The 57,671-nt window shown below is 71.0% G+C and carries 36 protein-coding genes and 1 pseudogene (2 of these 37 only partly in view); 17 read left to right on the top strand and 20 right to left on the bottom strand.

Annotated features, from left to right (window positions below):
• On the bottom strand, positions 1–2,725 hold the 5' portion of the coding sequence (locus MRBLMI12_RS10910) for a LamG-like jellyroll fold domain-containing protein (protein ID WP_363356506.1). Its footprint begins 1,031 nt before the window's first position; the window shows 2,725 of its 3,756 coding nt (coding positions 1–2,725); its start codon is at positions 2,723–2,725; its stop codon lies off the left edge, out of view.
• A 226-nt stretch (positions 2,726–2,951) separates the two neighbouring features.
• On the opposite strand from MRBLMI12_RS10910, the gene MRBLMI12_RS10905 reads away from it, so the two are divergent.
• The gene (locus tag MRBLMI12_RS10905) at positions 2,952–3,668 is read left to right on the top strand and encodes a CDP-alcohol phosphatidyltransferase family protein (RefSeq protein ID WP_363356505.1); all 717 of its coding nucleotides are present in this window, start codon (positions 2,952–2,954) and stop codon (positions 3,666–3,668) included.
• A gap of 9 nt (positions 3,669–3,677) precedes the next feature.
• On the opposite strand, the gene MRBLMI12_RS10900 is transcribed toward MRBLMI12_RS10905, so the two are convergent.
• Together MRBLMI12_RS10900 and MRBLMI12_RS10895 are read right to left on the bottom strand one after the other, a co-directional pair.
• Positions 3,678–4,877 (bottom strand): hypothetical protein, encoded by a 1,200-nt coding sequence (locus tag MRBLMI12_RS10900; RefSeq protein ID WP_363356504.1) that lies wholly within the window; start codon positions 4,875–4,877, stop codon positions 3,678–3,680.
• Positions 4,874–6,013 carry a glycosyltransferase family 4 protein gene (locus MRBLMI12_RS10895; protein ID WP_363356503.1) on the bottom strand — a complete coding sequence of 380 codons (1,140 nt, stop codon included), beginning with the start codon at positions 6,011–6,013 and terminating at the stop codon, positions 4,874–4,876. The genes MRBLMI12_RS10900 and MRBLMI12_RS10895 overlap by 4 nt, the downstream gene beginning before the upstream one ends.
• Before the next feature lie 115 nt (positions 6,014–6,128).
• Here MRBLMI12_RS10895 and MRBLMI12_RS10890 point away from each other — a divergent pair, with 115 nt between their 5' ends.
• Complete coding sequence (locus tag MRBLMI12_RS10890) at positions 6,129–6,683, top strand: DapH/DapD/GlmU-related protein (RefSeq protein WP_363356502.1); 555 nt, start codon at positions 6,129–6,131, stop codon at positions 6,681–6,683.
• Positions 6,680–7,789, top strand: a complete 1,110-nt coding sequence (locus MRBLMI12_RS10885; RefSeq protein ID WP_363356501.1) for a glycosyltransferase — start codon at positions 6,680–6,682, stop codon at positions 7,787–7,789. The genes MRBLMI12_RS10890 and MRBLMI12_RS10885 overlap by 4 nt, the downstream gene beginning before the upstream one ends.
• Positions 7,790–7,802: 13 nt before the next feature.
• Here MRBLMI12_RS10885 and MRBLMI12_RS10880 read toward each other — a convergent pair whose 3' ends face one another.
• Positions 7,803–9,266 carry a hypothetical protein gene (locus MRBLMI12_RS10880; protein ID WP_363356500.1) on the bottom strand — a complete coding sequence of 488 codons (1,464 nt, stop codon included), beginning with the start codon at positions 9,264–9,266 and terminating at the stop codon, positions 7,803–7,805.
• A gap of 238 nt (positions 9,267–9,504) precedes the next feature.
• On the opposite strand from MRBLMI12_RS10880, the gene MRBLMI12_RS10875 reads away from it, so the two are divergent.
• Both MRBLMI12_RS10875 and MRBLMI12_RS10870 read left to right on the top strand, forming a co-directional pair.
• Complete coding sequence (locus MRBLMI12_RS10875; RefSeq protein WP_363356499.1) at positions 9,505–11,106, top strand: polysaccharide biosynthesis tyrosine autokinase; 1,602 nt, start codon at positions 9,505–9,507, stop codon at positions 11,104–11,106.
• A gap of 4 nt (positions 11,107–11,110) precedes the next feature.
• Entirely contained in the window at positions 11,111–11,674 is a 564-nt protein-coding gene (locus tag MRBLMI12_RS10870) for a low molecular weight phosphatase family protein (RefSeq protein WP_363356498.1), read from the top strand.
• A gap of 10 nt (positions 11,675–11,684) precedes the next feature.
• Here the strand turns inward: MRBLMI12_RS10870 and MRBLMI12_RS10865 are convergent, their stop codons facing one another.
• Entirely contained in the window at positions 11,685–13,568 is a 1,884-nt protein-coding gene (locus tag MRBLMI12_RS10865; RefSeq protein WP_363356497.1) for an endo-1,3-alpha-glucanase family glycosylhydrolase, read from the bottom strand.
• A 385-nt stretch (positions 13,569–13,953) separates the two neighbouring features.
• Here MRBLMI12_RS10865 and MRBLMI12_RS10860 point away from each other — a divergent pair, with 385 nt between their 5' ends.
• Complete coding sequence (locus MRBLMI12_RS10860) at positions 13,954–14,691, top strand: SGNH/GDSL hydrolase family protein (RefSeq protein WP_363356495.1); 738 nt, start codon at positions 13,954–13,956, stop codon at positions 14,689–14,691.
• 143 nt (positions 14,692–14,834) lie between these two features.
• Positions 14,835–15,308, top strand: a complete 474-nt coding sequence (locus MRBLMI12_RS10855) for an adenylyltransferase/cytidyltransferase family protein (protein ID WP_349425908.1) — start codon at positions 14,835–14,837, stop codon at positions 15,306–15,308.
• 44 nt (positions 15,309–15,352) lie between these two features.
• Here MRBLMI12_RS10855 and MRBLMI12_RS10850 read toward each other — a convergent pair whose 3' ends face one another.
• Positions 15,353–16,510, bottom strand: coding sequence for a glycosyltransferase family 2 protein (locus tag MRBLMI12_RS10850; RefSeq protein ID WP_363356493.1), 1,158 nt, complete (start codon positions 16,508–16,510; stop codon positions 15,353–15,355).
• 150 nt (positions 16,511–16,660) lie between these two features.
• On the opposite strand from MRBLMI12_RS10850, the gene MRBLMI12_RS10845 reads away from it, so the two are divergent.
• The 7 genes from MRBLMI12_RS10845 (at position 16,661) to MRBLMI12_RS10815 (ending at position 25,647) form a co-directional block, all read left to right on the top strand.
• Positions 16,661–16,918 (top strand): glutaredoxin family protein, encoded by a 258-nt coding sequence (locus MRBLMI12_RS10845; RefSeq protein ID WP_349425906.1) that lies wholly within the window; start codon positions 16,661–16,663, stop codon positions 16,916–16,918.
• A gap of 303 nt (positions 16,919–17,221) precedes the next feature.
• The gene (gene kynA / locus MRBLMI12_RS10840) at positions 17,222–18,070 is read left to right on the top strand and encodes a tryptophan 2,3-dioxygenase (protein ID WP_349425905.1); all 849 of its coding nucleotides are present in this window, start codon (positions 17,222–17,224) and stop codon (positions 18,068–18,070) included.
• On the top strand, positions 18,070–19,050 hold the full coding sequence (locus tag MRBLMI12_RS10835; RefSeq protein WP_349425904.1) for a hypothetical protein: 981 nt from the start codon (positions 18,070–18,072) through the stop codon (positions 19,048–19,050). Before kynA ends, MRBLMI12_RS10835 begins: the two co-directional genes overlap by 1 nt.
• Positions 19,037–20,410 (top strand): kynureninase, encoded by a 1,374-nt coding sequence (locus MRBLMI12_RS10830; RefSeq protein ID WP_363356492.1) that lies wholly within the window; start codon positions 19,037–19,039, stop codon positions 20,408–20,410. Before MRBLMI12_RS10835 ends, MRBLMI12_RS10830 begins: the two co-directional genes overlap by 14 nt.
• Positions 20,411–20,485: 75 nt before the next feature.
• On the top strand, positions 20,486–22,027 hold the full coding sequence (locus tag MRBLMI12_RS10825) for an MFS transporter (protein ID WP_363356491.1): 1,542 nt from the start codon (positions 20,486–20,488) through the stop codon (positions 22,025–22,027).
• A 93-nt stretch (positions 22,028–22,120) separates the two neighbouring features.
• The gene (locus MRBLMI12_RS10820) at positions 22,121–23,947 is read left to right on the top strand and encodes an aldehyde dehydrogenase family protein (protein WP_363356490.1); all 1,827 of its coding nucleotides are present in this window, start codon (positions 22,121–22,123) and stop codon (positions 23,945–23,947) included.
• Positions 23,944–25,647 carry a GMC family oxidoreductase gene (locus MRBLMI12_RS10815; RefSeq protein WP_363356488.1) on the top strand — a complete coding sequence of 568 codons (1,704 nt, stop codon included), beginning with the start codon at positions 23,944–23,946 and terminating at the stop codon, positions 25,645–25,647. The genes MRBLMI12_RS10820 and MRBLMI12_RS10815 overlap by 4 nt, the downstream gene beginning before the upstream one ends.
• Positions 25,648–25,874: 227 nt before the next feature.
• Here the strand turns inward: MRBLMI12_RS10815 and MRBLMI12_RS10810 are convergent, their stop codons facing one another.
• The 3 genes and pseudogenes from MRBLMI12_RS10810 to ypfJ all read right to left on the bottom strand — a co-directional run bounded on the left by MRBLMI12_RS10810 (position 25,875) and on the right by ypfJ (position 30,484).
• Positions 25,875–27,461, bottom strand: coding sequence for a DEAD/DEAH box helicase (locus MRBLMI12_RS10810; protein WP_363356487.1), 1,587 nt, complete (start codon positions 27,459–27,461; stop codon positions 25,875–25,877).
• A 1,191-nt stretch (positions 27,462–28,652) separates the two neighbouring features.
• A pseudogene (gene pip, locus MRBLMI12_RS10805) lies at positions 28,653–29,618 on the bottom strand (prolyl aminopeptidase); the annotation flags it as partial.
• Complete coding sequence (ypfJ, locus tag MRBLMI12_RS10800; protein ID WP_363356486.1) at positions 29,615–30,484, bottom strand: KPN_02809 family neutral zinc metallopeptidase; 870 nt, start codon at positions 30,482–30,484, stop codon at positions 29,615–29,617. The gene ypfJ and the pseudogene pip, both read right to left, overlap by 4 nt.
• Before the next feature lie 92 nt (positions 30,485–30,576).
• Between ypfJ and MRBLMI12_RS10795 the strand changes: the two genes are divergently transcribed.
• From MRBLMI12_RS10795 to MRBLMI12_RS10785, 3 genes are all read left to right on the top strand, one after another.
• Positions 30,577–31,599 (top strand): malate dehydrogenase, encoded by a 1,023-nt coding sequence (locus MRBLMI12_RS10795; RefSeq protein ID WP_363356484.1) that lies wholly within the window; start codon positions 30,577–30,579, stop codon positions 31,597–31,599.
• A gap of 82 nt (positions 31,600–31,681) precedes the next feature.
• Complete coding sequence (locus MRBLMI12_RS10790; protein WP_363356482.1) at positions 31,682–33,523, top strand: cation:proton antiporter; 1,842 nt, start codon at positions 31,682–31,684, stop codon at positions 33,521–33,523.
• A 78-nt stretch (positions 33,524–33,601) separates the two neighbouring features.
• Entirely contained in the window at positions 33,602–34,093 is a 492-nt protein-coding gene (locus MRBLMI12_RS10785; RefSeq protein WP_349425895.1) for a recombinase family protein, read from the top strand.
• Between the two features lie 44 nt (positions 34,094–34,137).
• Here MRBLMI12_RS10785 and MRBLMI12_RS10780 read toward each other — a convergent pair whose 3' ends face one another.
• From MRBLMI12_RS10780 to MRBLMI12_RS10730, 11 genes are all read right to left on the bottom strand, one after another.
• Entirely contained in the window at positions 34,138–34,899 is a 762-nt protein-coding gene (locus tag MRBLMI12_RS10780; protein ID WP_404910996.1) for a hypothetical protein, read from the bottom strand.
• Positions 34,887–36,590 (bottom strand): serine/threonine-protein kinase, encoded by a 1,704-nt coding sequence (locus MRBLMI12_RS10775; protein WP_363356478.1) that lies wholly within the window; start codon positions 36,588–36,590, stop codon positions 34,887–34,889. The genes MRBLMI12_RS10780 and MRBLMI12_RS10775 overlap by 13 nt, the downstream gene beginning before the upstream one ends.
• Positions 36,587–37,981 (bottom strand): FHA domain-containing protein, encoded by a 1,395-nt coding sequence (locus MRBLMI12_RS10770; RefSeq protein WP_363356476.1) that lies wholly within the window; start codon positions 37,979–37,981, stop codon positions 36,587–36,589. The genes MRBLMI12_RS10775 and MRBLMI12_RS10770 overlap by 4 nt, the downstream gene beginning before the upstream one ends.
• Positions 37,981–38,835 (bottom strand): PP2C family protein-serine/threonine phosphatase, encoded by an 855-nt coding sequence (locus MRBLMI12_RS10765; protein ID WP_363356475.1) that lies wholly within the window; start codon positions 38,833–38,835, stop codon positions 37,981–37,983. The genes MRBLMI12_RS10770 and MRBLMI12_RS10765 overlap by 1 nt, the downstream gene beginning before the upstream one ends.
• Complete coding sequence (locus MRBLMI12_RS10760) at positions 38,835–40,199, bottom strand: RDD family protein (protein WP_363356473.1); 1,365 nt, start codon at positions 40,197–40,199, stop codon at positions 38,835–38,837. Before MRBLMI12_RS10760 ends, MRBLMI12_RS10765 begins: the two co-directional genes overlap by 1 nt.
• Positions 40,196–42,712 (bottom strand): transglutaminase-like domain-containing protein, encoded by a 2,517-nt coding sequence (locus MRBLMI12_RS10755; RefSeq protein ID WP_363356471.1) that lies wholly within the window; start codon positions 42,710–42,712, stop codon positions 40,196–40,198. The genes MRBLMI12_RS10760 and MRBLMI12_RS10755 overlap by 4 nt, the downstream gene beginning before the upstream one ends.
• A complete protein-coding gene (locus MRBLMI12_RS10750) occupies positions 42,709–43,971 on the bottom strand; it encodes a DUF58 domain-containing protein (protein ID WP_363356470.1) in 1,263 nt (420 codons plus the stop codon). Before MRBLMI12_RS10750 ends, MRBLMI12_RS10755 begins: the two co-directional genes overlap by 4 nt.
• Positions 43,971–44,942 (bottom strand): AAA family ATPase, encoded by a 972-nt coding sequence (locus tag MRBLMI12_RS10745; protein WP_349425887.1) that lies wholly within the window; start codon positions 44,940–44,942, stop codon positions 43,971–43,973. Before MRBLMI12_RS10745 ends, MRBLMI12_RS10750 begins: the two co-directional genes overlap by 1 nt.
• Positions 44,943–44,983: 41 nt before the next feature.
• Positions 44,984–51,052 carry an Ig-like domain-containing protein gene (locus MRBLMI12_RS10740; protein ID WP_363356468.1) on the bottom strand — a complete coding sequence of 2,023 codons (6,069 nt, stop codon included), beginning with the start codon at positions 51,050–51,052 and terminating at the stop codon, positions 44,984–44,986.
• Positions 51,053–51,296: 244 nt separating this feature from the next.
• Entirely contained in the window at positions 51,297–57,365 is a 6,069-nt protein-coding gene (locus tag MRBLMI12_RS10735; protein ID WP_363356466.1) for an Ig-like domain-containing protein, read from the bottom strand.
• Positions 57,366–57,592: 227 nt separating this feature from the next.
• Positions 57,593–57,671: the final stretch of an excinuclease ABC subunit UvrA gene (locus MRBLMI12_RS10730; protein ID WP_363356464.1), read on the bottom strand. 2,297 nt of this gene lie beyond the right edge of the window; the window shows 79 of its 2,376 coding nt (coding positions 2,298–2,376); its start codon lies off the right edge, out of view; its stop codon occupies positions 57,593–57,595.

The following is a 57,671-nucleotide window of genomic DNA, read 5'->3' as shown; positions in this document are numbered from 1 at the left end:
TGTCTGTCGAGGCCGTCCAGGAGACGTCGGCCGCCTGGCCCGCCGCGACGGCGTTCACTCCCGTCGGTACGCTCGGCGCCACACCGTCGACGACAGTGACGGGAGCGGAGGCCGCGGAGGCCGCGCTCGCGTTGCCGGCGCCGTCGAAGGCGACGACCTTGTAGTAGAAGGTGCCAGGAGGCGGTGCGACGTCTTCGAACGTCGTGCCCGCGACCGTCCCGCGGAGCGTGTCGGCCGCGGGGGTGAACCCGGCGGTCGTGCCGCGATAGACCCGGTAACCCGCGACGCCGACGTTGTCGGTCGAGGCGGTCCAGGTCACGTCGACGTTCGCTCCGTCGAACGAGGCACCCACCCCTTGGGGCGTGCTCGGAATCACCGCGTCGACGAAGCCCGTCCCGACGCTGAAGTGGTTCTGCACCTGCTGTGGCGACAGCGCCTGGTAGTACACCGCCGTCTCGTCCAGCTGGCCGTCGAAGTAGCGGTTCACCAGGGCGTTGCCGGCGCTCGGGTAGCCGTTGAGGGTGTCACCGCCGACGTGCCACGTGCCGTTGTAGGTGCCGCTGCCCGTCGTGGCGTTCTGCGCCTGAAGGACTCCGTCGACATACAGCCGCATGCCGCCCGGCCCCTGGGTGCCGACCACGTGGTGCCACTGCCCGTCGTTGACCGCCGCGAGGCTCCGCAGCGTCGTCGTTCCGAACCCGGCGCGCACGCCGAACCGCAGGAACCCGGTCCCGTTCTCCATGTACACCACGCGGTCGACCGTCCCGCTGACGCGATCGGTCCCGTTGTCCGAACGAGGGCGCCCCGTCGACGATCCGTAGTTGGCGAGCGCCCCACCCGTGGTCGACGTCGTACGGAGCCACGTCTCCACCGAGTACACGGTGGGTCCGGGCGCGATGACGTCGTTCCAGATGTACTGCGGCAACCCGTTCGGCTGCGTGTCGGTGAACGTCGCACTGCGGCTCGCGTCGTTGGGGATCGCCCCCGCTGCGGTGCGGTTCACGCCGTTCTGCGCGAGGCCGTTGAGCCCGACGACCGTCGGGCCGGCGCTGTCCACGACCCACTGCGCGTTCGCCGTGTCGTCGTAGCGATAGAAGAGCCGTGGCTGATCGGCGATGACCGTGGATGCGTAGACGGACCCTGTCGCCGATGCCGTGACCGTCGCCGTCCCCGACAGGGCGCTCTGATTGTTCGCCCGGTCGATCGCGCGCACGCGATACGTGTAGCTCGTTCCGGGTGTGACATCCGTATCCACGAAGGTGGCCTGGAAGCGATACCAGTGCTTCGACTGGGCCACGCCGGTCCAGACGGGAGTCGTCGTGTTGTTCCCGCGATAGACGGCGTACGTGATGTCGGAATCGTCCGGATCGTAGATACCTCGGATGTTGACCTGGACCGCGTTCGGGGTGATGGCGCGTGCCGCGAGAGCCGGGACCGCCGGGGCGCCCGTATCCGTCGGGCTGAATCGCGTCACGCCCTGCTGGTTGGCGCCGTTGACGCGGGTGAACTCCCCACCGACCCACAGGTACGGCGTGCCGTTCGTGCCCGGTCCGATCGCGATCGAGCGCGGGCCGATGCCTTCGCCGGTGCCGTCGTTCAGTTCCGGAAGCCAGCCGATCTGCAGCTGCGTCGGGTCAGTGGCGTGACTCACCGAGAGGAAGGTGCGCCGCCCGTCCGGGAACATCCCCATCGCCGAGCAGTCATGGCGATGGTGCGCCTCGAACAGCAGTCCCTGATACGGGACGATCGCCTGTGTGGCGCCGGCGCAGTTGTCGCGCCACGCCTGGCTGTAATCGGACCAGTTGTAGGCGAGGGCGCCGTCGAACCCGGCGAATCCCTCCTGCGCCACGAAGAAGCGCGTCCCGTCGGAGCTGATCATCTTCGTCCGCGAAGTGTTGCCGACCGTGTTGGCCGGCCACGTGCGCAACACCGCTCCCGTCGTCGAATCGACGACGGCGAAGCTGTGGGATGCCGATCCGTTGATGTCGAACCAGTCGCCCCCGATCGCAAGCCTGGTGCCGTCCGGCGAGAGCTGGAGCGCATCCCCGCGGGCATTCTTGTTGGGCACGACCGTGGTGCTGTAGAGCTCCTCCGTCACGCCGGAGGCGTTGGCGACGAAAGCCGTCTGCAGGGCTCCTGCGCGGTTGACCTTCGCGAAGCTGCGCCTGCTCTGCCCGCCGACCGTCTGGAAGACGCCACCGAAGTAGACCGCGTCGGCGGCCGGCTCGATCTCGAGCACATAGCTGGAGATGCCGCTCACCCGGAACGGCGTGACCGTGCAGGTGGCGACGTTGATCTCCGCGAGCCGGCTCACCGCGACGCCGCCCACGCTCGTGAACTGGCCGCCGATGAAGACCGTGTTGCCGTCAGGCGCCGCCTTCACCGCGTAGACCGCTGCCGTACCGCCGCTGAAGGCGACCGGCAGCTGACACGCGTCCGGCTCCCCTGTCGCGGCGTTCAGGATGGCCAGGCTCTGCAGACTTCTCGCAGCGCCTGACTGTCCTGCGCCCGGGCGGATCTGGCTGAAGGTCCCCCCGACGACTGCCCTGCCGCGGGATATACCGACCTGCCAGACCACGCCGTTGGTCTGCCAGGTCGGCAGCGCATCGGCGCTGAACGGCAGATCAGGCGAGAGGGCTTTCGCCTCTTCGGCAGGTGGTAGAGCGATCAATCCGATCGCGAGCGCCGCAACAGCGGCGAGGCTCGCGAAGATGCGAGTACGCACGTCAACCCCGATTCCCAGAATTCGAGACCGGTGTCGCACATCCCCAGTGGATCACCGGTCGCCCACAGGCTCCCGTCCGCGGGCACACGTGCTGTCGCTGCGATTTCGGCATCATCGTCGGGTGCAACTTGCCAGTACGCTTGACCGAGGAGTTTACACGACCATGCGTCAGACGTCAGGGTAGAGTCCGATACTCGTACCGGAGAGTGCGGGGACAGTGGGGGACATGTCCGGCCTGACCTTTCGCGAAGCCATGGATTCCTTGTCGAGCTCGCAGAAGAGCCGCGTGGGCGTCTCGCTGTATTCGCGCTACATCAACCGTCCCGTAGGGCGGGTTCTTGCGGCGGCTGCCGCCTCCACCGGGGTCTCCCCCAACGGCGTGACCGCCGTCTCGGCGTTCTGCACCGCCGCGGGCCTGATCGTGCTGGTGATCAGCCCCGCCGGCTGGGTCACGGGTCTGGCTGTCGCGATCCTCCTGGTGCTCGGCTTCGCCCTGGACTCCGCGGACGGCCAGGTCGCCCGACTGACCGGGCGCGGCAGCCTCGCGGGCGAATGGCTCGACCACGTCGTCGATTCGGGCAAGATGGTCGCCGTCCATGCCGCGGTGCTCGTCGCGGCGGCGACGCAGGGGCTCCTGACGGGGGCGTGGCTCTTGATCCCGCTGGCCTACATGCTCGTCGCGGTCGTGCTCTTCTCGGGAATGACGATCTTCGAGCTGCTCCGCCGGACGCGGCCGCACGCCGCCGATCCGCCGAGATCCCCCTCGGCGATCCGCGCGTTCGGCCTGCTCCCGGCCGACTATGGGGTCCTCGCCCTCGCCTTCCTCCTGTGGGGGGCATCGCAGATCTTCTTCGTCGTCTATGCCGCCCTCGGAGGCCTGACCGCTCTCATCACGGCCGCTCTGCTGCTCAAGTGGTTCAGGGTTCTCAAGCGCACCAGCTGACCGACGAGACTACGGCGCCTCGCGTGTGTCCCGTCGGTAGTAGAACAGCGCCACGGGGACGAACAGGAGCGGAGCCGAGACCGCGTTCGCACCGAATCCGAGCACGAGGCTCCACTCGTCGCCTCCCAGCACGTAGCCGATGAGGAACCCGGCCGTGGTGGCCACGGCGATGCCGATGCGCACCAGCGTCACCGCCGATTGGTGATCGAGCACCCGCAGCACGATGCCGTGGATGCCCGCCCACCCCGTCAGGATCGTCGACGCGCCGACCAGAACGAGGCCGAGCAGGAGGTCCGCGCGTTCCACACCCGCAGGGGCCCAGCCGCTGAACCAGACGACGCCGACGAGGAACGCGACGCCGGCGGTGGCGAGGAGCCCGAGCCGGATGCTGGCGCGCCAGCCGCGTGCGATGATCGCCGACGCCCGCCGGTAGTCGACATGCGTGGCGCCGTCGGCGACGATGTTCGTCGTCGTCGCCGCGAAGGCCAGATTCAGCGGTCCGAGCAGGGTCTGCGCGAGCCGGACTCCGCCGATGAGGTCGTTCGCGCCGGAGCCGGCGAGCACGAACAGGGGCACCGAGACGATGAACTGCCCGACGGCGAAGTCGAGCGTCTGCCAGGCAGCGGACGACCGGTAGCTGCGGTAGGGGTAGACCCCCACGCGCAGCGGGACCTGAGGGAGCACCACGGCAGCCGCGATCGCGCACGATACGCCGATCGCGAGCATGAACGACAGCGGCGTGGCGGCGAGAACAGGCAGCGCCGTCGCCGAGACGAGCGTCACGCGCACGGCGTCGCCTGCTGCGACGGCCCAGCGCCGGCTCGAGCCGATGGCGCGATATCGGACCCAGTCGTAGAACACCGGGACGGCGCCGGCGACACCGATGATCGCCGCCTCGCCGGCAGCGACCCCGCCCGAGCTGATCGCGATCGCGCCCACCGCGAGAGCCGACAGCGACGAGACGACGAGCATGTACCGCGCGGGCACGAGCGCATGCGAGTCGGTTCGCTGGAAGATCAGTGCGGGTTGGAAGAGGGCGGCTCGGGATCCTCCGACCGCGAGCGCGCTGGCCAGCGTGATGATCGAGAACGAGGTGAACGCCGCGGGATCCATGCGGACCGCGGCGATCAGGATGGGGAGTGCTCCCGCGGCGCTCGAGAGGATCTGCGCGACCGTCAGCGGACGGGGGAGCCGAGAGCGGCGGCTCATCTCGCCGCCGCTCGAACCGCGGCTTCGAGGTTGGCGCCGACGGCCTCGACGCTGAATCGATCCGGGGGTGCGGCGGCGATCGCCAGTTGCTCCGCCAGGTGCGCGTCGTCCCGCAGGAAGGTAGCGAGAGCGTCGGCGAGCGCTCGCGGCTCGACGGGATCGACGGCGACAGCGGCAGCCCCGGACGCGATGATCTCCTCGGCCGCCCCGTCCCGCGTCGACAGCACGACGGGACGCCGCGCGTTGACGGCCTCGAAGCCCGCGAGCGAGCGGTAGTCGCCCTGCGTCGGACAGATGACGACGTGCGCGCGAGCGTAGTCCGCAGTCACCTCTTCGTGCGGTCTTCGTCCGTGGAAGCGGACCCTCTCGACCAGCCCCAGGTCGCCGACCTGCCGTTCCAGCGCCGCGCGCTCTGGTCCGTCCCCGACGACATCCAGCGTCCACTCGCGTACGTGCTCGGGGAGGACGGCGAGCGCGGCGAGGAGGAGGTGAAGCCCCTTCCTGCGCTGAAGGCTGTTCAGGAACAGGAAGCGCACGGGACCGCCGTCGTCGAAGGCCGGCAGAGGATCCCCCGGCTGCGACGTGAGGTACGGCCCGACGCGCAGCCGCCCGGCTCGGATTCCGAGGCGCTCCCGCGCGTAGCGCGCGGTCCGCTCGTTGCTCACGAGCACGATGTGCGACCGACGGGCGAAGATCCGCTTCACCGTCGTCGCGAGCCGGCCCTCCGCCCCGCCGCGGAACGACGGCTCCGACTCGATCAGCTGCACCACGCGACGTCGCCGGAGGTGTGCCGTGGCGGCCGAGACGAGTGCCGTGGGAGTGAACTCGACGACGATGACGACATCGGCCGGACGCCGCAGCATCCTCCAGATCGCTCGGGGCGTCGGCACGCGGAGGTTGCCCGTGTACGTGTACTCCCCCACCCGGCGGTCGCGTCGACGCACCCAGAAGCGCAGGTCCGCAGCGAGCGGAAGCTCCGGGTATCGCTCGAGCGGATAGCCCTCTCGAACGAGGACGGTGGCGTCGGGGAACCTGCTGGCGAACTGCCCGAGCACGTCACGGAAGTAGGCCAGATCGTCGCCGAACCCGAAGGCGCCGCTCACCCACACCGCTCGCAGTCGATCGGACCCTGTCACCCCGGCCCTCCCTCGACGGTGTGATGACCGCGACAGCAGTGAGCGGTCCGCGAGGTGCGTGCGTGTGATCATATCCGCTGACCCACCGAAATCACGCGTGGCTAGGATGTCGCCCATGGGGGGACGACGCAGTCTTGCCGGTTTCACGGGCGCCGGCTACGACAAAGGGCGCGGCATCGCCTGGCAGGCGGCCTGGCAGCTCGCCTCCAGCCTTCTCGTCATGCCCTGGTTCGTGCCGGCCAAGGTTCGCGTCAGGGTGCTGAGAGCATTCGGCGCCAGGATCGGCGAGGGCGTGAACCTCCGTTCCGGCGTTCGCGTCCACTGGCCGTGGAAGCTCGTGATCGGCGACGACTCATGGATCGGCGAGCGCGTGTGGATCCTCAATCTCGAGCCGGTGACGATCGGCAGCGACGTCTGCCTCTCGCAGGGCGTCTTCCTCTGCACCGGGAGCCACGACCGACGCTCCCCGACGTTCGAGTTCGACAACGCGCCGATCACGGTCGAGGACGGGGCGTGGATCGCGGCGCGGGCGACGGTCCTGCGCGGCGTGAGGGTGGGCCGGGATGCGGTCGTCGGCGCCACGGCGCTGGTCACATCGGACGTGCAGCCGGAATCCATCGTCCTCGCGCCCCGCGCATCCGTCCGCGACCCGGTGGAGCCGACCACGTGAAGATCCTCGGAGTGGTCACGCTGCTCAGCCCGTCGGGCGAGTACGGCGGACCGACTCGGGTTGCGGTCAATCAGCTCCGCGCACTCCAGGACCGTGGGCATCAGGTCGTGCTCACCGGGACGCACCGTGGGTTCGACGGGGAGGTCCCGACCGAGATCGACGGCGTGCCGGCCAAGCTCTTCCCGGCCCGGACCCTCCTGCCGCGGACCGGGTTCGCCGGACTCGGCTCCCCCGAGCTGTGGCGGGCCGTCCACCGCCACGCCCGGGAGTTCGACGTCGTCCACGTGCACGCGGCGCGCGACCTCGTGACGCTTCCTGCGGCGCTCATCGCGCTCCGACGCGCGGTGCCGATCGTCGTGCAGACGCACGGCATGATCGACGAGACGAGCAATCCGCTCGCCGTTCCCCTCGATCTGGCGTTGACCCGGCCCGTGCTGCGACGAGCGCGGATCGTCGCCTACCTGACCTCGCGCGAGCGCGCGTCGCTGGAGGTCGTCTCCCGCGGCGAGGCTCGACTGGAAGAGCTGCCCAACGGGGTTCCGCGGGAAGCGGCGGCGGCAGCAGCATCAGTCGGTCCGGCCAGGGTGCTCTATCTTGCTCGACTCGCGCCCCGCAAGCACCCGGTCGCGTTCGTCGAGGCCGCGGCGCGCGTCGCAGCCGAGTTCCCCGACGCCGCCTTCGCGCTCGTCGGACCGGATGAGGGCGAGCGTGCATCGGTGCTGAACGCGATCGCCTCCTCGGGAGCCCCCGATCGCATCGCGTGGGAGGGTCCCGTCGGCATGAGCGGGGCAACGGCTCGGATGCGGCAGGCCACGCTGTATGTCCTGCCGAGTGTCGACGAGCCCTACCCGATGTCGGTGCTGGAGGCGATGTCGGTCGGGCTGCCCGTCATCGTCACCGACACCTGCGGACTGGCTCCGTTCATCGGTGCGCACGATGCGGGCCTCGTCACTGAGGACACTGTCGAGAGCCTCGCCGACGCGCTGCGCACCCTGGTCGCGGATCCGGAGCGCGCCGCGGCCATGGGCGCACGCGGTCGGGGTGCGGTGCGCGCGGAGCGCAGCATGGATGTGATCGCCGAACGTCTCGAGCGTTTCTACGGGTAGGAGCGCCTGCCCCTCACTCAGCGCCTGGCGCACGCTGATTCGGTGCGTGGGCCGATCCCGTGGCGGCGGCGTCGGGCGTGAGCTGCGGCGGCGGACCCGGGTCAGGGCCTGCCTCCGCCGGTTGCCGGCCGCCGATGACGAAGACGATGCACAGGACGGTGAGGAAAAGTGCCCCGGTCGCCTGCAGCAGCGATCCGCGCAGGAGGATCGTCATGAACACGGGCAGGATGCCGCCGACGATCGCCCAGACGCCGCCGACTCGCAGGGCAGGCACGATCCGGCTGTCCATCGCACGAAGCACCAGTCCGAGGAGCAGGAAGCCGACCACGACGGCGATGATGCCGCCGTTCACCAGCGCCTCGGCCCAGGTCGGCGCCGACAGGTTGTCGAAGGTGTACCCCCGGTACTCGGCCAGGAGGATGCCCGTGTCGGTGGGCTTGTTCGGCCAGAGGGCTCGAGGGACCCAGAAGAGGACGCTGCCGGCGAACTGGCTCATCGGTGCGACGAGACCGTCCACCCAGTAGGACAGCGCATTGGCGACCTGCCAGAACGCGTCGTAATCCGGATTGGACAGGTACTCGTCGAAGAAGCCCGACCGGGTGCCCGTCGCCGCACCCGCGCGGCGGAATGCGTCCGCGATCGGGAAGACGAACAGGAATCCGGCGATCGCTGCGAGCATCGTGATCCGCGCCCGCCTGCGCGTCCGCACGGCGCCGGCGTAGACGGCCAGAGCGAACACGACGGTCCCGAAGGAGTACCTCGCACTCGTGATCGGATTGACGATGAGGAGGAGGATCACCGCTCCTGCGATGGCTCCGGTGAGCGCCAGCCGACGACTCTGGGCGCTGCTCGCGGTGCGACGCAGCTGGGCCAGGGCGCCGACCGCGACCAGCAGCGGATAGATCCCGCTGGCGAAGACGATGCTTCGGACCGCGGGGTCCGGCCACGCGGCGGCACGCGCCGCGGCCGCCGCATCCCGGCTTCCGAGCAGAGCGATCGCGCCGAGCCGCCACAGGACGTAGCCGCTCAGTGCGACGGAGATGACGAACAGCGCGACGGTGCGCCAGCTGCTGACCGGACGCACGACCAGTGGCCTTCCCGCCGTCCGCCGGCGCCCCTCGCGCAGCATGAGCAGCAGGCGTCCCACCTCGTAGCAGAACACGCCGAGCAGGACCACCCCCGCCGTCGGCATGTCGAGCCCGGTGTCGACCCCGGGCGTCGTCGTCGACGTGAGCCCGGACAGGATCTGGGCGGTCGGAGCGATGCCCATGAAGATGTAGACGAACAGCCAGAAGAAGAAGTCGAACAGCCTCGGCGTTCCGCGCACCCAGAGCAGCGAGAGACGGATGCCGGCCCAGACGAGGAGTACGAGTGTGACGATCCAGGCGTCACTGCGTGGCAGATCCGCGACATCGGCGATCAGGAACGCCGGGACTCCGATCGACAGGACCGCCAGGGATGCGACGAGGAGAAGCATGCGCAAGCCTCGTCGCAGCTCGTCGTCCCCCGCTGCATCGGGTGCGCGGTAGGCGACTCGCCTGCCGTCGGATCCCTCGCGGCGCGGCCCGGAATGCGACAGCTGATCGGTTCGCGTCATCGGCGCCGTCCACGAGGATTTCGGAAGGAGCTGAGCGCCCAACCGAGAGATATAGCATTATAAGGGGATTGGGGAGAATTTCGGTTCGTTCTACCCCTCGGCGTGATCGGACGAGGGTATGGAAACCAGGAGTCTGCTGCGACTCATCCGCCACCACTGGGCGGTTGTCGTGTCGTGCATCCTGCTCGGCGTGCTCGCAGGCTGGACGCTGGTCGTCTCCACCCCCCGCGAGTACACCGCGAGCGCCGACGTCTTCGTCACCGTGACCGGCGGAGCGAGCACCGGCGAGCTCGCGCAGTCGTCGAACTTCTCGCAGCTGCAGGCGCGGAATTTCAGCGCGATCGCCACCCGCGAGGTGGTGCTCGCCCCCGTCATCGAGTCCCTCGACCTCGATGTCACGATCTCGCAGCTGCGCCGGCAGGTGTCGACGTCGGTGCCCCTCAATACGAGCGTCATCACCATCTCGGCGACGGACGAATCGCCGGCTCGAGCCGCCGCCATCGCCAACTCGGTGTCGAAGTTCCTCGCAGAGGTCGTCCCGTCGCTCACGCCGCGTGTAGACGGCCAGTCGCCCGTCCGGCTGCAGGTGATCGAGTCGGCGAAACCTCCGACAGCGCCGTCGTCGCCGAATGTCCCCCTCCTGCTGCTTACGGGCCTCCTCGCCGGCCTCGTCGCCGCGACGGTCTTCGTCGTGCTCCGGGGCGTCGTCGATGCCCGCGTCCGCGACAAGGAGCAGGTCACCGAGATCACCGGGCTGCCGGTGCTCGGGGTCATCTCCTTCGACCGCCGCGCGCAGCGGGATCCCATCGCCGTGATCAAGGCCGGCTCCCGGCGCGGCGAGGAGTATCGACAGCTGCGCGCCAACCTTCGCTTCCTGCAGCCCGGGGAAGTCCACAAGGTCTTCTCGGTCACGTCGTCCCGCCCCGGCGAGGGCAAGAGCGCGACAGCGGCCAACATCGCCGCCGCGCTGGCCGCATCTGGTCTCGCGGTCTGCCTCGTGGAGGCCGACCTGCGCCGACCGACTCTGGGCGACCTGCTCGATCTTCCGGAGTACTCCGGGTTCACCGACGTGCTCACCGGAGACATCGCGTTGGAGGACGCCATCGTGAGCTGGGGCCCCGACGACCTCAAGGTCCTCCTCGCCGGTTCTCGGCCGCCCAACCCGAGCGAACTGCTCGAGTCGACTGCGGCGAGCGCGGCACTGCAGCGGCTGCGCGAACGCTTCGACGTGACCATCATCGACTGCCCGCCCATCAATCCTGTGCCGGACGGTGCAGTGGTGGCGCGCCTGCTCGGTGGCGTCATCCTGGTCATCGGGGCACGGGTGCTCCGCGTGCGGGAGCTGCGTCGGGCGCTGGACCGCTTGACCTCCCTGGGGACGTCGGTCGAGGGGGCTGTGTTCAACATGTCCCGATCGCGAGAAGACCACCGCTACGAGTACGCGCCGGCCAAGGCGCCGGTGCGCCCGACCGAGGACGACGTCGCGAACGCTCCGTCGAAGGCGGCGCCGGATGCCGGGGCCGCGGACGACCGTTTCATCAGCACGACAACGGCCCCACCGCGGAAGTCGGAGGATCTGGACGCCGGCGACCACGAGCCGGCCGTCGAGGGCGACTGGCCCGCGGACGAAGGGTCCGCCCAGCGAGCGGGACGGCGCCGCTCGGCGTCGCCTGCCCACTTCCCCCCGCTCAGCGCGGTCGAGTCGCAGCGCGAGACCTGACGCCATGAGCGACGGACGGGGGTCGATCCTCTTCGTCTGCACGGGGAACGTGTGCCGGTCGCCGTACCTCGAGTGGGGACTGCGGGCATCGCTCGCGTCCGCTCGTGGTCCCGTCATCCGGCTGACGTCGGCGGGTGTCGCACCGCTCCTCGGCCACCCGATGAGCAGCTACCTGCTCGAGCGCCTCCAGACCAGGGGAATCGACGCGTCGGAATTCAGAGCGCGAGCGCTGACGGAGGGGATGGTGGCACGGGCAGACGTCGTGCTCACCGCTTCACGGGAGCATCGGGGACTCATCGTCCGGCAGATGCCGGCGGCGGCGACGCGGACGTTCACCGTCCTGCAGTTCGCACGCCTCCTGCGCGCCGGTCGCGCATCGCGGAGCGCGGGTGCCGACCTGCCCGCGCTGGTGACCCTCGCCCAGCAGGCGCGTGGCCCGGCAGGCGCGTCGACGGAGCATGACGACATCGAGGACCCGTGGCAGCATTCCCGCCGGGTCTATGCGCGGAGCGCGGCGAAGATGGACGAGGTGCTCGAGGAGATCCTCGAGCACCTCGTCTCGCGATGAGCCGCCGGTGTTACCAGCTGCTGGCCGCGTAGTACTGCAGGTCCTGCACGTACGGCGTCGACACGACCTGGTGCGGGGAGGTGAGGGACTCCGCCGTCGCACCCGACCGGACGATCTTCGCCGACACGGTCCCCAGTTTCAGCGGCACCGTGTAGGCGGAGACTCCCGCCGGCGCCGAGAAGCTCGTGGTCGTGCCACCGACGGTGATCTGCACCGTCGCTGCGGAGGGCAGCCACACGAGGGCCTCGACCGAGTCGCGAGCCGCAGTCGAGGTGCCGTCGAGCGCAGGGGCGCCCATCAGCGACTGCGAGTACGACGGCTTCGCGTCCACGAACTGCGTGCGGTGGGTGAGCACGATGGCATCCGACGTGATCGCCGGCTGCGAGCCCGTGTGGAACCACGAGGTGTAGTACCGCGTCAGATCCAGGAAGGCCGAGCCGTGGTCCTGGGACGGTGCGACCTGAGTCGACTCGCTGTAGTCGTTCCAGGTCACGAGCTGGACGTAGTCCGCCTTCTGGGAGATCGCCTTGCTCCACTGCGCGCGCACGGAGGCGGTGTTGTTCGCCTCAGCCCACGACAGCGACCGGTAGCGGACGTCCTGGACCGCGACCGGCGCCATCCACGTCTTGCCGAGGGCGTGGGCACGTGCCACGTTGTCCGCGCTGTTCAGCGTCGTGCGCTCCGTACGCGTGCCCCAGTTGCCGAAGCCGTCGGCGATGGGCGCGTAGGCCTTGAGGTTGGCGTCGCTCGCGTTGTTGAACACGGCCTGGAACGAGATGGGGAGCCCGTACTTGGTCTCCAGCAGGTTGATGACCTGCGTCCACCACGAGACCGATGCGCCTTCCGCCTTGAAGCTGGACAGCACGTACTCGCCGTCCTCCTTGTAGGCGGAGCCGACCTGGTAGAGCTGGCTGAGCAGTGAGGCTGCCGTCTCGGGAGTGTTCGAGGAGAAGCTCGAGGAGCCGTCGACCATGGGCACGACGGCGAACCCGCCGACCTGCGCGGCTGCCTTCATGACGTTGACGGAGGCATCCCAGTTCTGGCCGCTCGAGCTCATGAGGTTGAGCGTGAAGCCGTCGATGCCTGCGGACTTGGCCTGCCGGACCTCCGTGGCGAAGTTGTCCACTCGCCAGGTCGTCGAGGTCGACACTCCGGGCGAGATCGGCCGGTCGCGCAGGAGGCCGCCGACGGAGGCGAACTTGCCGCTCTCACCATCCGGGCTGAGGTAGTTGCGGGTGTAGTAGTCGCTCGACTCCGTCTTGTTGTCGATCGACAGCGGGTACGGCACGAAGTAGTGCGCGAACACGAGCGGGCCGTCGGCGGGGGTCTCGGCCGGAGTCGTCGGGGACGGCGCGGGCGTGGGTGTGGTGGACACCGGTGCCGTGCTCACCTCGATGCGGGGTGCGTCGCTGTTGAAGCGCTCCATACGAAGCTGAATGTAGCGCTGGCTGTAGTTCAGTGCCAGGGCGAAGTCACCGGTGGTGGCGACGGAGCGGACGTCGAGCGGGATGCGGAGCGTCTGACCCTTCACCGCGGTCGCGCTGGGCTGCGACGCCGCTGATCCGGTCGGTCCCGGCTGGTTGTCGTGCGTCAGCGAGGTGGACTTCCACGAGGCGGAGGTCGGGTACGCGACGACTCCGGGAGCGGTGGCCGTGGTGCTGTTCACCTTCACCACGAGCGTCGCCGCGGTGACCTGGCGTCCCGCGAGCGCGTCGCCGTCGAACTTGAGGTAGGTGCGGTCGGAGGTCGCGGTCGCGCTCAGCAGACCGGACTGCGGCACGGTCGGCTGGCGAGTCGTCGTCCAGGCCGAGTCCGAGGCGGTGAGGACGACCTCGTCGGCAGCGGTGGCGCTGTCCGCGCCCGTGGTGAGCGGGATGATGGCGCCCGCCACCATCGCGGCGATGACGAACCCCCCCAGTGCCTTCGCGCGGCGCGCGAGGCCGCGAGGCTGGCCTGTCGAAGGCTGGTTTCTGAGGCGGTGGCGTGGGGATGTTCGGAGGTTGTGAGTGTGGGGAGATGTCACGGGTGGCTCTTGTCCTTCGTGGTTGATCGGGGCGGGCTGCGCTGCGACCCCCATCGCGGCGCGATCCCCCAGACGAATACGTCACGTTAGCCGCGGAGCGCGTGCCACTCCTAATCGAGAGCGCGTATATTAGGCGATTCTCAGAAACCGCCGCACCCGCGACACGGCAGATGCCGCGAGATCGTTACCGATTTTCGGTAGGATCTCCTCGTCGGCCGGTGCCCGAACCAGGCCGGGTCTGTCTGCGGGGACGGCCATGCGAAAGCTCGGTAGAGATGTCGGCGGCATGCCGCTGTGGGCGCTCACGCTCGTGGTCGTCGCGGGCATCGTCATCGCCGCGTTCCTGAGCAGTGGAGTCATCGTGCGCGGTGAGACCCCTCGGTACACGCCCCCCAGTGACGCCGCGTCGCCGACGATCCCCGCGCCCATGCCGCTGGCCGTCTTCATCGGAGACTCCTACACGCAAGGAGCGGGAGGCGGTGGCGTTCGCTGGCCGACCCTGGTCGGGGACGCGCATGGCTGGGACGTCGACAACCTGGGCCTCGGAGGAACGGGCTACATCAAGACCTCCGACGAGAACGGCTGCGGGCGCCCGTACTGCGGGACTTACGGCCAGACGATCGACGAGATCGTCGGCTCGCCGAAGTACATCGTCGTGGCCGGAGGGCGCAACGACATCGGGCTCCCGACGGCCGACGTCGCCGCTGCCGCCGATGGGCTCTTCGGTGAGCTCCGCGAGCGTTACCCGGACGCCATGATCTTCGTGATGGCTCCCTGGTTCGACGACGATGCGCCGCCACCCTCCGCGGGGGAGTTCGCGCAGGCGATCCAAGCGGCGGCGCTCGAGAACGAGGTCGTCTATCTCGACTCCGGCCAGCCCTTGTTCGGCAGGACCGACCTCATCTCGGCGGACGGGGTGCACCCCAACGCGGCGGGCTATCAGGCTCTCGCGGCGGCGGTCACGGCGGTCCTCGATCCTCAGCTGGCGCCCTAGGCATCGATACCTGGGCCGCGATCGCCCCCATCCACACGGCGCGCACGACGGAGGCTCGGCCCTGTCGGTGCGGCCAGGTCTGCTGTAGGGTTCGGCGTACAGACCCGGCGTGTGGGACGCCGCGGGATTCACATGGGGGAATCATGGCTGTACGCATCGGCTATGCCGCCGGGGCATTCGACCTCTTTCACGTCGGACACCTCAACATCCTTCGGCACGCCAAAGAGAACTGCGACTTCCTCATCGCGGGCGTCGTCAGCGACGAGATGCTCCGGCTCGTGAAGAAGGTCGATCCGATCATCCCCACCGCCGAGCGCGTCGAGATCGTCCGGAGCATCACCTACGTCGACAGCGTCCACATCGAGGACGTGCCCGACAAGCTCGAGACGTGGCGACAGCTGCACTTCACTCACTTCTTCAAGGGCGACGACTGGCGCGGCACCGAGAAGGGAGCCCAGTTGGAACGGGAGTTCGCCGAAGTGGGCGTCGAGGTCGTCTACTTCCCCTACACGGTGCACACATCGAGCACCGCGCTGCGCCACGCCCTCGAGATCATGGCCGCATCGCTCGCCCATGACGAGGTGCTGCCCGGTGGGCTCGCCGTCTCGCATGGCTGAGCAACGGGCACGGCCGGCGGACGCGTGCCGCGGCATCCGCTCTCCTACAGCTCGCCGGGCTGCATCACCTCCTGGTCGATCTCCTCGACGAGACGGCGTGCACGCGAGGGCGCGACACCGGGCTTGCGGGGTGCGTAGACCACGAGCGAGTGGAACAGGAAGCGCACGAAGAACGCCAGCACGAGGGTGATCGCCGTCGCCACGACGGCGGAGATGTGGCCGGTCGACACCATCACCGCCACGATCGGGATGCGCACCAGCGCCTCGGCGTTGTTGAACGTGAAGGACTTCGCGAACCGCAGCCACACGCCTGACGCGTTGTCGCGCATGTCGTCGAACACGAAGCGCTCCTGCAGCAGGAAGTTGCCGACGATCGTCACCTCGGCGGCGACGATGGCGGCGAGGATGTAGTCGACGCCCAGCTGGGTGAGCGCCCACACGATCGCGACGTTCGCGATCGCACCCAGGCCGCCGATCACCGCGAACAGCGACATCTTGCCGAAGCGCAGGGCGGTCAGCTGGGTGAGGAAGTGCAGCCCCTGCCGCACCGACGCCTTCGACTCGCCGGCGTGACGGTCGGCGAAGTCGAACGGCACCTCGGCGATGCGCATCGGCCGGCGCGCGAGGATCTCGAGCAGGATCTTGAAGCCGCGCGGCCGCAGGAGAGCCTGATCGACGCTGCGCCGGTCGATGAGGAAGAAGCCGGTCATGGGGTCGGTGACATCGCGCAGCCGGATCGGGAACATCGCGCGGGTCACCGCCGTCGACGACTTCGACACCATCACGCGCGTGCGATCGGCGAGGCCGTGCGCAGTGCCGCCGCCGGCGTAGCGCGAGGCGATCACCACGTCCACGTCGCCGTGCGAGAACCGTCGCCACAGCTCGGGGATCTTCTCCGGCGGATGCTGCAGATCGCCGTCGATGACCAGGCAGGCGTCGGACGCCGCCGCCGCGAACCCCTCGAGCACCGCGCCGCCGAGTCCGCCGACCGCCTTGTCGCGATGGATCACGCGCACCGGCAGCGGGGCGTCGGCGGCCACATCGCGGATCACGTCGGGGGTGGCGTCCGTGCTGTCGTCCACGAAGACGATCTCGGCGTCGATGCCGCCCGGGACCGTGTCGAGCGCGGCGGCGACACGGCGAACGAGCTCCGCCACGTTGGGAGCCTCGTTGTACGTCGGGACGATGATCGACAGCTGCATTGCCGCATATCCTCCCATGCAGCGCTGAACGGGGAGCAAACGGGTGCGGAGAGGATGCCGCCGACCGGCGCGGGAGAACCGCAGTCGAGCGGTCGTGGGCGCCGCCCGGCGTCCGGCGCCTGCCCAGGATCGCCGGGTGAGAATGGAAGGATGACCTCCCCCTCGACCATCACCATGTTCGGCGCGGACTGGTGCCGCGACTGCGTCCGCACCAAGAAGCAGCTCGACGAGCTCGGCATCTCGTACACCTACGTGGACCTCGTCGCCGATCCCTCCGCGGCGGACGTCGCCCGCGACATCTCGGGCCGCACCAACATCCCCGTCGTCGTGTACCCCGACGCCTCGCACCACGTCGAGCCGTCGAACGCCGACGTCGAGACGAAGCTGCGCGAGCTCTCCCTCATCTGACGCCGTCGCGGCGCGTTTCGTCTCGCACGTTCGTCGCTCGCTCAACGACCGGGGCAGGGGCCGCACGCACACACCCGGTCGCTGCGCGTTTCGTCTCGCTCGTTCCTCGCTCGCACAACGACCGGGGCAGGGGCCGCACGCACACACCCCGTCGCGGCGCGTTTCGTCTCGCTCGTTCCTCGCTCGCTCAACGACCGGGCCAGCGGTCGCACGCGCACACCCGGTCGCTGAGCGAGCGCCAGCGAGACGAAGCGGGCGCGCAGACTCTGACGCGGCGGCATCCGTCCTCATTAGGCTGAGGCCGTGAGCGTCGAACGCAATACCCGGGCGATCGAGGGAACGGTCGTCACCGATTTCCAGGACCGCATGAGCTACGGCGGCTACCTCGATCTGCCCACCCTGCTGTCTGCGCAGCGACCGCTCAGCGACCCTGAGCATCACGACGAGCTGCTGTTCATCGTTCAGCACCAGACCACCGAGCTGTGGCTGAAGCTCGTGCTGCACGAGCTCGGCGCCGCCTGCCGGCTGCTGCGCGAGGACCAGCTGGCGCCCGCGCTGAAGTGCATCGCCCGCGTGAAGCACATCCAGAAGACGCTGACCGAGCAGTGGTCGGTGCTCGCGACGCTGACGCCCGCCGAGTACGGGCAGTTCCGCGGCGTGCTGGGCAACGCCAGCGGCTTCCAGTCCGCGCAGTACCGTGCCGTCGAGTTCACGCTCGGGAACAAGAACGCCGCGATGCTGCGGGTGTTCGAGTCGGATCCCGCCGCGCATGCGCTCATCCAGGCGGCGCTCGAGGCGCCGAGCCTCTACGACGAGTTCCTCGGACTGCTCGCACGGTCGGGCTATCCGATCCCCGCGGCCGTGCTCGAGCGCGACGTGACGACGGCGTGGACCTACGCCCCCGAGCTCGTCCCCGTGTTCACCGAGATCTACCGCGACCCGCAGACGCACTGGGCCGCATACGAGACCTGCGAGGAGCTCGTCGACCTGGAGGACAACTTCCAGCTCTGGCGCTTCCGTCACCTCAAGACCGTCGAGCGCATCATCGGGTTCAAGACCGGAACCGGGGGCTCCAGCGGTGTGCCGTTCCTGCAGCGCGCGCTCGATCTGACGTTCTTCCCCGAGCTGTACGCGGTGCGGACGGAGCTGTGATGGCCCACGACCCGGAGGCGCTGCGGGACCTGCTCGGCCCCGAGGCGGCGCTCTGCCGCCGTGCGATCACCGGTGAGCAGGGCGTGTCGCTGCCGCCCTTCACCGACCACCACGTGCACCTGCATCTCATCGACGAACGGGCCCTCGCCGCCGGTGGCATCGCGGGGGTCGTCGACCTGGGCGGCGACCCCGTCGCGCTCGCCCGCCGCGGCGACCACGGCATCCCGCGCGTGGCGTACGCCGGGGCCTTCCTCACCGCTGTCGGCGGCTATCCGGTCGGCCGCGGGTGGGCGCCGCCCGAGATCGCCCGAGAGATCGCGGACGCGTCGACCCACCCGGGGGTGCCCGGCGGCGCGGCGACGGCGGTCGACGAGCAGGCGTCGTTCGGGGCATCCGTCATCAAGGCCGCCCTCAACAGCGCGGCAGGGCCCGTGCTCGACCCCGGCACGCTGGCGGCGATCGTCGAGGTCGCCCGCGAGCGCGGTCTGCCGGTCGTCGCGCACGCGGAGGGCGACGGGATGCCGCAGCTCGCACTCGACGCAGGCGTCGACGTCCTCGCCCACACCCCGTTCACCGAGTTCGTCGGGCGTGCCTTCACGGCCCACGCCGTGAAGGCGGGGCAGGTGTGGATCTCGACGCTCGCGATCCACGGCGCGGATCCGCACGCGGCCGAGTTCGCACGCGTGAACCTCGCCGGCTTCGCCGCCGCGGGCGGCCGCGTGCTGTACGGCACCGACCTCGGAAACGGCGACCAGCGGGTCGGGGTGAACCCCGACGAGGTGGCGGCGCTCGACCGGGCGGGCATCCGTGGCGCGGCGCTCATCGCGGCGATGGCCGACCCCTGGCCGTTCACCGATCCACCGCCGGGTGTGTGCACGTTCGTGCCCGGCACCCCGCCGACGGAGCTCGACGACATCGCCGAGTGGCTGCGCGGCGCGACCGTCGTCCCCACCGAGGAGCTCATCCATGACGACCACTGACCCCGCCGCGTCGTCCGGCCCGGCCAGTTCCGGGTTTGGGGCGCACGACGTACGTTCGGGGCGCGTGCCGCACGCCCCGAACGTACGGGACGCGCCCCAAACCCGCGGTCAGGCCAGGACCGGCGCGGTGGCGGCCCTCGAGGCCGAAGCCGCGTCCCTCGACGCGGCCGATCCCCTGCGCACGCACCGCGACGCCTTCGTCGGAGCCGAGACCTCACTGGTCTACTTCGACGGCAACTCCCTCGGCCGGCCGCTGCGGGCGAGCGTGGAGCGACTGTCGGCGTTCGCGCGCGACGAATGGGGCGGGCGCCTCATCCGCGGCTGGGACGAGTCCTGGATGCAGCTGCCCTTCGACATCGGCGACGCCGTCGGCCGCGCCGCGATCGGCGCGGCCCCGGGCCAGACCGTGATCGGCGACTCGACGACGGTGCTGCTGTACAAGCTCGTGCGAGCGGCGTTCGACGCCGCGGTCGCGGCGGACCCTGCCCGCGTCGAGATCGTCGTCGACCGCGACAACTTCCCCACCGACCGGTACCTCGTCGACGGCATCGCGGCCGAGCGCGGCGGCCGCGTCTGCTGGATCGACGTCGAACTGACGAGCGGCGTGTCCGAGGAGGCGCTTCGTGCGGCCGTCGGCCCCGAGACGGCGGTCGTGCTGCTCTCGCACGTGGCCTACCGATCGGGCTATCTCGCGGATGCCGCAGCCCTCACCCGCATCGCGCACGACGCCGGCGCGCTCGTCGTGTGGGACCTCTGCCATTCGGCCGGCTCGGTGCCCGTCGAGGCCGATGCCTGGGACTTCGACCTCGCGGTCGGCTGCACCTACAAGTACCTGAACGGCGGGCCCGGCTCGCCCGCGTTCGCCTACGTCGCGACACGTCTGCAGGACCTGCTCGCCCAGCCCATCCAGGGCTGGATGGGCACCGCCGACGTGTTCGCGATGGGGCCGGAGTACCGGCCGGCGGAGGGGATGCGGCGCTTCCTGTCGGGCACGCCGCCGATCGTCGGCATGCTCGCCATGCAGGACACGCTCGCCCTCATCGACGACGTCGGCATCGCCCAGATCCGTGCCAAGTCGATCGCCCTGACAGAGTTCGCGGTGCGCGTGGCCGACGAACTGCTGGCACCGCTCGGGGTCGTGATCGCCTCGCCCCGCGACCCCGACGCGCGCGGCGGCCACGTGACGCTGTCGCACCCCGCGATGCGTGAGGTCACCGCGCGGCTGTGGGCGCAGGACGTGATCCCCGACTACCGAGACCCCGGCGGCCTGCGCATCGGCCTGTCCCCGCTGTCGACGTCGTTCGCCGAGACACTCGCCGGTCTCCGAGCGGTCGAGGCCGCCGTCCGCGCCGAGTCCTGAGCCGGCGCCCGAGGCGCCGGGCCCGGGATCCACAGGGTGGGCTTCGAGTCCCAGCCCCTGACCTACACTGGCGCGATGAGCAGTGACGCTCCACGGGCACCCGAAGCCGTGGCATCCGTCTCCCCTGTGCGCCTGACGCGCGGCACCATCGCGCGCTACGCGACCGGATCGCTCGGCACCGGCGGCTTCTCGACCCTGCCCGGCCTGGTGCTGACGTACTACCTGACCGACTCCCTCGGGGTCGCCGCACTCGCCGCCGGCGCGGTCATCACTGTCGCGAAGGTCTGGGACGTGATCATCGACCCCGTCATCGGCGCCCTCACCGACCGCGATCTCGCGCGTCACGGCAGCCGGCGACGGCTGATGCTGATCGGTGCCATCGCGCTGCCGCTGCTGTTCGCGCTGACCTTCGCGGTGCCGCCGTCGCTCGGACCCGTGGTCGCGGGCATCTGGGTGCTGCTCGCCTTCACCTTCACGGCGACGGCGTTCAGCCTGTTCCAGGTGCCGTACATCGCGCTCCCCGCCGAGCTGACGCCGAGCTACGACGAGCGCACGCGCCTGCTCACCTGGCGCGTCGTGGTGCTGACGTTCGCGATCCTGCTGTTCGGCGCGGGCGGCCCGGCGCTGCGTCGCGTCTCGGACGACCCGTTCATCCAGTACCTCGTGATGGGGGTCGTCTGCGGTCTCGTCATCGGGATCGGGATGCTGGTGGCCACCGGCGTCGCGCGACGCACCGCCGTCACCGCCGTCACCGCCGTCACCGCGGTCACCGCCGGCACATCCGGTGAGACGTCATCTGCCGGCCGAGACGGCGGTGTTCACCCGAGGTCTCGGCGGTCGGATGACGTCTCACGGGTAGAGGGACGCGGGAGCGCTGCGACCACGGGGATCCGCGAGCACTACGCGTCCGGCATCCGTGCTCTCCGACGCAGCCGGCCGTTCCGCATGCTGCTGTCGACATTCGTGCTGCAGGCCCTCGCGACCGGGCTCATGCTGGCCGGCGCCCAGTACGTCGCGACGTGGGTGCTGCACTCGCAGGCGGCCGTCGAGCTGCTGTTCGTCGCGCTCATCGCCCCGGCACTGCTGGCAGCGCCGGCCTGGGGAGTCGTCGCGCGGCGCCTCGGCAAGGAGCGCACCTTCACGATCGCGAGCATCGTCTTCGCGGTCGCCGCACTGTCGATCCTCGGCATGCTGTGGGCTCCCGGCGACTGGATCTACGTGCCGGTCGGCATCGCGGGCGTCGCGTACGCGGGCATGCAGTCGCTGCCCATGGCGATGCTGCCCGACGTGATCTCGCACGACGAGCGCACCGTTCCCGACGCCGTGGCGGGGGGCGCCGGGCGAGCCGGGTCGTTCAGCGGCGTCTGGACGGCCGGCGAGACCGTCGGCTTCGCGCTCGGCGCAACGACCCTGGCGCTCATCCTCGCCATGACCGGCTACGTCTCGTCGACCGGCGGTCAGGTCGTGGAGCAGCCGGATGCCGCCATCACCGGCATCGTCGTCAGCTTCAGCCTCGCCCCCGCCGTGCTCATCGGGCTGAGCCTTCTCACGCTCGCGCGGTACCCGCTCCGCCGCGCCGACATCGAAGACCGCGAGACCGGGTCGCAGTCGTCGTGACACTGCGTGCCTCGGTGCTCACGCCGTGACGTAGGATCCCCCTGACGGACTCACCGCGCGCGAGTTCCGCGGCGCGAGTTCGAAGGAGAACCCATGTCCCCCACGTCCTCGACCACTCCTGCGAAGCCTCGGAAGACCACGGCTACGCGTCCCTCGTCTCGCGCCGGAGCGTCCGATCCCGGGCTTCCCGACGACGAGCGGGCGGCGCTCGACGAGGCGATCACCCGGCTCGACGAGGGAGCGCGGGTGTGGGTCGCGCTGACGCTCGACCAGCGGGCGCGGCTGCTCGGCCGGGTGCGCGATGCCGTGGGCGTGGCCGCCCAGGAGTGGGCCGACGCGGCGACGATGTCGAAGGGCCTCGAGCCCGGGCATCCGCTCTCCGGCGAGGAATGGCTCGGCGGACCCTATGCCGTCATCGGACTGCTCGATGCGCTCCGTGAGACCCTCGAGGCTCTCGCGAACGGCCGCAGCCCGCTCGACGGTGTGACGATCGACGAGGCACCGGGCGGTCGCCTGCGCGCGCACACGTTCCCGCTGAACGGCACCGAGAAGCTTCTGCTCTCGGGCTTCACGGGCGAGGTCTGGTTCGAGCCCGGCGTCACCGCCGACCAGGCCCGTCGCGAGGCCGGGCTCGCCCAGCTGACGCCCACCGAGTCGGGCGGCGTCGGGCTGGTGCTCGGCGCCGGCAACGTCACCTCGATCCCGGTCGCCGACGTGCTGTACGAGCTCTTCGCGCACAACCGCGTCGCGCTCCTCAAGGTCAATCCGACGCAGGACGCGATGGTGCCGGTGTTCGAGCGCGCACTGGCGCCGCTCATCGAGCCCGGCTTCGTGCGCATCGTGCGCGGCGGCGCCGCGACCGGCGCGTACCTCACCTCGCACCCGCGCATCGCCCACGTGCACATCACCGGCTCGGCCGTCACGTTCGACGCCATCGTGTGGGGTGCTTCGACGGGCTCGGCGACCGGGGGCGAGGACGCAGCGACCGAGCGGGAGCCGAAGCTCACGGTGCCGATCACGGCCGAGCTGGGCGGCGTCTCGCCGATCATCGTGGTGCCGGGGCGCTGGTCGGCCGCAGACCTGAAGTACCAGGCCCAGCATGTTGCGACGATGCGGCTCGTGAACTCCGGGCACAACTGCATCGCGGGGCAGGTCGTCATCGTGAGCTCCGACTGGCCGCAGCGCGCCGAGTTCCTGCGCGAACTGCACACGGCGTACGCGGCCGCCCCCGAACGGCCGGTCTGGTACCCCCGCAGCGACGAGCGGCTCGAGGCCGCGGCAACCGCCTATCCGAATGCCGTCTGGGCCGCCGATCGCACGCGCGCGATCGTGGAGGTGCGCGGCGACGAAGACGGCGACCCGGTCGAGACCGTCGAGTACTTCGCTCCCATCCTGGGTGTGGTCGAGGTCGGCGGCACCGGCCAGGAGTTCCTGGACGCGGCGGTGGCGCACGCGAACGACAAGCTGACCGGCACGCTCGGCGCGAACGTGCTCATCGACCCCACCACCGAAGAGGCGCTGGGCGCGGGGTTCGAGCGCGCGATCGCCGACCTCCGCTACGGCGACATCGCGATCAACACCTGGACGGCGTTCAACTTCCTCATCGCCCGCCTGACCTGGGGCGGCTTTCCCGGCGCGACGCTCGCCGACGTGTCGAGCGGCATCGGCGTCGTGCACAACGCGCTGCTGCTCGACCGCGTCGAGCGGTCGGTGGCGCGCGGGCCGTTCCGCCCTTTCCCGCGGTCTGTGGGCGACACGCTCCGGCGCCGCGGACGGGCGAAGGCCACCATCCTGCCGACGCCGCCCTGGTTCCTCAGCTCGCGCACCGGCGCCGAGGTGAGCGCGGGGCTCACGCGCTACCTCGTCGACGGCAAGGTGCCCGGTCTGGTCAAGACGCTGACCAGGGCGATGCAGGCGTGAGGCGGAGGCGACCGGCCGACCGCAGCGCCGGCTTCGGCGCCGACGGGCTGGAGGCCGACTACGTCGTCGTCGGCGCGGGGTCGTCGGGCGCCGCCGTGGCAGCGCGGCTCAGCGAGGATCCGGCCGTCTCGGTGCTGCTTCTCGAGGCCGGCGGACCCGACCGGGCGATCGAGCTGCACGTGCCGGCCGCGTTCTCGAAGCTCTTCCGCGGACCGTACGACTGGAACTACGACACCGTTCCCCAGCCCCAGCTCGAGGGTCGCACGGTGTACTGGCCGCGCGGCAAGACGCTGGGCGGGTCGTCGTCGCTCAACGCCATGATGTGGGTGCGAGGCTTCGCCGCCGACTACGACGAGTGGGCGGATGCCGCCGGGCCGACGTGGTCGTGGGACGCCCTCGTCCCCTACTTCCAGCGCGTCGAGCGCACCGCCGACCCCGCCGACGGCTCCCAGGGCACCCACGGACCCCAGCCCGTCGAGCATCAGCGGGATCCGCGGGCCCACACGGCGGCGTTCCTGGCAGCGGCGCAAGAGGTGGGGCATCCCGTCACCGCGCCCAACCTGCCGACCGGGCAGGGGTTCTCGCAGACGATGGTGAGCGAGAGCCGCAGTGCGCGCTCCTCGACCGCCGACGTGTACCTGCGCCCCGCGAAGCGGCGCTCGAACCTCCGGGTCGTGACCGGCGCGCACGTCCGGCGCGTGACCTTCGGGGCCCCCGCCGGCGACGAGTCCGGCGCGCGCCGGACTCGTACGACCGGCGTGTACGTCGACATCGACGGGATCACCCGCCACGTGCGCGCGCGGCGCGAGGTCATCCTCTCGGGAGGAGCCGTCAACACGCCGCAGCTGCTCATGCTCAGCGGCGTCGGCCCGGCCGCGCACCTCGCCGAGCACGGCATCGACGTCCTCGTCGACGCCCCCGGCGTGGGCGGCAATCTGCAGGACCATCTCGTCGCCGGACTCGCGCCCGCCGCGCCGAGCGGCGGCACCCTGTACGACGCCGACAAGCCGGCCGAGCTCGTGAGATACCTGGCGACGCGGAAGGGGATGCTGACCTCCAACGTCGCCGAGGCCTACGGGTTCGTGCGCACCGAGGTCGCCGACCGCGCAGGAGCACCCGAGGGGCTCCCCGACATCGAGATCATCTTCGCCCCGGTGCCCTACGTCGGCGAGGGGCTGATCCCGACTCCCGCGCACGGGCTCACCGTCGGCGCGATCCTGCTGCGCCCGCGCAGTCGCGGCACGATCCGGCTCGCGTCGGCGGATCCGACGGCGCCGCCGCTCATCGACCCCGCGTATCTGTCCGACCCCGAGGGCGTCGACGCGGCGACCATGCTCGCCGGGCTCGCCGCGTGCGAGCGTCTCATCGACACCGAGGCGCTGCGCGCGATCACGACAGGTGACGGCGCAGAGTCGCTGAGGTGGGTGCAGCCCGAGGGCGGCGACCGCATGACGCCCGTGGAGCGGGCTGAGGTGTCGCTACGCCGGTACTCGCACACGCTCTACCACCCCGTCGGCACGGCCCGGATGGGAACGGATGCCGCCTCCGTCGTCGACCCCGAGCTCCGCGTCCGCGGGGTCACGGGCCTCCGGGTGGCCGACGCCTCGGTGATGCCCACCGTGATCCGCGGCCACACGAATGCGCCCGCGATAGTGATCGGCGAGGTCGCCGCCGACCTCATCCTCGGCCGCCGCGTCTGACCAGGGGCACCCCAGCCCCTAACATCCCCCTTCACTGCTCCGCTGTCACAAACGGTCCTCCCAGCACACGAATCGTGACAGCCGAGCAGAAGGTGCGGAGGGTCACCGCACCGGCACCGCGATCTCCGTCGCGCTCATCGCCGACCCGCGGTCCTCGACCGACTGACGGTTTCCCGAAACGACGAACCCCTCCTGCTCGGAGAGCAGAAGGGGTTCGAGGGAGTGTCTCAGCGACCGCCGCGGCGGTTCGTTCCGTTCGGGCGGACGACGGAGCCGACCATCAGCTTGCCGGTGCCGGTCGACGACGCGCGACGACCCTGCGTGCGGGGGTTCCCTGCCGGCTGGGCCGACCGGGTGTGGCCGGCGCTCTGGTCGCTGCGCTGATGCGAGGCCTTGTCGTAGGCGCCTGCGGCGTCGCGACGCTGACCGCCGGAGGCCTGCTGACGCGTCGCACCCTGCGCGGCCTGGCCGGTGCCGCCCTGGCCGGAGCCACGGCGGCGGCCTCCGCCGGCACCCGAGCCGGAGCGACCCGAACCCTCGGCGCCCTGGCGACCGTCGCGCGCGGCGCGCTTGCGCTGCGCGTTCGCACCCTGGCTGGTGCCGCGCGGCGTGTCGGCCACCGGAACCGGCTTGACGTACGCGGCGACCTGACCGACGAGCGCGGTCACCGCGGGCGAGGCATCCGTCACGGCGACCGGCTCGACCGAGATCGCGGCCTTGCGCAGCAGCTGCGAGACGTCGCGCTTCTGCTCGGGCAGCACCAGCGTGACGACGGCGCCTTCCGCACCCGCGCGGGCCGTGCGACCCGAACGGTGCAGGTACGCCTTGTGCTCGGTCGGCGGGTCGACGTGGATGACGAGCTCGACATCGTCGACGTGCACACCGCGGGCCGCGACATCCGTCGCCACCAGCACCCGGACGGAGCCCGACGAGAACGCCGCGAGGTTGCGGTCGCGCGCTGCCTGCGACAGGTTGCCGTGCAGGTCGACGGCCGGGATGCCCTGGCCGGTGAGCTGCTTGGCGAGCTTCTTGGCCTGGTGCTTCGTGCGCATGAACAGGATGCGCCGGCCGGTGCCCGATGCGAGCGCCTTGACGACGTCCTTCTTGGCGTCGGCGTCGGCGAGCGTGAAGACGTGGTGCGTCATCGCGGCGACCGGCGAGTGCGCCTCGTCGACGGAGTGCAGCACCTCGTTCTGCAGGAAGCGGTTCACGAGCTTGTCGACCCCGTTGTCGAGGGTCGCGCTGAACAGCAGGCGCTGGCCGCCGGCCGGCGTCGCGTTCAGGATGCGCGTGACGCCCGGCAGGAAGCCGAGGTCGGCCATGTGGTCGGCCTCGTCGATGACGGTGATCTCGACGGCGTCGAGGTGCACGTAGCCCTGCTTCATGAGGTCTTCGAGACGGCCGGGGCACGCCACGACGATGTCGACGCCGGCGTTCAGCGCCTGCACCTGACGGTTCTGGTTCACGCCGCCGAAGATGGTGGTGGTGGTGAGGCCGTAGGCCTTGGCGAGCGGCGCGAGCACCGCATCGATCTGCGTGGCGAGCTCGCGGGTAGGGGCGAGCACGAGGCCGAGCGGACGGCCCTTACGGCGGTTGCCGCCGGCGAGCTTGCCGCCGAGGCGGGCGGCCATCGGGATCGAGAAGGCGAGGGTCTTGCCCGAGCCGGTCTTGCCGCGGCCGAGCACGTCGCGGCCCGCGAGCGTGTCGGGGAGCGTGTCGACCTGGATCGGGAACGCGGTGGTCTTGCCGTCCGCGGCGAGCGCGTCGACGAGGGGCTGCGGCACGCCGAGCGCGCCGAAAGTGGTTTCAGTCATGAAGGGGATTTCTCCGGGCACACAGATGCCCTGTCGGTGGCCGGGGCGGATTTCGCCCACGGGTCGCCGTACGAAAGTCATCACCGGCATCGCGCGGCTGAGCCGGGCGGCGGCGGGAGGGGAAGCGTTCTACGACGCAAGAAGCGCAGGGAAGCGCTGCAAGATGATCCACCTTAGCAGGCCACGCCTGAGCGTTCTCCGCAGCCTCCCCCGTGTCTGTGAGCGAGCGAGGGACGAGCGAGACGAAACGCCGCCCCCTCTCCCGGTCGTTGAGCGAGCGAGGGACGAGCGAGACGAAACGCCGCCCGCTCTCCCGGTCGTTGAGCGAGCGAGGAACGAGCGAGACGAAACGCCCCGCACCCGGCGCAGACGAGCAGCTCAACGCGTTTCGTCTCGGTCGCTGGCGCTCCCTCGCTCAACGACCGGGACTTGGCGCGTTCACCGAACCCGGTCGTCGAGCGAGCGAGGAACGAGCGAGACGAAACGCCGCCCGTTCTCCCGGTCGTTGAGCGAGCGAGGAACAAGCGAGACGAAACGCCGCCCGCTCCCCCGGTCGTTGAGCGAGCGAGGGACGAGCGAGACGAAACGCCGCCCGCTCCCCCGGTCGTCGAGCGAGCGAGGGACGAGCGAGACGACACGCCCCGCACCCGGCGCCGACGAGCAGCTCAACGCGTTTCGTCTCGGTCGCTGGCGCTCCCTCGCTCGACGACCGGACTCTGAAGACAACGGCACCCGCGCTCAGGGATGACGGGCGCGGCGCGGCGAGCCGTACGCCCTGCGCGGACCGCTGACGTCGGCTCCGGGCCCGTCGGCCTGGGGCACCGCCCCGTCCGCCTGGGACTCCTCCGCGCCGTCCGCCTCGGGCGCGGACTCTCCCGCCCCGTCCGCCTCGGGCTCCGACGCTCCCGACGGGGGCTCCGGCGGCGAAGCTTCCCCGCCGTCGGGCTCGCGCTCCGGCGCAGCCGGAGCCTCGTCCTCACGCGCCTCCGCGTCCGACGCGGATGCCTCGTCCGGCTCCCCTCCCGGCGCGACGTCGTCCTCCGTGCTCTCGCTCGGGCCGGCGTCCTCGTCTACGACGGCGTCCTCGACACCCTCGCCCCGGCTGGCGTCCTCGTCCACGACGGCGTCCTCGACACCCTCGCCCGGGCCGGACTCGTCATCGGCAGCGGCGTCGCTCCCGGCGCTCACGGCGGCGAAGCGGTCGGTTGCGGCGCGGAGCGCGGCGGCGATGCCCGGCTCGGACGCCGCGTGCGCGGCATCCGGAATCATCGTGAAGTGGGCCTCGGGCCACGCACGGTGCAGATCCCACGCGGTCATCGCGGGCGTGCACACGTCGTAGCGGCCCTGCACGATGGCGGCCGGGATGTGCCGGATGCGGTCGACGCCGGCGATCAGCTGATCCGGCGCGAACCAGCCGCCGTGCAGGAAGTAGTGGTTCTCGATGCGGGCGAAGGCCACGGCGGCGCGCGGCTCGGACATCGCCTCGACCAGTTCCGGATCGGGCAGCAGCGTGAGGTTCGCCGCCTCCCATCGCGACCAGGCGACGGCCGCCGGCACGTGCACGGCGGGGTCGGGGTCGGCGAGGCGCCGGTGATACGCCTGCATGAGCTGCGAGCGCTCGAGGATCGGTATCGGAGCGATGAAGTCCTCCCAGAGGTCGGGGACGACGGATGCCGCACCGCCCTCGTAGAACCACTCCAGCTCGTGGCGGCGCAGCGTGAAGACGCCGCGCAGCACGATCTCGGTCACCGCCTGCGGGTGCGCCTCGGCGTAGGCGAGCGCCAGGGCGCTCCCCCACGATCCGCCGAACACCTGCCACCGCTCGATCCCCAGGTTCTTGCGCAGCAGCTCGATGTCGGCGACGAGGTGCCAGGTGGTGTTGTGGCGGAGGTCGGCGTCCGGGTCGCTCGCGTGCGGGGTGGAGCGCCCGCAGCCGCGCTGGTCCAGCAGGATGATGCGGTACCGGTCGGGGTCGAAGAATCGGCGGTGCCAGGGCGACGTGCCGGCGCCTGGACCGCCGTGGAGGAACACCACCGGCTTGCCGTCGGGGTTGCCGCTCTGCTCGTAGGCGATGCGATTGCCCTCGCCGGCGATGAGCATGCCGGTGTCGTAGGGCTCGAGGGGCGGATAGAGGATGTCGTCGAGCTGTTCGTTCACAGGCTGCCCCCCGGCACGCTGAAGGTGTCGCAGGCGGACACGCCGCCCTGGTACCCGGTCTCGAACCAGCGCTGACGCTGCTCGCTGGAGCCGTGCGTCCAGGACTCGGGGTTCACGACGCCCCCGGATTCCTGCTGGATGTGGTCGTCGCCGACGGTGCCGGCCGCGTTGAGCGCATCGGTGATCTGCTGTGGGGTCGGCTCCTGCAGATACGGCACCCCGTTGTCGTCGACCTGCTCGGTCATGCCGCCGACCCAGGCGCCGGCGAAGCAGTCCGCCTGCAGCTCTCTGCGCACGCCGTTGCTGTCGGGGCCCGTGCCGTTGTCCGGGTACTCCTCCATGATCCCGGCCAGGTGCTGCACGTGATGCCCGTACTCGTGGGCGAGCACGTAGAGCTGGGCCAGCTCCCCGGCCGACGCGTCGAACTGCTGGCGCAGGAGACCGAAGAACGTCGGGTCGATGTAGACGGTCTCCTCGGACGGGCAGTAGAACGGGCCGGTCTGGTTGGATGCCGTGCCGCACGCCGTCGGGGTCTGCACGTCGACGATCACGAGCTGGGGAGGGCGGTACCCCTGCATCTGCGTCGTCCAGTACTCGTCGAGCACCACGCTGCCGGCGGCGAGGCGGCACGCGTCGTTGCGGTTCGCGTCGGCACCGGTCTCGCACTGCTCGATCTCGGACTCGCCGGCGGTGCCGGTCTGCGGGGTCCCGGGAAGGATGCTCGACAGATCCTGTCCGGTGAACAGCTGGAACAGCAGAACGGCGATCGCGCCGATGCCGGCGATGCCACCGCCCGCCACCGCCGCGCCCGCGCCTCGACGCCGCGCCGTGTTCCCCCCGACGTTGGCGTTCTCATTGAACGTCATGCCTGTCACGGTACCCCGATCGCCTGATCGCACAGAGGAACGCCACAGAATCGCGCGGATTGCGTACAATGCCGCGGGCATAGGCTCGTGGCATGGTGAGCGAACCCACGACCGTGACCATCACCGGCGGCGGCGGGCAGATCGGCTACGCGCTGATGTTCCGCATCGCGGCGGGCGACATGCTCGGGGCCGATCGTCCGGTTCGCCTGCGGCTGCTCGAGATCCCGCAGGGCATGCGGGCCGCCGAGGGCGCGGCGATGGAACTCCAGGACTGCGCGTTCCCGCTGCTGGTCGACGTCGACGTGACCGACGATCCGCTGACCGCCTTCAACGGCACCCGCATCGCGCTGCTCGTCGGCGCGCGGCCCCGCACCGCCGGGATGGAGCGCGGCGACCTCCTGGCGGCGAACGCCGGCATCTTCGGCCCCCAGGGCAAGGCGATCGGCGCCGTGGCCGACGAGGACGTGCGCGTGGTCGTGGTGGGCAACCCCGCGAACACCAACGCGCTCATCGCCGCGGCATCCGCTGCTCCCGACGTGCCGGCCGACCGGTTCAGCGCCCTCACACGCCTCGACCACAACCGCGCCGTCGGCCAGCTCGCCGAGGCGCTCCAGGTGACGGCGGACGAGATCGCCGACGTCGTCGTGTGGGGCAACCACTCCGCGACGCAGTTCCCGGACGTCTCGCACGCGATCCTCGCAGACGGGATGCCGGTGTCCGATGCGCTGGCCGAGCGCCTGGGCGGACACGAGCAGGCGACGGCGTGGCTCGACGACGTCTTCATCCCGCGGGTCGCCAAGCGCGGCGCCGAGATCATCGCGGTGCGTGGCTCGTCCTCGGTGGCTTCGGCGGCGAACGCGGCGATCGACCACGTCCGCGATGAGCAGCTGGGGTCGGGGCTTGGGCTGACGTCGGCCGCGGTGCTCTCGCGCGGCGAGTACGGCGTGCCCGAGGGCCTCGTGTGCTCGTTCCCCGTGACCTCGCGCGGCGGCCGATCCGGCTACCGCATCGTCGAGGGGCTCGACCTCGACGATCGCGCTCGCGGCCGCATCGACGCCTCCGTGGCCGAGCTGGTCGCCGAGCGCGACGCCGTGCGCGACCTCGGGGTGCTCTGACCCTGGGCGCGCTTCGTCTCTGCGTTTCGACTCGCAAGCTCGCTCAACGACCGGCCAGAGGCGCGGCAATAGGCTCTGAGTCGTGGAAGTGCTGATCGTCGTCATCGTCGCGATCATCGTCATCGCGCTCGCGACGGCGGTCGCCCCGAAGCTCGGCATCGCCGGACCCCTGATCCTGCTGCTCATCGGTGGCGCGGTCAGCCTGCTGCCGTTCGTCGAGATCCCCGAGATCAATCCGGACTGGATCCTGGTCGGCGTGCTGCCGCCGCTGCTCTACTCTGCCGCGGTCGCCCTGCCGGCGATCGAGTTCCGCCGCGACTTCGGGCCGATCGCTGGGCTGTCGTTCCTCCTCGTCATCCTGAGCTCCATCGTGCTGGGCGTCTTCTTCATCGCCGTGATCCCCGGCATCCATCCCGCCATCGCGGTGGCCCTCGGCGCCATCCTGAGCCCTACGGATGCCGTAGCCACGTCGATCGTGAAGCGGCTGGGTGTCTCGCGGCGCGTCGTGACGATGCTCGAGGGCGAGAGCCTGCTCAACGACGCCACGGCGCTCGTGCTGCTGCGCACCATGATCGCCTCGGTCGCGGTCGCCACCACGGTCGCCGGCGACACCACCGTCGGCGTGGGGTTCCTGCCGGCCTTCGCATGGGGTGTGCTCGTCGCCGTCGTGGTCGGCGCCGTCATCGGCTTCCTCAACCTGCGGCTGCGGGCCCTCATCAAGAACTCCGCCGCCAACACCGCGGTCGGGTTCGTCGTGCCCTTCATCGCCTACATCCCCACCGAGGAGCTCGGCGGATCCGGCCTCGTGGCCGCCGTCGTCGCCGGCATCGTCACCGGGCAGGGTGCCGCGCGGTGGTTCAGCCCCGAGCAGCGCCGCTCGGACGAGCACAACTGGCAGACCATCGAGCTCGTGCTCGAGGGCGCCGTCTTCCTGGTGATGGGACTCGAGCTGAGCGACATCGTCACGCAGAACATGCAGGACCACAACGGCCTCGGCACCGGTCTCGGCATCGCGGCCGGTGCGCTCGGGATCATCATCGCGGTGCGCGCCGGGTACGTGTCGCTCCTCGTGTGGCTGCAGAGCCGGCGCGCCCGGGGTCGCCAGCGAAGCCGGCTGGAGGCGATGTCGGCCCGGATCGACGAGATCGCGACGGGCGGGGCGGCGGGTTCCGGCGCAGAGTCGGACGGGCGAGCGGATGCCGCCACCGCGCGACACGACGCGCCTCGGCCACCGGCATCCCGTCGCCGCCGTCGCAACGGACGCGACGAGGTCGATCTCGACAGCCCCCGAGCCCAGCGCCGTCTCTCGTCGATGCGCGAGCGGGTGTCGCGAGCGCTCGGCGACCTCGACTACTACCAGGCGTCGCCGCTGGGCTGGAAGCACGGCGCGATCATCGTCTGGGCGGGCATGCGGGGCGTCGTGACACTGGCCGCCGCGCAGACCCTGCCCCGCGACGAGACCGCCGATCGGGCGCTGCTGGTCTTCATCGCCTTCGCCGTCGCGGTGGGCAGCCTCATGCTGCAGGGCTTCACGCTGCCCTGGCTCGTCAGCGTGCTGCGGCTCGAACGATCGGGCGACGACAGCCTCGACAAGGCGGAGCAGTCCGCCCTCGACGACGAGCTGCGCGACGCGGCCGTGGCCGCGCTGTCGAGCCCGGCCCTGCGCCGCCGTGACGGCACGGAGTTCTCCGACGACCTCGTCCAGGTCGTCGGCAGCCGCATGGTCGACCCGCCCGACGAGACCGACACTCTTCCCACGCGCGACCTGCTCGAACTGCGACTGGCGATGATCGAGGCGATGCGCACGCGGCTCAACCAGCTCTCCTCCGGGGGCGGCTACAGCACGCCGGCCCTGCGCCACGCGCTCGCCGAGCTCGATGCCGACCAGCTGAGCCTCGAGCTGCGACTCGACGACGAGGGCTGAGCGGGATGGGATCGACCCGGTGGGCGCGGCGCGACCGTCGCCTGGTGAGACAATAGGCACCGAGCGAGGGGGCCTCACATGAGCGAGACGACGAAGACGCCGGATGCCGCGCATACGCACGCGGCTCCCGTCAGCGGGTCGGCCGGGGCCGACACCGCGCCCCTGCACCTGCCGCACCCGGCTGCGGAGTGCCCGAAGTGCTTCACCGAGCTGCAGCAGAACCGCGACTGGTGGCAGGCCCGGCCCGCGGGCTCACGGCTGGTCGGACTCGTGATCGCCCGCGACGATATGCCCTCGGTCGTCGAGCAGCGCAATGACCTGACGCGCTTCGGGGTCCCGATCGAAGGGTTCCGGCATCCGGCTCCCGAGACGCTCGAGTCGTGGGAGGAGAGGCTCGTGCGCCTCTACGGCACGCTGCGACGCGGCGATGTGCTCGTCGTCGCGAATGTGCACGCCCTCGGCCGCGACATCGACGAAGAGGCCCGCACCGTCGCCGAACTGCACCGGCGCGGGGTCGTCGTGAAGGTCGTCAGCCACGGCGGACGCCACCTCTACGACGCCGGACGCTGACCTCGCCGGGCGGCGGTCGGTACCGCCGGGCGCTCGACCGGCGCTCAGGCGTCGTCGTCGGCGCGGGAGTCGCGTTCGCCGTTCAGTGAGTTCGCGCGCTCCTCGTCGAGGAGCGGCAGGTCGTCGCGCGTGACCAGGCGCGCCGCGAGCGCGTGCTCCACGAGCCGCACCCGGCGGTTGGTGGCGTACGAGCGGACGCCACCGCGCATGCCCGGAACGCCGATGCGGTCGAGCTTGTCGCACACGTTGTCGAGCTTGCGGTTGAAGCGGGTGAGCGTCCACCCCAGCCGCTCGGCGGCCTGCGCCGACGTCGGCAGCTCGCTCATGCCGGTCCCCTCCCGGCGCAGCACCGGCTCGGCGAGCGCGAGGATCATGACGCGCTGGCTGTGGGTGAGCGGCACGTCGCCGATCGTGCTGAGCCCGTCGTCGTCGGGCGGCGGCTGCGTGTCGCGGAACGTCGGCTCGGCGGCGTGGATGGTGAGCTCGTAGGTCGTCGGCCCCGCGCTGAAGATGACGGATGTCGCCGCGAACACCAGCGGCAGGCGCGCACCCGGTGCGAGCCAGGCCTGCACGCGACCGCCGGTGTCGGTGACGGTCGCCGACAGGCGCGAGCCCACATTGGACAGCAGCCAGAGGCCCTCGACGTTCTGGATCGTGAGGAAGTTGCGGTGCAGGAACAGGTTGTCGTCGATCGCGAGGTCGCCTTCGCGTCCGACCGTGAACACCTCGTCGGGCGGGACCGAGAACTCCTCTCCGGCGAACTCGACCCTCAGCGTGTCGGCAACAGCAGCGGTCACGGCGCGCACCCCCGGCTCGGTGTCTGCTGGTACTGGCCGTTGTCGCGCACCAGGGTCACATCGATACAGGTCGGTTCGGACTCCAGGACGGGCACGACGATCTCGGCGGTGTCCACGGGCAGGGCCTCGGTGGTGGGATCGCTCGCCGAGACCGGTTCGACGATGTAGCTGTCGCCGTCCTGCGGGTCGGGGTTCGTCCAGGTGAAGCGCACACCGCCCTCGACGGCGGCGCCTGCCACGTCTTCCACGGGCGGCACGACCATCGAGATCGGGTCCTGCGGCTTCGACGAGGCGGAGGGCGTCGGCGGATCCTGGGACGTGCCCGACAGCAGGCCGGGAAGCGACACTCCGATGATCACCGCGATGATCACCAGGGCACCGGCACCGAGCCCGATCCACAGTCCCATGCGCCGGCGCGGCGCGACCTGGTCGGCATCGGATGCGACGACGTCATCGGCGCCGGGGGTGAACATCCCCGGGACGGTCGCCGCAGCGCCGTGGTCGTGGAACGTGCCCCGGGACACGGTGGTGGCATCGGTCGTCGCGAATCCGGTGGTCGCGGGGGCGCGGAGCACCGTCTCGTCGAGCGACACCGGCAGGTCGCTCTGCCCGCGGAGCTGCGTCTGGTCGTACGCCGACGGCGGGGTCGTCGACCGCGCGACCGTCTCGGCGTCGACGGGCGCCGGCTCGAAGCGCGACGACGCCGGGGCCGTGACCGCCGACGGGCGCGTCATGCCGGCTGCCGGAGTCGTCTCGGGGTTGATGCTGACGACGCCGCGCACGCGCGTGAGCCCGTCGTCCTCGTCCTCCTCGATGTCGTCCGGAAGCTGGTCGTCGAGGATGTCGATCGGCGTCACGGAGTGCGACAGCTCGATCTGCACGGTCTGCAGCGCACGCGCGAACGCGAGCGCGCTCTCGTAGCGATCGGCGGGCGACTTCGCCATCGCCCGCTCGAGCGCCCGCTGCAGCGACACCGGCACGTCGGCGCGGCCGAGAGGCGGCAGCGCGAGCGTCTCGATGCGGTGGATGAGCTCGGCCGCCGTGTTGCGCTGACCCGGCAGCTCGAACGGCGACCGGCCGGCGAGGAGCGTGTAGACGGTCGCTCCGAGCGCCCACACGTCGGAGCGCGGGTCGCTGCGCGGCACGTCGGCGAACGACTCCGGCGGCGACCAGGGGATCGACAGGCCCGCCGACTCGGCGGCGGCATTCGTCGTCGACGCGATGCCGAAGTCGGTGAGCGCCGGACGGTTGTATTCGGTGACCAGGATGTTCGCGGGCTTGATGTCGCGGTGGAGCACCCCGGCGCGGTGGGCGGTCTCGACGGCGGCGGCGACCTGCACGCCGACGCGGAGCGACTCGGCGATCGAGAAGGGCTCGCGCCGATAGCGCACCTGCAGGTTCGGGCGCGGGCAGTACTCCATCACCAGGTACGGGCGGCCGTCCTGCGCGACGCCGGCCTGGTAGATCGTGACGATCGCCGGGTGCGTCGAGAGCATGGCCATGACATTGGCCTCGGCGGTGAACTCCTCGACCGATCCGCTCGACATGCGCTCCGTGAGCAGCACCTTGACGGCGACGCGCCGCTTGGGCAGCTGCTGCTCGTACAGGTACACGTCGGCGAAGCCGCCGGACCCGAGCAGGTCGACATAGGTGAAGCCCGGCAGATCGGGCGGCGCCATCGGCGCGCGCTTGGGACTCACGACATCCCTTCGATCGCGACCGTGATGCCGTCGCCGAGATCCAGCACGTCTCCCGGGACGACCACCGTGCCCTCACCAGGATGCAGCCGCACGGGGTCCGCTCCCGGGCGCAGCAGCGTGGTGCCGTTGGTGGTGCGCAGATCCGTGGCGACGATGCTCTCACCTTCGGCCCGCAGCTCGACGTGGCTGCGCGAGATGTCCTGCTGCGGGCTGTCGACCGCGACGAGGTGCGGCAGGTCGGTGCCGCTCACGCGCGTGGAGCGCGGGCGGCGCCCGATCACGACGGTGCGGTCGAGCGGGATCACCTGCCCCGTCGACATCCGTACGCGCCCGGGCGCGGGCGGGCGCGGTGGGGCGAGCGGGTCGAGCGGAGCGTCGGCAGGGGAAGGCGCCGGGTCAGACCCTTCGACACCGGATGCCGCCGCGCGCAGCGCGCGAGCCTGGGCGAGCGAGATCGTCGCGCCGTCGTGATCGCCGGCGACGGCCGGGCCGGGCGCCGGACCCGGTGCAGGCGCCGGCGCCTCGTGCCGCCCAGCGGCGTCGTCGGCGGATCGGATCACGGTGGCGCCGATGAGCTCGTCGAAGCCGGCCGCCCCGGCGGCGCCGTCCTCCTCGTCGTCATCGTCCAACAACCAGGCATCGAGCCCGCTCCGTGCCGGCGCGGCGTCGTCCGGGGAGAGCGCCGAGTCGGACGGCAGGAGCGTCTCGGCGTCGGCGAGCGACGGCACGGAGTCGATGAGCCCTCCTGCCGGTGCGGCGATCGCGGGCACCGGGGACGCAGCGACACGCGGTTTCTCGGGAACCTGGGCGGTCGGCTCGGCGCCGGGGGCCGCAGCGAGGGGCTCGGCGGCATCCTCGGCGGCAGCGGGAGGCTCCGGTGCCGGAGCGACGGCCGGAGCCGAGGCGGGCTCCGGGCGCTTCGCCAGCGCCGGTGCCGCCGACGGGCGTGGGGCCGCGGCATCCCACACGATCCCGCCGGCCAGCACGACGCCGTCGGCGATCTCCCACTCGGCGGGGGACGATGCGTCAGGGTCGGACGTCGTCAGCGCGACGCGCACGACCGCGGGGATCACCCGCTCGGTCCACGTCGTGACGCCGGTGCCCGTGACGCGCTCGGGCGTCGCCGCGTCGACCTCGAAGGCGAAGTCGCCGCGAACGGCGATGCGGATGCCGTCCCCCTCGGGGAGCGCCACCGCGAAGGCGGGGATCGCCGTCAGCGACGCGCCGTAGGCGCCCGTGAGAGCCTCGATGACGCCGCCCAGCCCGCGCCCCTCGGCGACGAGGGTGCGGATGCGCCCGAGGAGCGCTGCCGAGGTTCCCGGTTCGAGCACCGCGAAACCGCGCGGCGTGACCGCGATCGGCGTGGTTCCCGGGGCGTACAGCGTCGGCATCAGAATCCTCCTGTGGCGACCGCACGCGGCAGCGTGTCGCCGTCGATGTCGGCGAGCGGATGCGCGGGGGCGCTCACCGGCACCGTATCGCGTTCCCACGTCCTGTTCGTACGTGTGCGCACCGCGAGCGCGTCGACGACCAGCGCGGTGATGTTGTCGCGACCGCCTCGCACCATCGCCTCGTGCACCAGCCGCGTCGCCGCGGCCTGCGGGTCGGTCTCGGTGAGCAGGATGGCGTGGAGCGCGTCGCGATCGAGCTCGCCGGAGAGGCCGTCCGAGCAGACGAGGATGCGGTCGCCCTCCTCTGCCGGGAGCAGCCAGTAGTCCGGTTCGGAGTCGCTTCCGGCGCCGATGGCCCGGGTGATCACATTGCGTCGCGAGTCCCGCTCGGCCGCATCGGCGGCGAGCTCCCCGCTGTCCACGAGCTCCTGCACCACGGAGTGGTCGACGCTCACCTGCTCGAACCGCCCCTCGCTGAGGCGGTAGGTGCGCGAGTCGCCGAGGTTGATGGCCAGCCAGTAGCCCTCGCCGTCCACATCGGCGATCACGACACCGGCCAGGGTGGTGCCTGCTCCCGCGCCGGCACCGGGCGGCAGCATCGCGACGCGGCGCCGCGAGGCCGTCACCGCCGTCTGCACCTCGTCGATGGTGAGGCTCTCGCGGCCGGCGAGCGCCGCGAACTCGTCGATGACCGCCGCACTGGCGATCTCGCCCGCGTTGTGACCGCCCATGCCGTCGGCCACGAGGAACAGCGGCGCGGCGGCGATGTAGGAGTCCTCATTGATGCGGCGCCGCAGACCCGCGTCGGTCGCCGCTCCGCACGCGACCGCGATCGGCGCCACCGGATCGGTCATCACGCGACGCTCACGGCGACGCGCCGGTCGCCGAACTCGAAGGTGTCGCCGGCACGCACGTTGGTGCGCACGCCGGGCATCAGCGGGATCCGTGCGCCATCGCGCACGAGCGTGGTGCCGTTGGTCGAGTGGCGGTCGACGATCCACGCACCGGTGGAGTCGCCGCCGATCTCGAAATGCGTCTTCGAGAGCGACAGCGTCTCGTCGCGCACGGGGATGGAGACCGCGCCGTCCTCGTTCGCCGGATTGCGCCCGTAGAGCGTGCGCCCGTATACGGCCATCCGGGTCCCGTCGTCCCAGGTGAGGACGGCGAGCACCGGAGCCTCGTCGTACAGCGCGGCGCGCTGCGCGGGCGGCGGCACGACGAGGCGGGTCTCGTCCAGATCGTGCGTCGACGACGCGAACGCGACCGATGCCGGGGCCACGACCGACGCCAGGGGCCGCGCAGGTGCCGCCGGAGGGGCGACGACCGACGCGACGGAGGCGAACGGCCGAGCGGGAGCCGGGGCGGGAGCCGAGGGCGTGCCCGCGCCGAACAGGGCGGCGAGAGGCTCGGTGGTCGTCGCCGCCGGGAACGGCATCGTCATGCTCGGGAAGTCATCGGTCTGCGCCGCACGGGTGACCGGCGCGTCGCCGGTCACCCACGGCACGCCGTCGATCACCCCGGGACGGATGGGTGCGATGGGGCGCGTGGCCGGAGCCGGACCCGCCACCGCCGGTGGTGCTTCGGCCGGTGCCGTCACCGGTGCCGATGCAGTCACCGGTGCCGGTGCAGCCGCTGCCAGGAAGCCGGGCATCGGCGCCGCGTACAGCGGCTGCGCGACCGGCGGGCGCACCGCCGCCAGGTAGGGATTCTCGGCCAGGAGTGCGGTCGCGTCGTGGCGAGTCGTCACATGGCCGGCCCGGATGTCGTGCACCACCGATCGCGACGCCATGTCGTGCCAGCCCTGGCGGCGGCCGCTGGAGTCGAACAGCGGCGAGAAGTAGCCGACGACGATCGATCCCGCGAGCCCGAACACGATGTTCCGCCACACCGCGCGCCAGAATCCGATCCGGCCGCGCGAGTCGACGTCCTGCAGCTGGAGCCCGAGGGCCCGCTGTCCGATCGAGCCGCGCCCGCCCTGCATCGCCGAGTACACCAGCCACCAGGCGAGCAGCGCACCGCCGACCACGAGGTAGGCGAGGACGACGGCCACCGCGAGGCTCGCCGAGTCACCCGTCGCGCCGACGCCGAAGACGACGGGCACCGCGACCCCGACCAGCACCGCCGCGATGCCGTAGGCGACCCCGAGGTCGATCGCGAACGCCCCCGCACGGCGTCCGATGGTCGCCGCGGGGGCGGCGACGGGCGGGCTGGTGGTCATTCGGTCTCCTGCGGGGGGTGGGTGGGTTCTGCGGCGCGGCGCCGGCCCGCGCGACGCGACGCGCGCTTCGACGGCGCGGCGTCGGGCGCCTCCGGCTCGGCCGCCGTGCCCTTCGCCGCAGGCTTCGCCGTCCGACGCGGGGGCGTGAGACGTGCCGGCAGCGCGAAGCGGGTGCCTTCGAGCAACGATCGGATGCTGAGCCGCGCGCGCAGCCGCTGCCACAGCGACCGCTCCTTGCCCATGCCGCCGACGATCTCGTCGACCTGCGACCAGAACGCGTCGATGTCATCGGGCGTCGGCTCGGTCGGACCGAAGACCTCGAGATCCGCCCGGGTCGCGAGCGACGCGACGCGCGGCTCGGCGAGCGCCGCCGTCAGCACGCCCGCCTCCTCCTGACGAGTCGCCCCGGGACGAACCGGCGCGCCGTAGTCCGTGGCACGGTCGACCAGCTCGTCCCAGCCGCCGCTGATGCGGTCGGACGCGCGCTCCGCGTCTCGACGCTGACGGCGGCGGGTGGCCTTGAGCGCCCCGATCACGATGAAGGGCGCGAGCAGGACCGCGAGGACTCCCAGTACGCCGACGCCGATCGACACGATGGTCCACAGCAGGCCGAGGTCGAGGCCGTCCTCATCCTCCGACCCGCGGTCGTCCGCGACGGTCGGCGGCAGGTCGACGGGCTCGGCCGGCGGGGGCGGCGGCTGCAGCACCTGCGGCTTCGGGTCGGCCTTCGGCTTCGTCGTCTGGTCACTGGGGACCTGGTCCTCGGGGGGCGTCGGGTCGAACGGCACCCAGCCGGCGTCGTCGAATGCGACCTCGACCCACGCGTGCAGATTGTCGCCCGTCGCGGTGAAGACCGGTTCGCCGGCGGCGTCCTCTTCGGGATAGAACCCCATGACGACGCGGGCGGGAATGCCCACCTGGGCCGCGAGGAGCGCCATCGCGGTGGCGTACTGCTCGTCGTCGCCCACCATCTGCTGCGAGCCGAGCAGCGTCGCGATCCGCTCGGCGCCGTGGCCGGCGCGCGAAAGCGGCTGACCGGCGAGGCCGTGGCTGAAGTAGCCGCCCTCCGACAGCATCAGCTGCAGGGCGCGCACCTGTTCGACGGGAGTCGTCGCCTCGGCGACGGTCTTCGATGCGACCTCGGCGAGGCTCTCGGGCACGCCCTCCTGCTTGGGCATCTTCAGCGGTGCGAACGCCTGGTCGGCGAGCTGCTCGTCGCTCGGGACATCGGGGATCACCGCGTCGATCGTGTAGGCGTCGCCCTTCTCGAGGCCGGCCGTCACCACGCCCGTCTCGGTCGCCTCGTTGTAGTGCGCGGTGCGTCGCAGGTCGTCCGCCCGGTCGCCGTCGAACGTGACGCTGCGCGCGGCGCCGGCATCCGGCATCCACACGCTCTCCAGGGCGCCGATCTCGACGTGCACCTGCGCATCGGTGCCCTCGGCATCGGCGGACATGTTGGTACGGGCGGGCGAGAACGCGCTTGAGGAGCCGCTGCCCTCGTCCGAGACGTTGTAGACGGTGCCGTTGTAGGCGTCCATGGTGGCCAGGCGGACACGGGCGCCCTCGGGCAGGCCGCTGACCGTGAAGAGCGCGTCCTCCGGGTGGTCGCGCACATAGGCGCGGAACGACTGCAGCGGGCTCGCGAACTCGCGGATGTCGAACGGCGGGATCACGACGTCGCGCAGGACGTAGCGGGGCGACGTCGGTGCCGCGAAGCCGCTCGTGGCGATGCCGATGACCGCGGCGATGGCGATGACCGCCGCACCCGACAGCACCCTGCGGATTCCTGCGCCCGAGCTCGCCGAGCCCTCGCCGACCGAGATGGCCGCGGCCTGCGGCTGCCACGCCTGGCGCAGGGCCAGCCAGACCACGGCGACGAGCCCGAACACGACGCCCTGGACGACCGGCACGAACGGCTCGGAGGTTCCCAGCGCGATCTCGATCGCCAGGAATGCGGCCGCGGGGATCAGCGACCACGCCGCGTTGCGCAGCCGCAGCGCGAGCGACGTCGTCAGCACGGCCGCGACCAGCGCGAGGATGAACGGCACGATCAGGTGGCCGTCGTCGGTCGCCACCGGCGCGATCGTGGTGAGCAGCTGCTTCCACGACATGAACGTGCCGAGGGCGAGCAGGCGCAGCGTCTCGAGAGTCGGCACGACGCCCGCGACCGTGGTGTTCGGCAGCGCGAGAGCACCGCCGAACAGGAAGTAGACGATGACGGTGGCACCCGTGAGGAGCAGGATGCCCCACCGGAACAGCGAGCCCAGGACGCCCAGCGCCATGCCGAGCACGAGCCCGCCGAGGGCCGCGACCAGATAGCGTGCACCGTCGAAGGTCGGCCAGAACCCCACGATGGGGATGAGGAGCAGCAGCGTCACGGCGCCGAGATCGAGGATCCACCGGCGCAGCGACAGAGACTCCCCCGCGGCACGCGGCGCGGGGACCCGCGGTGCGGCGGCACGCGTGGCCGGGGCGGATCCCGCACGCGACAGGGGGGTGACGGGGGCGGTCATGCGAGGACCTTCCGCAGCGCGTTGGGCAGCTGCTCGAGCGCGCCGAGCGTGACGACATCCGCCTCGCCGATACGGCGCAGCGAGGGAGCGGACTCGCCGGGCGACGCGACCACCGCGAGGACGCGCGCGCCGAACGGCAAGCGGCTGCAGGCGCTGCGCAGGTCGTTGGCGTCGACTCGGCTGCCGCACACGAGCACGACGACGCTCGCGAGCGGCAGGGTGGCCGCCACCACGCCGGCGAGGTCGACGACCGTGCCCGCGCGCGGCTTGGACTGGCCGAGCGCCGAGAGGGAGTCGAGGAACTGCTTGCCCGTGCCGGACGGCAGTGCGCGCTCCTGCACCCGCACCTCGACGCGGTGCGAGTCGCGCAGTGCCCGAAGGCCGAGCGAACCGGCGGCGGAGATCGCGAGCTCGAACTCCGCGTCGTCGCGATAGTCGGCCGGGCTCGTCGAGAGGCCGATCACGAAATGCGAGCGGCGCGTCTCCTCGTACTGGCGCACCATCATGTGGCCGGTGCGCGCGGTGGACTTCCAGTGCACGTGGCGCAGGTCGTCGCCCGGCTGATACTCGCGCAGGGCGTGGAACGACACGTCGTCGGGCGAGAGATCGGTGGCGGGAAGACCCTCGAGATCGCGCAGGAACCCGAGCGACTGGCCGTCGAACAGCACGGTGCGTGGGTGGACGAACAGGTCGACCGGTTCGTCACGACGGTGCACGCGCTCGAACAGGCCGAGGGGATCGCCGCGTACGACGCTGACCGGCCCGACCTTGACGACGGCGCGGCGCGACGTGGGGATGGCGAAGAGCTCCTCCGCGGACTCGCCGGCCGCCAGCCGCTGCACGTCGAACACGCCGCGTCCGCTGCCGACCGGCAGCAGCACGCGGGAGGGCAGGATGGCGCGCGCGCCGGTGTTCGAGAGTGTCAGTGCGCCGATCGCGCGCTCGCCCACGACGACGCGCGTGCGGTTGAGGTCGAGCGAGACGTCGTAGGCGGTACGCCCGATGAGGAACAGCAGGCAGAGCAGCAGCACGACGGCGATGGAGACGGCCGCGACGGTCAGCTCCCACCAGCCGAGCGACCGACCGGCGATCCACAGCGCCACGGCGCCGGCGAGAAGCACCCAGGCGGCGGGGCGCACGACCGCGAACACGCGTCCGAGCACGCCGCCGGCGCGGCGCAGCGCGTCCAGCGCCAGCTGCCCGTACCAGGCGCGACGGTCCTCCGTGGCCGTCGCCTGCCCGAGTGCCTCCGTCGTCATCAGGCCGCGGACCTCGCCTGAGGTGCGGCGATCGACTCGAGCACGCGCGCGACGACGGTCTCGGCCGACGTGCCCGCGAACTCAGCCTCGGGGTCGAGCACGATGCGGTGGGTCCACACCGGCGCGACGAGCGCCTTGATGTCATCGGGCAGCACGAAGTGGCGCCCCTGCGCGGCGGCGTACACCTTGGCGATGCGGATCATCGCGAGCGAACCGCGCACCGAGACGCCGACGCGCGTGGCCTCGTCGTCACGGGTCGCCTCGGCCAGCTGCGCCGTGTAGCGCAGGACGGCGGGGTCGACGTGCACGGTGCCGGCGAGGTCGGCCATGTCGGCGACGGCGCCCGTCGTGATGATGGCGGGAAGGTGCGCCGACGGGTTGCGGTCGGCGGCTCCGGCGAGGATGCGCTCGGCCACAGCAAGGTCGGGGTAGCCGATCGAGGTCTTGACGAGGAACCGGTCGAGCTGAGCCTCGGGCAGCTTGTAGGTGCCCGCCTGCTCGATGGGGTTCTGGGTCGCGATCACGAGGAACGGGCGACCGACGTCATGGGTGACGCCGTCGACCGTGATCCGCGACTCCTCCATGACCTCCAGCAGCGCCGACTGCGTCTTCGGCGAGGCGCGGTTGATCTCGTCGGCGAGCACGATCGAGGCGAACACGGGTCCGCGGTGGAACTCGAAGCGGTGCGAGGCCTGGTCGTAGATCGTCACGCCGGTCACGTCGGACGGCAGCAGGTCGGGCGTGAACTGGATGCGGCTGCTGGTGCCCTGCACCGTCGCCGCGAGCGCCTTGGCGAGGCTCGTCTTGCCGGTGCCCGGGGCATCCTCCAGCAGCACGTGGCCTTCGGCGAGCATCGCCGACAGCACGAGCGCCACGACCTCGCGCTTGCCCATGAGGGCCTGGTCGACGTTGTCGACCAGGCGTGCGAAGGTGCCCTGGAACCAGGCCGCCTGTTCGGGGGTCATCGTCATCGTGATTCGTTCCTTTTCATGAGTCGTCTTCGCAGCTCTCGCTACTGCCAGGTTCGCCGCTCGCTGTTGCCCCAGCCGCCGATCGAGATCCACACCTGCTCGCCGTCGTCACCGAAGTAGCAGCCCAGCTGCACCGTCCCGTTCGCGGGCAGGTGCCTCGTCGCGCCGCCGGCGAACGGCGTGCCGCCGTAGGGGCCCGTGGCGTTGCACGAGACGGAGTAGTCGCCCGCGGGGAAGTTCTCGGTGTGCACCAGGAAGTACGCGCACTGCGCGGTGCTGCAGTTGGGCTGTCCCTGCGCGGAGCTTCCCTTCGTGACCCACACCTTCGGCTGAGGCGCAGCCACGGTGGTCGCGGCGTCCGAGGCGATCCCGCTCCACTGGCCGGCGGCATCCTGGGCGCGTGCCTCGATCGTGTGGCGTTCGCTGTAGCCGTAGTTGTTGGTCCGCGAGTTGTTCAGCGCCACATCCTGCCACCCGCCGCCGTCGATTCGGATCTGCATCGCCGTGATGGCGCGACCGTTCTCGGCGGGCGGGCTCCAGCTGAAGGTGATGCTCGTACCGCTCGCTTTCGCGCTCACGTTCGGGTTGCGGACGGGCCCGTAGGGCTTCACGGTGTTGGAAGGCGCGGACTCGGCGCCCGGTTCGCTGACGCCGTTCACCGTGGCGACGGCCCGGACCCGCACCGAGTAGTTCGTCCCGTTCGTCAGTCCGCCGATGACGCCGTTGCCCGCCAGAGCCTGCCAGCCGCCGTTGTTCACGGACGCCTGGTAGCTCAGCTCGCCGGGGTTCGCCCCGTTGGACGCGCCGGGCTGGAAGGTCACCGTGAGCGAGCGATCGCCCTCGCGCGCCGTCACGCTCGTCGGAGCCCCGGGCGGCGTGAACGCGCGCTGCGGCGCCGAGGTCGCGCTGAACTGACCCCAGCCGGCCTTGTTCTGCGCGCGCACCCGGAACGTGTAGTCGGTGGTCGAGGTGTCCACGACGACGGCCTGGCTCGTCTGCCCCGCCGCGACGGGGATCGAGTTGAGCAGCGACGAGCCGCGAAGGACGTCGAGCTGGTACCCCGAGATCGCATCGCCGTTGTCGGCGGGTGCGTTCCACGCCACCTGCATCTGCGCCTGCGACCCCACCGGCTGCAGCCGCGCCGTCGTCGGTGCGGCGGGCGCGTCGGGCGCCCGGGCCGGGATCTCGCTCACCGACCACGGGCTCCAGCTCGACGGCTCGGGCGCGCGGTTGAGCGCCTGCACCCGCACCTGGTAGGCGACGCCGTTCTGGAGGCCGTCCCACACCGTCGAGTTGCCGGTGACGTCGGTCTTCTGACTGATGCCCGAGGCCGGCGCCGGCGAGATCTCGAGGTTGTACTTCTCGACCGGGGAGCCCGGCGTCGTCGGCGTGACCCACGACACCGAGAGGCTCCGGTCGCCGAAGACCAGCGACGGTGCGGCCGGCGTATCCGGACGCGCGTCGGGGCGCGCGGTCTCGGACGGCGCCGACGGGTCGGACGGCCCGACACGGTTCTCGGCGACGACCGTGAAGTTGTACTCCACGTTGTTCGTCAGTCCGTCGAGGGTGCAGGTCGTGGCGAGGCACTCCTTCTCGTAGTTGCCCGCGGTGGAGGAGACGAGGTAGCGCTCGATCTCGGCGCCGTTGTTCGCCGGCGGCGTCCACGACAGTACGACCGTGCGGTCCTGCACGCTCGAGACGGTCGGCGTACCGGGAGCGTCGGGCTTGCCCTGCACCGTCAGCCGGATGCGGCCCTCGACCTCCCGATCGGGATCGCCCGTGGCGTCCTGCACGCGATAGCGCACCACCATCGTGCCGAAGAACTTCGCGTCCGGCGTCACCTGCACCTGGTCGCCCGCCACGTCGACGTCGCCCTGACCGGTCTCGAGCACCGCGGTCGTCACCTTCAGCGGCTTGTCGGGGAACGGGTTGACGTCGTTGTTCAGGACGGGCACCGTGATCGTCTTGCCCTGGTCGGCCTCGTCGATCACGTCGTCATTGGCCGTGGGCAGTTCACGCGTCGACGCGATCACTCGAACCGTCACGGTTCCCTCGACGGGCTCGGTGGTGCCGTCCGTGATGCGCAGGCGAAGCGTCGCCGCGGTGCCCTTCTTCGTCTCCGCGGCGGCGCTGACGCGCAGCTCGTCGTCCTCGATGGACGCGGTCAGGCCGTCCGGCGATCCGCCGACGATGTCGAACTCCAGGCGGTCCGCGTCCTCGGGGTCGGGGTCGGTGGTGAGACCGCCCAGGTCGAGCGTCGTGGCGTCCTCGCCGGGTGCGACATCCATCTGCCCGTTCACGAAGACCGGCTGCTGGTTCTCGGGCGGCAGCACCGTGATCGGCAGGGTCAGAGTGGCCTTGCGTCCTTCGGGATCGTCGGGACCGGTGCCATCGGTGACCTCGAACGTGATCGCATCGGGTCCGAAGTACCCGGCGGCCGATGTGTAGACCAGGGTGGTCTGATCCTTGATCAGCGACGAACCGTCGGCGTGCGCAGCGGTCACCTTGGCCGCCTCGGTGATGACGACCTTGCCGCCGTCGGCGGACCGGACGTACTCCGAGAGAGGCATCTCGACGGTCTCGCCGCTCTTGACCTCGATCGGCTCGGTCGAGACGAGGGTGGGCGGCAGCGACGACAGCGCCGGGATGTGGATGAAAGCGGATGCCGCGTTCCCGTCGCGGTCGGTGACCGTGTACGTGACGAGGCGGTCGGCGTCGCCGAGCGTGATCCGCACGGTGCCGTCCGAGAGCACACGCGAGTCCGCGTCGGCGACCGACAGCTCGAGGTCGTCGACCGTGCCGTCGGGGTCCTCGTCGTTGGCGAGCACCTCGAGATCGACCACGCCGTCTTCCACGTCCGCGGCGCGCACGTAGTCGTCCCGGGCGACCGGCTTCTGCAGCGGCACGTCCTCGGCCACCGTGATCTGCAGCACGGCCTTCGCCTCCGCACCGCGCGCATCGCGGATCGTGTACTGCAGCGACGTCTCGATCGGCTCCGACGGGGAGGTCACGACGACGCGGTTGCCCTCCACCTTCGCCTCGAGGCCTGCGACATCGGGCAGGATGAGCCCGTTCTTGACGATGCCGTACTCGTCGCCGTCGGGGTCGGAGTCGTTGGCGAGCACGGGGACGGCGACCGAGCGGTCGGGCCGCATGATGACCGCGTCCTTGACGGCGTACGGCGCCTGGTTCACGCCTTCGGCGGGGGCGATCCCGACCCGGATCGTCGCCGTGGCCTCGGCACCCAGACGGTCGCGCACGCGGTAGGTGAAGGTGTCGACACCGGCGGTGTCATCGAACGCCTCGTACACGAGGTAGTCGGAGCCGGTCTCGGTGATGCGGCCCTTGCTCGGCGAGGATGCCAGGCCGACCAGCTCGACCGAGTCGCCATCGGCGTCGATGCCGTCCAGCGGCACCGCGATGCGGACCCGCGTGCCGCCGAGCACGCGCGCCGTGAGGTCGTGCGGGCGCGGGGCGGCGTTCGTCTCTTCGTTGACCGGCAGCACCTGGATCGTGATGTAGCCGGCGTCCTTCTGGCCGGTGCTGTCGACCGCTTCATAGGTCGCGTAGACGGTGCCGGGCTTGTCGGATGCCCGGAAGCGCACGGTGTCCTGCGAGACGAAGACCTCTCCGTCCTCGGGCTCGACCAGCGGCGGAATCAGATCCGGGGCGACGTGGATCGCGTCGCCGTTGGGGTGGTAGTCGTTGTCGAGCAGCGGGATCGTCACCACGTCGCCGGCGCGCACCACGACCTGGTCGTCGTTCGCGACGGGCGGGCGCAGCTGTGCCGGCGCGGGGATCGGAATGACGATGACGTCGCCCTCGGCCGACTGCGAGCCGTTCGAGATGCGATACGAGATGCGCACCTGCTCGGACAGCGCCGCCTGATCGCTGATCCGCAGCGTCTCATGGTTGAGCACCGCGACGGCGATGCCGGAGTTCGGCTCGACGGTGACGGACTGCACCACCAGGATGCCGCCGGAGGGATCGGAATCGTTGGTCAGCACGTTGACCAGCACCTCACCGCCGCTCGGCAGCAGCGCGACATCGCGCACGGCCACCGGGGGCAGGTCGGTCTCACCCTCGGGGATCACGTCGACCCGCACGATGCCAGGCACACCCGCGGTGCCGGCGGCCACCATGTACTGCACGTAGTACGTGCCGGGGGTCGCAGAGCGGAAGGTGAAGGTCTTGTTCGCGTAGTCGGGAACGATGTCGGTGCCCGAGACGGGATCGACGCGCGCGAGGCGCAGTGGCTCGCGACCGGCGCCCACATCGTTGACGAGCGGCGACACGGTCGCCGTCTGACCGGTGCGGACCGCGATGTAGTCGGCGTTGGTCACGGGGTCGATCGAGCCGACCGGCCGCACGTCGAAGCGGATCGTGCCGACCGTGACATCGGTGCCGTCGGAGACCGAGATCTCGACATCCTTGCGGCCCTGCGTCCCGCCGACGGCGCGGTAGGTGATGCGCCCGTCCGAGGTGTAGTCGGCCTCGTCGCCCTCCGCGGGCGTCACCGCGCCGAGGAAGACGTCGTCGCCGTCCGGGTCGATCCAGTCCGGCAGCACGTTGTAGGTGATGGTTCCGCCGGCCTCGATGGCGACGGTCGTCACACGTTTCTGGGTCGGCGGCGCGTTGACGTCCCAGCCGTGCACCGAGAGGGAGACGCGCGCGGTGTCGGTGCCGCCGCGGCCGTCCGAGACCTCGTAGCTGAAAGATGCCGCCCCAGAGGCATCCTCGGGGACCGCGATCTGCAGCGCGCGGCCGTTGTCGATCGACTGCACGTCGCCGATCGACGGGCCGCCCTCGAGCACCCGCGTCGTCAGCACGTCCCCGTCGGGGTCGCTGTCGTTGTCGAGCAGCGGGAGGATGGTGGTGCGGCCCGGACGGACGCCGAGGTCGTCGTCGTTGGCGTCGGGCGGCGTGTTGATGTCGGAGCGCTCCGGGAGCACCGTCTCGGTGGTCTCCTCGGTGGTCTGCTCGTCCTCTTCCGTCTCGCCCTCGGGAGGTGTCAGCTCGTCCCAGTTGTCGACGCGCTGCAGATCTTCGGCCGCCATCCACGTGGCACCGCCGACGACGTCGTTGAGCACCACGACGTCGCGGTTGACGCGGAACTGCAGCAGGGAGGTCGGCTCGACGCCGTCGATGTCGGCCTCGAGATCGCTGGCGTCGCCCGCGCAGTCGCGCACGAAGCGGCCGGAGCCGCTCCAGGCCGCATAGGCGCAGCCGTCCAGCCACACCGGATACGCGGGCGCGCCATCGCCGCCGGCATCGGTGGAGGTCTCGGCGGAGCCGTCGAAGGGCACGCGCACCAGCGCGGCCGCCGTCGACACCGAGACGGCGTCGGAGGCGGCGGACGGTTGCTGCAGCACGGCATCTCGCCCGCCGTCGATCTCGGTCTCCCGGCCGTCGGCGATGACGGTGCCGTCGGAGGCGTCGAGCACCACGGCCTTGTCGCCGACCGCGGTGATCGACAGCTCGGAGTCCTCGTCCACGCCGGGCAGGGCGGCACGCGCCGGCTCTTCGGGGGCGTCGTCCGCGCCCATCCGTATCGTGACCAGTTCCGCGGTCTCGGCCGACGCGCCGTGGACGATGCCGTCGACGCCGATCGCGACATCCGCTCCCTCGCCGAGGTTCGTCGTCGGATCGGCGCCCTCGATCTGGAACGATCCGATGCTCTCGGCGGGCAGCACCCACAGATCGCCCGACGCGCGGTCGAGGATGGCGGCGGTCGTGCCACCCAGCACCACCTTCGCGTCGCCCGGCAGGCTGGCGGCCCCCGACAGGGAGACCATCCCCGGATCGATGACGCTCACCGCGGAGCCGGCGTTGTCGACGAGGAGGACCGTGCCGCCGGACTGGAGGATGTCGTAGTCATCACTTGTCGTCCGCAGACCGCCGTCGAGCACCTGCGACTCGTGGTTGAAATGGCCGACCATGAGGCTCGACTGCTTCGTGACCCAGACGCCGCCGTCATGGAGGTCGACCTCGGTGGTCGGGACGCCCTGGTACACGAAGGCCAGCGTCGTGAGGGTGACGGCCGCGGCCGTGACCGCACCCGCCGATGCGAGCGCACGGGGACGAGCGCGCAGCCATGCGGAGGATCTCATCGAGCCTCGGCCTCCTGCGGGGTGTCGGGCGTCTCTACGTGGCGTCGAGACCGGACGTGGGGCATCCGGCGCTCACCGAAGACATCAGGGAACAGTCCACCCTAACCCGACTCACGGAACGCGATTGGACGGGAAGTGTCAACTGCCACGATGATAATCCGCCTGATCAGAGCCGATCGATGGGGACAAACACCCATCGATCGGCTCTCCGGGATTCCCGGCCGCATCGTGCGCGCGCCGGCCGCTACCAGGCGGTGGATTCGGCGTTGCCGGATCCACCCGGTCCGCTGTAGCTCACCCACTTCGCGCCGGAATAGCCCGAGTAGCAGCTCAGTCGCACGCTGTCGTTCGCTCCCACCTGGTAGGAGTTGCTGCTCCATCTGCCCTCGGAGTCGTTGCAGCTCAAGGTGTAGGTACCGGGCACCCAGTTCTCGACGTTGAAGACGAAGTAGGAACAGGATGCCGAATCGCAGCCGGGCATGCCCGCGGCGCTGGAGCCACGGCTGGTCCAGGCACGCGGCTGCGGCGGCGCGACCGTGGTCGCCGAGGCGCTGTCGATCGCCGACACCTGGCCCTCGACGTCGATGGCGCGCACCCGGATCGTGTGGGTCTCGCTGTACCCGTACTTGATCGTCTGGCTGCCGTTCTGCGCCCCGCGGTTGACCCAGTTCCCACCGTCGATGCTCGTCTCGAGTCGGTCGATCGCTCGCCCGTTCGTGGCGGGCAGGCTCCAGCCGAAGGTGATGCTCGTGCCGCTTCGGCTGGCGGACGCACCCGGGGTCCTCACCGGACCGTACGGGATGGCCCCGTTCGACGCCGCCGACGGCTCGCCGGTGTAGCGCACGCCGTCCATCGAAGTGAAGGCGCGCACGCGGATCGTGTAGGTGGTCCCGTTCGACAGGCCGGCGATCGTCTTGTTCCCCGGCATCGCCGCCCAGTTGCCGCCGTTCAGCGAGTACTCGTACGCCACTTCCGCGGCACTCGCGCCATTGCCCGGGGCGTTGCCGTAGGCGACCACGACCGCGCTGTTGCCGCTGGGAGTCGACAGCGATACGCCCGTCGGCACGCCGGGCACGCCGAACGCGCGGCGAGGTGCAGAGGCCGCGCCCCATGCACTCCAGCCCGCCTTGTTCGAGGCGCGCACACGGAACGTGTAGTCGCTCGTCGACGTCGTCACATTCAACGCCTGCCGCAGCTGAGAGCCGGGGATGCCGGTGACTGTACGCACGACGGACGAGCCCTGCATCACCTGCAGCTCGTAGCCCGAGATCGCGTCGCCGTTGTCGACCGGCGCCGCCCACACCACTTCGAGCTGCGCCTGGTCGCCCACCGGGTCGAGGCGGTTCACCGACGGAGCCGCGGGCGCCTCTGGCGCCTTTGCGGGGATCTCCGTCACGGACCACGGGCTCCAGCTCGACGGCTCGGGGGCGAGGTTGTGCGCCTGCACCCGCACCTGGTAGGCGACGCCGTTCTGCAGCCCGTCCCACGTCAGCGAGTTGCCGGTGACGTCGGTCTTCTGACTGATGCCCGACGGCGGCGCCGGCGAGATCTCCAGCGTGTAGTTCTGCACCGGCGAACCGGGCGTGGTCGGGGTGACCCACGAGACCGCGAGACTCTTGTCGCCGAAGGTCAGCGTGGGCGCTGCGGGAGTGTCGGGCCGCGCATCGGGACGCGCGGTCTCGGACGGCGCCGACGCGTCGGACGGCCCGACACGGTTCTCGGCGACGACCGTGAAGTTGTACTCCACGTTGTTCGTCAGTCCGTCGAGCGTGCAGGTCGTGGCGAGGCACTCCTTCTCGTAGTTGCCCGCGGTGGAGGAGACGAGGTAGCGCTCGATCTCGGCGCCGTTGTTCGCCGGCGGCGTCCACGAGAGCACGACCGTGCGGTCCTGCACGCTCGAGACGGTCGGCGTGCCCGGCGCGTCGGGCTTGCCCTGCACCGTGAGCCGGATGCGGCCCTCGACCTCGCGGTCCGGGTCGCCGGTCGCGTCCTGCACGCGATAGCGCACCACCATCGTGCCGAAGAACTTCGCGTCCGGCGTGACCCGCACCTCGTCGCCGGCGACGTCGACGTCGCCCTGACCGGTCTCGAGGATGGCCGTCGTGACCTTCAGCGGCTTGTCGGGGAACGGGCTCACATCGTTGCTCAGCACGGGCACCGTGACGGTCTTGCCCTGATGCGCCTCGGGGACGATGTCGTCGTTCGCTGTCGGCAGCTCGCGGGTCGAGGCGATGACGCGGACGTTGACCACGCCCTCGATCGGCTCGGTGGTGCCGTCGTCGATGCGCACGCGGATGGTGGCCGCGGTGCCCTTCTTGGTCTCGGCCGCCGCGCTCACGCGCAGCTCGTCGCCCTCGATCGACGCGGTCATGCCGTCGGGCGATCCGCCGACGATCTCGTACTCGAGGCGCTCGGCATCCTCGGGGTCGGGGTCCGTGGTGAGACCGCCCAGGTCGAGCGTTGTGGCGTCCTCGCCGGGTGCGACATCCATCTGCCCGTTCACGAAGACCGGCTGCTGGTTCTCGGGCGGCAGCACCGTGATCGGCAGGGTCAGCGTCGCCTTGCGTCCTTCGGGATCGTCAGGACCGGTGCCATCGGTGACCTCGAACGTAATCGCGTCCGGCCCGAAGTACCCGCCGGCCGATGTGTAGACCAGGGTGGTCTGATCCTTGATCAGCGACGAACCGTCGGCGTGCGCCGCAGTGACCTTCGCCGCCTCCGTGATGATGACCTTGCCGCCGTCAGCGGACCGGACATGGTCAGCCAGCGGCAGCTCGACGGTCTCGCCGCTCTTGACCTCGATCGGCTCGGTCGAGAGAAGGGTGGGCGGCAGCGAGGACAGCGCGGGGATGTGGATGAAGGCGGATGCCGCGTTCCCGTCGCGGTCGGTGATCGTGTACGTGACGAGCCGATCCGCGTCGCCCAGCGTCACACGGACCTTGCCGTCGGCCAGCACGCGCGAATCGGCGTCGGCGACCTCCAGCTCGAGGTCGTCGACCGTGCCGTCCGGATCCTCGTCATTGGCGAGCACCTCGAGATCGACCACGCCGTCTTCGACGTCCGCGGCGCGCACGTAGTCGTCGCGGGCGACCGGCTTCTGCAGCGGCACGTCCTCGGCCACCGTGATCTGCAGCACGGCCTTCGCCTCCGCACCGCGCGCATCGCGGATCGTGTACTGCAGCGACGTCTCGATCGGCTCCGACGGAGAGGTCACGACGACGCGGTTGCCTTCGACCTTGGCCTTCACACCCGTCCCGCTGGGCAGGATGATGCCGTCCTCGACGATCCCGAATCTGTCCCCGTCGGGGTCGGAGTCGTTCGCGAGCACCGGCACGGCCACCGAGCGGCCGGGCCGCATCAGCACGGAGTCCTTGACGGCATACGGTGCCTGGTTGACGCCCTCGGGCGGCGCGATCCCGACCCGGATGCTCGCCGTGGCCTCGGCGCCCAGACGGTCCCGCACGCGGTACGTGAAGGTGTCCACGCCGGCGGTGTCATCGAACGCCTCGTAGACGAGGTAGTCCGGGCCCGTCTCCACGACGCGACCCTTGCCGGGCGACGACGCGAGGCCGACCAGCTCGACCGAGTCGCCATCGGCGTCGATGCCGTCCAGCGGCACCGCGACACGGACCCGGGTGCCGCCCAGCACGCGCGCGGTGAGGTCGTGCGGACGGGGAGCGGCGTTGGTCTCTTCGTTCACCGGCAGCACCTGGATGGTGATGTAGCCGGCATCCTTCTGCCCGGTGCTGTCGACCGCCTCATAGGTCGCGTAGACGGTGCCCGGCTTCTCGGAGGCGCGGAAGCGCACGGTGTCCTGCGAGACGAAGACCTCGCCGTCCTCGGGCTCGACCAGCGGCGGAATCAGATCCGGGGCGACGTGGATCGCGTCGCCGTTGGGGTGGTAGTCGTTGTCGAGCACCGGGATCGTCACCACATCGCCGGCGCGCACCACGACCTGGTCGTCGTTCGCGACCGGCGGGCGCAGCTGCGCGGGAGCCGGGATCGGAATGACGATGACATCCCCCTCGGCCGACTGCGAGCCGTTCGAGATGCGGTACGAGATGCGCACCTGCTCCGAGAGGGCGGCCTGGTCGCTGATGCGGAGCGTCTCGTGGTTCAGCACGGCGACGGCGATGCCGGAGTTCGGCTCGACGGTGACGGACTGCACCACCAGGATGCCGCCGGAGGGATCGGAATCGTTGGTCAGCACGTTGACCAGCACCTCACCGCCGCTGGGCAGGAGCGCCACGTCGCGCACCGCGACCGGGGGCAGGTCGGTCTCGCCCTCGGGGATCACGTCGACCCGAACGATACCGGGGATGCCGGCGGCACCCTCGGCGACCAGGTACTGCACGTAGTACGTGCCGGGCGTCGCGGAGTGGAACGTGAAGGTCTTGTTCGCGTAGTCGGGCACGGTGTCCGCCCCTGCCACGGGATCGACCCGTGCCAGTCGCAGTGGTTCGCGACCCGCGCCGACATCGTTGGCCAGCGGCGAGACCGTGGCGGTCTGTCCCGCGCGCACCGCGACGTAGTCGGCGTTCGTGACCGGATCGATCGAACCGACCGGCCGCACGTCGAAGCGCACCGTGCCTGCGGTCGCATCGGAGCCGTCGGAGACCGAGATCTCGACATCCTTGCGGCCCTGCGTGCCACCCACCGCGCGGTAGGTGATGCGGCCGTCCGAGGTGAAGTCCGCCTCATCGCCCTGCGCCGGTACGACCGAACTCAGGAACACGTCGTCACCGTCGGGGTCGATCCAGTCGGGCAGCACGTTGTAGGTGATGGTTCCGCCGGCCTCGACCGCGACGGTCGTCACACGTTTCTGGGTCGGCGGCGCGTTGACGTCCCAGCCGTGCACCGCGAGCGACACCTTCGCGGTGTCGGTGCCGCCGCGGCCGTCGGACACCTCGTAGCTGAAAGAGGTCGTGCCCGAGGCGTCCTCGGGCACCGCGATCTGCAGCGCACGGCCGTTGTCGATCGACTGCACGTCGCCGACCGACGGACCCCCGTCGAGCACCCGCGTCGTCAGCACGTCCCCATCGGGATCGCTGTCGTTGTCCAGGAGGGGAAGGATGGTGGTGCGGCCCGGACGGACGCCGAGGTCGTCGTCGTTGGCGTCGGGCGGCGTGTTGATCTCGGACCGCTCCGGCAGGACGGTCTCGGTGGTCTCCTCGGTGGTCTGCTCGTCGTCCTCGGTCTCGCCTTCGGGAGGGGTGATCTCGTCCCAGTTGTCGACGCGCTGCAGATCTTCGACGGCCATCCACGTGGCGCCGCCGACGACGTCGTTGAGCACCACGACGTCGCGGTTGACGCGGAACTTCAAGAGCGACGTCGGCTCGATGCCGTCGATGTCGACCGCGAGGTCGTCGCCGTCGCCCGCGCAGTCGCGCACGAACCGGCCCGACCCGGTCCAGGCGGCGTAGCCGCAGCCGTCGAGCCAGACCGGCTCTGCGGGGGCACCCTCGCCCCCGGCTTTCACCGTCGTGGGCTCGGAGCCGTCGAACGGCACGCGCACGAACGTCGACGCTGTCGAGAGCGACACCGCATCCGATGACGCGGAGGGCTGCTGCAGCACCGCGTTGCGTCCGCCGTCGACGACCGTCGCGCGGCCGTCCGCGATGACGGTGCCAGTGGCGGCGTCGAGCACGACCGGCTTGTCGCCCACCGCGGTGACCGACAGCTCGGCCTTGTCGTCGAGACCCGGCAGCGCGCTGCGGATCGGCTCCTCCGGCGTCTCGTCGGCCGCAAGCCGCACGGTGACGAGTTCGGAGCTGTCGGACGAGACCGCGTGGACCACGCCGTCGACGCCGACGGTGACATCCGCGCCCTTTCCGACGTTGACGGTCGGGTCGGTGCCCTCGATCTGGAAGGTGCCGGCGCTTTCGGCGGGCAGCACCCACAGATCGCCCGACGCGCGGTCGAGGATCGCGACGGTCGAGGCACCGAGCGCGACCTCCGCGTCGCCCGGGACGCTCGCCGCGCCTGCGAGCGCGACCATGCCGGGATCGATAACGCTGACCGCGGAGCCGGCGTTGTCGACGAGGAGGACCGTGCCGCCCGACTGGAGGATGTCGTAGTCATCGCTCGTCGTCCGCAGCCCGCCGTCGAGCACCTGCGACTCGTGGTTGAAATGGCCGACCATGAGGCTCGACTGCTTCGTGACCCAGACGCCGCCGTCATGGAGGTCGACCTCGGTGGTCGGGACGCCCTGGTACACGAAGGCCAGCGTCGTGAGGGTGACGGCCGCGGCCGTGACCGCACCCGCCGATGCGAGCGCACGCGGACGAGCGCGCAACCATGCGGAGGACCTCATCGAGCCTCGGCCTCCTGCGGGGTGTCGTGTCTCTCCGTGGCGTCGAGACCGGACGTGGGGCGTCCGGCGCTCACCGAAGACGTGGGGGATCAGTTCAGCCTAACCCGGCCCATCCCGTGCGATGAGACAGGTAGTGCCAACTCGGAATCGTATCCGCCCGGACGGTGCCGATCGATGGGGACAAAGACCCATCGATCGGCATGCGCTGGCGGGGGCGCCTCGCCGCGTCAGGACGCGGCGACGCCTTCGCGAGCGCCGACATACTCGCGCAGGTGCTGAGCGGTGAGCGTGTCGGCCCCCGCGACC

The organism is Microbacterium sp. LMI12-1-1.1, assembly GCF_040676455.1.
GTDB lineage: Bacteria > Actinomycetota > Actinomycetes > Actinomycetales > Microbacteriaceae > Microbacterium.
This window is presented reverse-complemented; position numbering and strand designations above follow the sequence as displayed.

Coding starts and splice junctions, on each gene's coding strand:
- ypfJ (WP_363356486.1), bottom strand. CDS start 30,484: ATGACGTTCAATGAGAACGCCAACGTCGGGGGGAACACGGCGCGGCGT.
- MRBLMI12_RS10740 (WP_363356468.1), bottom strand. CDS start 51,052: ATGAGATCCTCCGCATGGCTGCGCGCTCGTCCCCGTGCGCTCGCATCG.
- MRBLMI12_RS10855 (WP_349425908.1), top strand. CDS start 14,835: ATGGCTGTACGCATCGGCTATGCCGCCGGGGCATTCGACCTCTTTCAC.
- MRBLMI12_RS10900 (WP_363356504.1), bottom strand. CDS start 4,877: ATGAGCCGCCGCTCTCGGCTCCCCCGTCCGCTGACGGTCGCGCAGATC.
- MRBLMI12_RS10810 (WP_363356487.1), bottom strand. CDS start 27,461: ATGACTGAAACCACTTTCGGCGCGCTCGGCGTGCCGCAGCCCCTCGTC.
- MRBLMI12_RS10755 (WP_363356471.1), bottom strand. CDS start 42,712: ATGACCGCCCCCGTCACCCCCCTGTCGCGTGCGGGATCCGCCCCGGCC.
- MRBLMI12_RS10875 (WP_363356499.1), top strand. CDS start 9,505: ATGGAAACCAGGAGTCTGCTGCGACTCATCCGCCACCACTGGGCGGTT.
- MRBLMI12_RS10865 (WP_363356497.1), bottom strand. CDS start 13,568: ATGGTGGCGGGCGCCATCATCCCGCTCACCACGGGCGCGGACAGCGCC.
- MRBLMI12_RS10830 (WP_363356492.1), top strand. CDS start 19,037: ATGACGACCACTGACCCCGCCGCGTCGTCCGGCCCGGCCAGTTCCGGG.
- MRBLMI12_RS10825 (WP_363356491.1), top strand. CDS start 20,486: ATGAGCAGTGACGCTCCACGGGCACCCGAAGCCGTGGCATCCGTCTCC.
- MRBLMI12_RS10745 (WP_349425887.1), bottom strand. CDS start 44,942: ATGACGATGACCCCCGAACAGGCGGCCTGGTTCCAGGGCACCTTCGCA.
- MRBLMI12_RS10870 (WP_363356498.1), top strand. CDS start 11,111: ATGAGCGACGGACGGGGGTCGATCCTCTTCGTCTGCACGGGGAACGTG.
- MRBLMI12_RS10785 (WP_349425895.1), top strand. CDS start 33,602: ATGAGCGAGACGACGAAGACGCCGGATGCCGCGCATACGCACGCGGCT.
- MRBLMI12_RS10750 (WP_363356470.1), bottom strand. CDS start 43,971: ATGACGACGGAGGCACTCGGGCAGGCGACGGCCACGGAGGACCGTCGC.
- MRBLMI12_RS10890 (WP_363356502.1), top strand. CDS start 6,129: ATGGGGGGACGACGCAGTCTTGCCGGTTTCACGGGCGCCGGCTACGAC.
- MRBLMI12_RS10835 (WP_349425904.1), top strand. CDS start 18,070: ATGGCCCACGACCCGGAGGCGCTGCGGGACCTGCTCGGCCCCGAGGCG.
- MRBLMI12_RS10860 (WP_363356495.1), top strand. CDS start 13,954: ATGCGAAAGCTCGGTAGAGATGTCGGCGGCATGCCGCTGTGGGCGCTC.
- MRBLMI12_RS10770 (WP_363356476.1), bottom strand. CDS start 37,981: ATGCCGACGCTGTACGCCCCGGGAACCACGCCGATCGCGGTCACGCCG.
- MRBLMI12_RS10905 (WP_363356505.1), top strand. CDS start 2,952: ATGTCCGGCCTGACCTTTCGCGAAGCCATGGATTCCTTGTCGAGCTCG.
- MRBLMI12_RS10795 (WP_363356484.1), top strand. CDS start 30,577: ATGGTGAGCGAACCCACGACCGTGACCATCACCGGCGGCGGCGGGCAG.
- MRBLMI12_RS10735 (WP_363356466.1), bottom strand. CDS start 57,365: ATGAGGTCCTCCGCATGGTTGCGCGCTCGTCCGCGTGCGCTCGCATCG.
- MRBLMI12_RS10845 (WP_349425906.1), top strand. CDS start 16,661: ATGACCTCCCCCTCGACCATCACCATGTTCGGCGCGGACTGGTGCCGC.
- MRBLMI12_RS10820 (WP_363356490.1), top strand. CDS start 22,121: ATGTCCCCCACGTCCTCGACCACTCCTGCGAAGCCTCGGAAGACCACG.
- MRBLMI12_RS10880 (WP_363356500.1), bottom strand. CDS start 9,266: ATGCTTCTCCTCGTCGCATCCCTGGCGGTCCTGTCGATCGGAGTCCCG.
- MRBLMI12_RS10760 (WP_363356473.1), bottom strand. CDS start 40,199: ATGACCACCAGCCCGCCCGTCGCCGCCCCCGCGGCGACCATCGGACGC.
- MRBLMI12_RS10850 (WP_363356493.1), bottom strand. CDS start 16,510: ATGCAGCTGTCGATCATCGTCCCGACGTACAACGAGGCTCCCAACGTG.
- MRBLMI12_RS10765 (WP_363356475.1), bottom strand. CDS start 38,835: ATGACCGATCCGGTGGCGCCGATCGCGGTCGCGTGCGGAGCGGCGACC.